This window comes from Nocardioides pini (assembly GCF_026712185.1).
GTDB classification, from domain to species: domain Bacteria; phylum Actinomycetota; class Actinomycetes; order Propionibacteriales; family Nocardioidaceae; genus Nocardioides; species Nocardioides pini.
Genome location: NZ_JAPPUX010000006.1, coordinates 57,141 through 111,946 on the forward strand (window position 1 = coordinate 57,141; position 54,806 = coordinate 111,946).

A 54,806-nucleotide genomic window follows, 5' to 3' on the forward strand; every position below is an offset into this window, starting at 1 on the left:
CGGCTTCGGCATCTACCTCATCGTCAAGGGCTTCAAGACCCCCACCGACACCCCACGCACGACGGATGACGAGGCAGCGGCGGTGGCGCGATGATCACCGTCGACGCCGTCACCAAGACATACGGCACCTTCACCGCCGTCGACGACGTCACCTTCACGGCCCTCCCGGGACGCGTCACCGGCTTCCTCGGCCCGAACGGGGCCGGGAAGTCGACCACCCTGCGGGTCCTGGTCGGACTCACCCCGCCCGACCGAGGCTCCGCACAGGTCCTGGGTCGCCGGTTCAAGGACCTGCCCAACCCGGGCAGGGAGGTCGGCGTCCTCCTCGACGCCTCCGCCCAGCACGCCGGTCGCACCGGTCGTGAGGTCCTCACCATCGCCCAGCGCACCATGGCCCTTCCGAGCGCACGAGTCGACGACGTGATCGATACCGTGGCCCTTACTGAGGACGAGGCCGGACGACGCCTGCGGGACTACTCGCTGGGCATGCGGCAACGTCTCGGCCTCGCCCACGCCCTCCTTGGCGACCCCGAGGTCCTCATCCTCGACGAGCCCGCCAACGGCCTCGACCCCGCCGGCATCAGGTGGATGCGGGACCTGCTCCGCGGGTACGCCGACCGCGGCGCCACCGTGCTTCTGTCCTCGCACCTGCTGCACGAGATCGAGGTCGTCGCCGACGACCTGGTCGTCATCGGCCACGGTCGCGTGGTTGCGGCCGGCACCAAGGCCGACCTCCTCGCCGGAGCCGGCACCCACGCCGCCACCCGAAGTCCCGCAGCTCTCTCGGGCGCCCTCACCGCGTCCGAGGTGACCCACCAGCTCGTCGAGACCGCCGGCACTTCGGGCGTGGACCACCCGGTCGTCCTTCGCGTCGACACCGACCCCGAGACCGTCGGCCAGGTTGCCGCGGCCGCCGGCATCGCCCTCACCGAGCTGCGGTCCGCCGACGGCGCCGGCCTGGAAGAGATGTTCCTAGCCCTGACCGCCGACACCCAGCGCGACCGCCACCCGACCACCGAAGCGGCCGCGGCCGCGGAGACACCCAGCCTGCAAGGAGCAGTCGCATGAGCACCCACACCGCGCCGATGGCCGTGACGTCCCGCTCGGCCCTCCCGTCCCGGACGGCGCTTCTTCCCGTCCCGGTTGTTCGCCTCGTCGGCGTGGAACTGCGCAAGAGCTTCGACACCCGCTCGGGTATGTGGTTGCTCGCCAGCCTAGGCTTGGCCGCGGTACTCACGACCGGCGCAATCATTGCGTGGTCTCCGGCCGAGCAGCTGACGTACAGCCAGTTCACTCTTGCCATCGGCGTGCCCATGACCATCATCTTGCCCATCATCGCGGTGTTGTCGGTGACGTCGGAGTGGAGCCAGCGCTCCGGTCTCGCGACCTTCACCCTCGTCCCGCACCGCGGCAAGGTCCTGACCGCGAAGGCCGTCGCCGCCGTCCTGGTCACCGTGCCGGCCACAGTGGCAGCCTTCAGTGTCGGAGCTCTCGGCACCCTCGCGGGCGCAACCCTGGCCGGTATCGACCCCGTGTGGGACCAAGGATGGGCCGACGTCGGCTACTTCGCGCTCGGGCAGACGCTGCTGCTCCTCACCGGGTTCGCTCTGGGCGCTCTCATCCGCAACAGCTCGGGCGCCATCGTGGCCTACATGTTGTACGGGTTCGTGGCTCCCGGCCTGCTGGCGTTCCTGGCACTCAACCAGGAGTGGTTCGCCGACGCCCGGCCGTGGGTCGACGCGAAGTACAACCAGGACGCGATCCTGCGTGGCGCCCTGACCGGCGACGGATGGTCCCACCTGGCGGTGACCAGTCTGGTGTGGTTGGTCGTCCCGATGGTCGTCGCCGTTGTCAACGTCCTCCGGTCGGAGGTGAAGTGACGTGGAGAGACGCCGCGTCGAGGACGACGCCGTCTCGCGGCCACAGTCGGAGGGACCGGATCGGGCCGGCGGTCGTGTCGTCGTCCAGGCCCGCTCCGGCGGGCCGGAGGTCCTTCGAGACGTCCTGGGGTTCTTCTGCGTCCGGAGCAACCTCGGGCGGTCCGGCTGCGTCATCCCTGTGACCGGCCGATCCGCGGCCTCGACTCGGGAGCCGCACATGCGTCGCACCACCCTGACCACCGCCCTGGCCACTGCCCTCACCACCGTTGCGCTGACCCTGCTGGCGGCGCTCCCGACCGGGGCCTCCACCGCTGCGCCCGCCCCGGGGGCCGCGTCGGTGCGGACGGTCACCTACCCCGGCCTCGGCGCGACCGTGACGCTCGACCACCTCGACCGGATCGCCCGGACCCCCCGGCCGTTCCAGGACTTCGTCGAGCGGCGGCTGACCCGGCTGTGGAAGCAGAACGACCCGCGTCCGAGGTGCCGGCCGGCGGCGACGATGATCGTGAAGACGTGGCGCTCGGACGGCTACGCGCTCATCAGCGACATGGGCAACTTCGCTCCGTGCCCCGCCGGTGGCTGGGTGCAGATCGCCGTCCGGACCGCCGACGGATGGCGCACGCCGGTGCGGCTCGGCGCCCAGGAGCCGTTCCGCTGCCGCGTCCTGGCGTCGTACGACGTCCCGGTGGCCGTGGTCCCGGACGGCAAGTGCTACGCCGGCGGCCAGGTCGTGTCGTACGAGGCGTGGCTCGCGGAGCGCTGACGTCAGCCCTCGAACGCCTCCACGACCGTCTCGTCGATGGTGGTCCTCGGTCCGGTGAACCACCTCTTGGCGGAGACGTTCCACCACACGGCCAGCAGCGCGAGCGAGGCGAGGGTCACGAGGGGTGCGTAGTTGACGAACTTCCACGCGAAGTCGGTCTCGCTGAACGGGTTGCCGGCCGGCACGAACGGCATCGACAGGTAGAGGATGACGATGACGATCTCGGCGACGGCGACGAGGTTCATCCACTTGTACTTGGCGCCGTTGTTCCAGGTGCCGACCTCGAACCGGTCGCCGTGCTTCCAGCGCAGCCAGATGGGGATCGCGAAGGCGAGGTAGAGCCCCATCACCGCGATCGAGGTGACCGCGTAGAAGGCCACCGGGACGATCAGCGGGGCGTCGGGGGTGCCGATGTTGACCTCCACCAGCGCGGGCAGGGTGACGGCGGCCGAGAAGAACGCCACGAACATCACGGCGTTGGAGGGGACCCGCGTCGCGGTCAGCTTCTTGAGGGTGGAGGACCCCGGGATGGCCCCGTCGCGGCTGAAGGCGAACGTCATCCGCGAGGCCGACGTCATGCACGAGGTCGCGCAGAAGAACTGCGCCGAGGCGGAGATGAAGAGCACGAGCCCCGCCCAGTTCGCGCCCATCGACTGCACGAAGATGTACGCCACTCCGCCGGCGCCGACGCCCGCGTTGTCGGGGTTGCCGCTCGCGTCGTCGGGGATGGCGAAGACGACCGTCAGCAGCAGGATGTAGCCGCCGATCACCGAGTAGAGGATCGACTGCCAGATGCCCTTCGCGGCCGCGGTCGAGGCCTCGGCGGTCTCCTCCGAGAGGTGCGCGCAGGCGTCGAACCCGGTGATCGTGTACTGCGTCAGCAGGAAGCCGAAGGGCACGATGGCGAACCAGAACCCGAGCGTGCCGGTCTCCCCGCCGAAGTAGCCCGAGTTGTTGAAGCGCTCGGTGAAGACGTAGCTGAACGACTGGTGCTGCTCGGGGACGAACAGCAGGATCACCACGATGGCCGCCGCGCCGACGACGTGCCACCACACCGAGACGTTGTTCATGACCGCCATCAGGTGGCTGCTGAAGATGTTGAGCACCGACACCAGCACCAGGACGACCAGGAAGATGACGAAGACCCGGGTCAGCGAGTAGCCCTCGGCGAAGCTCTCCGACCACGTGCTGATCGTCAGGTCGATGAAGGTCGCGCAGCCGTAGGAGACACCGGCGGTCACGGCGACGAGGCCGATCAGGTTCAGCCAGCCGGTGAAGAACCCGGCCATCGGGCCACCGAGCTTGGCGGCCCACCAGTAGATGCCTCCGGACGTCGGGTAGGCCGACACCAGCTCCGACATGGTGAAGCCGATGATGAGGATGAAGATGCCGAGGATCGGCCACGACCAGGAGATCGAGATCGGGCCACCGTTGTTGAAGCCGGCGCCGAAGTTGGTGAAGCAGCCGGCGAGGATCGAGATGATCGAGAACGAGATCGCGAAGTTGGAGAAGCCCGACCACGAGCGGTTGAGCTCCTGGCTGTAGCCGAGCTTCGCCAGGTGCTTCTCGTCCTCGCTGAGCTGTGCGACGTGGTGAGCCGGGACCGGCTCGTGTGCTTCGGGCATGGCGGACCCTCCGAACAGACGATCGTGCGAATGTGAACCGGACGCTAGACCCGGCCCGATTCGGGTGTAAATACGTTGGCGGAAAAATGGTATGAACTCAGACCATTGCTTCTCGGCGCCGATTGACGCCGGCCGTCGTCGCCCCGAAGGATGAGGTCGTGACCGCATCGCCCGCACCGCACCTGCCCGGAGCGGTGCTGCGGCCGGTGCGCGGGCACCACGCGTTCGAGGCGTGCGTGGAGCAGCTCGCCACCGCGATCCGCCTGGGGGTCTACCCGCTCGGGTCGACGCTGCCGCCGGAGCGCGAGCTCGCCACCATGCTCCACGTCTCGCGGGCGACGCTCCGCGAGGCGATGGCCGCGCTGCGCGAGGCGGGTCTGGTCCAGACCACGCGCGGCCGCGGCGGCGGCACCGTCGTCACGCTGAAGCCGCGGACGCCGCCCGCCCGGGCCGCCGCCCGGATCTCGGCGGCCCGGCGCGGCGACTGGCTCGACGCGCTGGAGTTCCGCCGCATCGTCGAGCCCGGCGCCGCATACCTCGCGGCGAGCGCGACGCTCGACCAGGAGCACCTCGGCCAGCTCGAGCGCGCGCACGCCGAGGTGGCTGCCGCCACGAAGACGGCGCAGCACCGGCAGGCGGACTCCCGCTTCCACCTGACGATCGCATCGCTGTCCGGCTCGCCGCGGACCGTCGAGGCGGTGACCTCGGTGCAGGCGACCCTGCACGAGATGCTGCTGGCGATCCCGGTGCTCGGCACCAACATCGCCCACTCGGACCGGCAGCACGCCGCGCTCGTGCGGGCCATCGAGTCCGGCAACGCCGAGCGGGCGCGCAAGACCATGGAGCAACACTGCGACGACACGGCGGCGCTGCTGCGCGGCCTCGTGGGATAGGAGACCCGGTGACCCAGCTGCGCAACGACCGCCACCTCACCATGGAGGGACTGCGCCAGCGCATCGACGCCGGCGACGTCGACACGGTGGTCCTCGCCTTCACCGACATGCAGGGCCGGCTGCAGGGCAAGCGCCTGCACGGGCGCTACTTCCTCGACCACGTGGTGGGTCACGGCACCGAGGGCTGCAACTACCTCCTCGCCGTCGACGTCGACATGAACACCGTCGCCGGCTACGCGATGACGTCGTGGGAGCAGGGCTACGGCGACATGGAGTTCGTCATGGACGAGCAGACGATCCGGCTGCTGCCGTGGCTCCCGGCGACCGCGATGGTCCAGTGCGACCTCGAGTGGACCGACCACCGCCCGGTCGTCGCGAGCCCCCGCGCGATCCTCAAGGCCCAGCTCGCGCGGCTCGCCGAGCGCGGACTCGTCGCCATGGCCGGCACGGAGCTCGAGCTCGTCATCTACGACGACAGCTACGAGGACGCGCACCGCATGGGCTACCGCGGCCTCACCCCGGCCAACCAGTACAACGTCGACTACTCGATCCTCGGCACCACGCGCATCGAGCCGCTGCTGCGCGACATCCGCAACCACATGTACGCCGCGGGGCTCGACGTCGAGGGCGCGAAGGGCGAGTGCAACTTCGGCCAGCACGAGGTGGGGTTCCTCTTCAACGACGCCCTGACGACCGCCGACAACCACGCCGTCTACAAGAACGCCGCCAAGGAGATCGCTGCCCAGCACGGCAGGTCCGTGACCTTCATGGCGAAGCCCAACGAGCGCGAGGGCAGCTCGTGCCACATCCACCTGTCGCTGCGCGGCGAGGACGGCTCGCTCGTGTTCTGGGACGACGCGAACCAGGGGCGTACGCCGCTCTACGACAGCTTCATCGCCGGCGTGCTCGCGACGGCCGCGGACTTCACCCTGCTCTTCGCGCCCAACATCAACTCCTACAAGCGGTTCGCCGACGGCTCGTTCGCCCCCACCACGATCGGCTGGGGCCTGGACAACCGCACGTGCGCCGTCCGCCTGGTTGGGTCCGGGGCCGGCGCGAGGATGGAGAACCGCATCCCCGGTGCCGACACCAACCCGTACCTGGCCCTGGCCGCGATGATCGCGGGCGGGCTGCACGGCATCGAGGAGGAGCTGGAGCTCGAGCCGGAGCTGACCGGCAACGCCTACGCCTCGGACAAGCCGCGCGTGCCTCACACGCTGGCCGCCGCGCGGGAGGCGTTCCACTCCTCGTCCGTCGTCCGGGGCGCCCTGGGCGACGAGGTCGTCGACCACTACGCCAACATGGCCGACGTCGAGCTGGCTGCCTACAACGCCGCCGTCACCGACTGGGAGCTCGTCCGCGGCTTCGAGCGGCTGTGACAAGGGCTTGCGAGGAAGGTCTGACATGAGCACTCTCATCAATCCGAGCACCGGCGAGGAGCTGGACGCCTCCCCCGCCTCGGCGTCGCTCGAGGACGCCGACGCCGTCATCGCCCGCGCCCACGAGGCGTTCCCGGCGTGGCGTGACCTCGCGCCCGGCGAGCGGGCGCGGCTGCTCCGCGCGTTCGCCGCGGTGGTCGACGCGCACAACGAGGAGCTCGCCCGGCTCGAGGTCCTCAACGCCGGTCACACCATCGCCAACGCGCGCTGGGAGGCGGGCAACGTCCGCGACTGCCTGAACTACTACTCCGCCACGCCGGAGCGGCTGTTCGGACGGCAGATCCCGGTCGCCGGCGGCACGGACGTGACGTTCCACGAGCCGCTCGGCGTGGTCGGCATCATCGTCCCCTGGAACTTCCCGATGCCGATCGCCGCGTGGGGCTTCGCGCCCGCCCTCGCCGCCGGCAACACGGTGGTCCTCAAGCCGGCGGAGCTCACCCCGCTGACGGCCACCCGGATCGGCGAGCTCGCCCTCGAGGCCGGTCTCCCGGAGGGCGTGCTCAACATCGTCCCCGGCAAGGGCTCGGTCGTGGGTGAGCGCTTCGTCACCCACCCGCTCGTCCGCAAGGTCTGCTTCACCGGCTCGACGACCGTCGGGAAGCAGATCATGGCCGGCTGCGCCGACCAGGTGAAGCGGGTGACGCTCGAGCTCGGCGGCAAGAGCGCCAACATCGTCTTCGCCGACACCGACGTCGCCGCGGCCGCCGCCAGCGCGCCGTACGCCGTCTTCGACAACGCCGGCCAGGACTGCTGCGCGCGGTCGCGGATCCTCGTGCAGCGATCGGCGTACGACGAGTTCGTCGGGCGCCTCGAGACCTCGGTCAAGGCCCTCCGGGTCATCGACCCGGCCGACGAGCAGAGCGAGATGGGCCCGCTCGTGTCGGCGGGCCAGCGCGACTCCGTCAGGGCCTACCTCGACGGCGCGAGCATCGCGTTCACCGGCAGCGCACCCGACGGCCCGGGCTGGTGGCTGCCGCCGACCGTCGTCGAGTCGAGCGACACGAGCGAGGCGATCTGGCGCGAGGAGGTGTTCGGCCCGGTGGTCGCGGTCATGCCGTTCGACGACGAGGACGAGGCCGTCGCGCTCGCCAACGACTCCGACTACGGCCTGTCCGGGTCGATCTTCACCTCCGACGTCGGCCGCGCCCTGCGCGTGTCGAGGCGCGTCGAGGCCGGCAACCTCTCGGTCAACAGCCACTCCTCGGTCCGCTACTGGACGCCGTTCGGCGGCTACAAGCAGTCCGGGCTGGGTCGTGAGCTCGGTCCGGACGCGCCCCACGCGTTCACCGAGGAGAAGAACGTCTTCATCGCCCACTGATCCCCGGATCCAGCTCCGAAAGGCAGGGAACACCCCATGGCAGGACGCATCGAGGGCCGCACCGCCGTCGTGACCGGCGGTTGCAGCGGCATCGGGCTGGCGACCGTGCGCCGCTTCGTGGAGGAGGGCGCCCGCGTCGTCATCGGCGACATCGACGACGCGGCGGGCCAGGCGCTGGCGGCCGAGCTAGGTGGCCCCGACGTGGTGACCTACGTCCACGTCGACGTCACGTCGAAGGAGGAGGTGGACGCGCTCTTCCGGACGGCGAAGGAGACCTACGGCTCGGTCGACGTCGCCTTCAACAACGCCGGCATCAGCCCGCCGGAGGACGACTCGATCCTCGACACCGACCTCGACGCCTGGCGCCGGGTCCAGGAGGTCAACCTCACCAGCGTCTACCTCTGCTGCAAGGCGGCGCTGCCCTACATGCTCGAGCAGAAGCGCGGCTCGATCATCAACACCGCCTCCTTCGTGGCCGTGATGGGCGCGGCCACGTCGCAGATCTCCTACTCCGCGTCGAAGGGCGGGGTGCTCTCGATGTCGCGCGAGCTCGGCGTGCAGTTCGCCCGCGAGGGTGTCCGCGTCAACGCGCTCTGCCCGGGGCCGGTCAACACGCCCCTGCTCCAGGAGCTGTTCGCCAGCGACGCCGAGCGGGCCGCGCGGCGGCTGGTGCACGTGCCGATGGGCCGCTTCGGCGAGCCCGAGGAGATGGCCAACGCGGTGCTGTTCCTCGCCTCCGACGAGTCGAGCTTCATGACGGCCACCACCTTCCTCGTCGACGGCGGCATCTCGGGTGCTTACGTCACCCCGCTCTGAGGCCGCCGTGGACGAGGCACCGGTCGTCGGGCTGACGACGTACCGCGAGGTCGCGGCGTGGGGCGTCTGGAACGCGCGGGCGGACCTGCTGCCCACGGAGTACGCCGCGGCGGTGGAGGCTGCGGGCGGGGTGCCCGTGCTGCTGCCGCCCGTCGCCCTCGCATCGGCGGCGACCCGCGTGGTGGGACGCATCGACGCACTCATGGTGTGCGGCGGTGCCGACATCGACCCGGGCCGCTACGGCGCCGAGCCGCACGCGCGCACGGCCGGGTGGCGTCCCGACCGCGACGCGTGGGAGCTCGCGCTGCTGGACGCCGCGGAGGAAGCCGGCCTCCCGGTGCTGGGGATCTGCCGCGGGATGCAGCTGATGGCCGTGCACGCGGGCGGCTCGCTCGACCAGCACACGCCCGACCTGGTCGGCCAGGACACCCACTCCCCCGGTGGCGACGCCTACGGGGAGGTGGACGTGCGGACCGAGCCCGGGTCACGGCTGGCCGCGCTGATCGGCGAGCGCACGACGGTGAGCTGCCACCACCACCAGTCGGTGGCGACCCACCCCGGGTTCACCCCCGTCGCGCGTGCCGTCGACGGCACGCTCGAGGCGATGGAGGGCACCGGCGACCGTTGGTCCCTCGCCGTCCAGTGGCACCCGGAGACGCGCGTCGAGATCGGGCTCACGGCCGGTCTCGTGGCCGCCGCGCGCGAGCACGCGGCCCGAGGCGGACGCTAGCCGCGCTCCCGCCTCCGGCGCAGCGTCGCGGGCAGCGTCAGGACCATCGCGAGCGCGATGCCGACGAACATGCCGATCGAGTTCGCGGCGACGTCGCGGGGGTCGGACACCCGGCCGGGGATCTCCCGCTGGACGGCCTCGATCATGGAGGTGAGCACGATGCCGGCGGCGAGGGCGACCAGCCACAGGCGCGTCCCGACGAGGAGCAGCAGGAACATCCCGAGCGGGACGAAGAGGCCGATGTTAGCGATGAACTCGATGCGCTCGACGCTGAGTCGGCTCGTCACCGGGTCGAGGTCCGGGTAGCGCTCGAGGCGAGCCAGCACCCGGCCGGCCAGCCCCGAGTAGTCGGGCTGCTCGTTGCCGGGCGTCAGCGTCACGAGGCCGACGAAGCCCAGGTAGAGCAGGGTCAGCAGGCTGAGGACGGGATGGCGATGCAGCACGACGCCATCATCCGGGTCCGACCTGAGCTCACGCCTGCGGGGCGATCTCGTCGGCGCTGAGGTCCCAGTCCGCGGTCGACGTGGAGTCGCCGGCGACCGGCACGACCATCACCGGGCACATCGACGCCCGCAGGACCGTCCGGGCCAGGGAGCCGAGGTGCTCCGGGATCCAGCCGCGGGCGCCCCGCCGCCCGATCACGACGAGGGAGGCGTTGCGCGAGTCGTCGACCAGGACGTCGGCCGGCCACTGGTGCCGCACCTCCACCTCGACAGGGACGGTGGGCCAGGAGTCGCGGTGGTCCGCGATGGCGGCGGAGAGCAGCCGCTTCTGCTTCTCCCGCCACTCGGCGTCCACGCGGCGGGTGATGATGTCGTCGTAGGCAGCGTCGAGACGCCACGCGTGGACGACGCGGAGCGGAGCCCCGGTCCGGTCGGCCCAGGAGAAGGCCGCCTCGAGCACCTGACGCGGCACGCCTGCCTCGTGGACACCGACCACCACCTCCGCCACACCGCCCGGCGGGGGCTCCCACCCGGCCGGCACCGACACGAGCGGGCAGAGGCACCGTGCCGCGGCCCCGTTGGCCGTCGACCCGACGAAGAGGCGCTCGAGCGCGGTCGACGTGCGGTGCTGAACGACGACGAGCCGGGCGTCGCGGCTGAGCTCGACCAGCACCTGCGACGGCACCCCCGTCAGCGCGACGACGTCGTGGGCGACGGGACCTCCGACGATCTCCTCGAGCTCCTCGGCGACCTCACGGACGATCCGCTCGGCCACGTCGATCGCCTCGGTGGGCGTCACCACCAGTCCGGGCACGGTCGGGAGGGACAGCCGTCCGACGTGCACCAGCACCACGCGTGCTCCCTCCCGTCGTGCGTGCTCGGCGGCGAAGCGCAGCGCGGACGTCTCCCGTCCGCGGCCCGTGACCCCGACGACGACGGCTCCTGAGGTCCTGCTGTCCATGGTGTCCCTCCTCGTGACCTGCCCCGCGTCCTTCGTCCGCGACGCGGTCGGGGCAGCTGGTCGCCACACCTACACGGTGCTCCTCGCGGGCCCCGAGGTGCAGGGCCAGAGGTCCCTCCGACGGGGCGCACTCGTCCTCTCGTCAGTCCACGAGCACCCGTTCGCCGTAGCGCGGCACCACGGCCGTCCACCCCAGCTCCTCCCACACCCGCCGGGCGAGCGCCGCCGCGGAGCGCGGCTCGCCGTGCACGACGTAGACGGTGCGCGGCGGGACGGGCGCCCGGCTGAGCCAGTCGAGGGTCTCGTGCGCGTCGGCGTGGACCGAGAAGTCGGTGAGCGCGACGACCTCCGCGCGCACCGGCACGTAGTGCCCGTGGATCTTCACCTGGCGGGCGCCGTCGGCGAGCTGGCGCCCACGCGTGCCCTCGGCCTGGTAGCCGGTGAGGACCACGCAGTTGCGCCGGTCGGGCAGCTGGTGGGCGAGGTGGTGCACCACCCGGCCGCCGGACGCCATCCCCGACGCGGAGATGACGATGCTGGGGCGTCGCGGCTTGTTCAGCCGCATCGACCCCTCGACGTCGTGGACGGCGTGCACGTCCGGGCCGTCGAGGTCGGCGAGGAGCTCGCGTGCCCCGTCCCGGAGCTGCCGACCGTCGCGCGCCGCCGCGTGGCGGTAGCAGTCCAGCGCCGCGAGGGCCATCGGGCTGTCGACGAAGACCGGGACGTCCGGGATGTCCCCCCGTTCCATCAGCCGACGCAGCTCCAGGAGCACGAGCTCGGTGCGGTCGACGGCGAAGGCGGGCACCAGCACGCTCCCGCCGCGAGCCACGGTGCGGGTCACGGCGTCGGCCAGCACCTGCGGGTCGGGGGGCGGGTGCTGCCGGTCGCCGTACGTCGACTCGACCACGACGGTGTCCGCCTCGGGCGGGTCGGCGGGTGGACGCAGGAGCGGGTGGTGCGGACGGCCGAGGTCGCCGCTGAAGACCAGCCGGTGCTCCCCGACGTGCAGCGCGGCGACGGCCGACCCGAGGATGTGTCCCGCCGGCCGCAGCGTGACGGTGACGTCGGGTCCCAGCCGCAGCGGGTGCTCGAGGTCGAGCGGCGCGACGAGCCGGAGCGCCTTCTCCACATCGGAGTCGTCGTAGAGCGGGAGCGCGGGACGGTGGCGCGAGAAGCCGGCAGCGTTGGCGTAGCGCGCGTCCTCCTGCTGCAGGTGGGCGCTGTCCCGCAGGACGATGGCCGCCAGGTCCGCGGTCCCCGACGTGCAGGTCACCCCTCCACCGAAGCCGTCCTTGACCAGTCGCGGCAGGTAGCCGGTGTGGTCGAGGTGGGCGTGGGTGAGCACGACGTGGTCGATGCTCGCCGGGTCGACGGGGAAGGAGTCCCAGTTGCGGCGCCGGTGGACCGCCAGGCCCTGGTAGAGCCCGGCGTCGACGAGCACGCGCGCGTCGGCGGTCTCCACGAGGAACCGGCTGCCCGTCACCGTGTCGACGGCGCCCAGGAAGGTGAGTGCGGCGGTCGAGGTCGGGTCGCTCGTTGTCCTCATGGCACGACGCTAGGAGCGCCCGCGCCGGGCGGGCAGAGCCCGACGGCCCACCCGTCCGGGACCAACGGCACTGCCGTCCCGGACCCCGTGCGCGCACCCTCGTAGCAGGAACACTGCAGAGGAGCCGGCCATGACCACCACCCGCGTCGTCCCCGTCGAGACACTGCACCGGATCGTGGAGATCGCGACGCGCGCGCCCAGCGTGCACAACACCCAGCCGTGGCGGTGGCGGGGCGGTTCCCGCACCCTCGAGCTGTTCGCCGACCCCACCCGTCAGCTGGCCCACACCGACCCCGACGGGCGCAACCTCCTCCTCAGCTGCGGGACGGCCCTGCACCACGCCCAGGTCGCCGCCGGGGTGCTCGGGTGGCAGAGCCGGGTGGCCCGGCACCCCGACCCCGACCGTCCCGACCTGCTGGCCTGCTTGGACCTCTCCCCCGGCCCGCCGCCCGCCACGGCCGACGAGACGCTCGCGGCGCTGGAGCGGCGCTGCACCGACCGGCGCCGCTTCACGGCCTGGCCGGTGCCGGAGGAGCGGCAGGCCCACCTTGCCCGGATCGCCAACCACTGGGGTGCACGGGCGGTCGCCCTGACCGACGAGTCCGAGCGCTACATCGCCGAGCGGCTCGTGAGGCGGGCGCACCGCCTGCAGTGGGCGGACCCCGACGCACGGGCGGAGCAGGCCGAGTGGCGCGACCGGGGCGGGGAGGACGGCATCCCGACCGACGCGCTGCCCCCCGGGCCTGACCTCGTCGGCGGTCACCGGAACCGCTTCCAGAGCGCCTGGGACGACCGCTCGGCCCCCGACCTGGAGGCCTCCGACGGCCTCCTCGTCCTCTTCGACACCGACGACGACCCCGCCGCCTGGCTGCGGGCGGGCGAGGGGCTGGGCGCGATGTGGCTCTCCGCCACGACCGGCGGGCTGGCGCTGGTCCCGCTCAGCCAGGTGATCGAGGTGCCCGAGACCCGGGCCGCCTTCCGGACCGAGGTGCTCGGGAGCCTGGCCCACCCGCTCCTGCTGGTCCGGGTCGGCTGGCGCTCCACCGCCCGGCCCGCGCCGGTCCGCACCCCGCGACGGCCGGTCTCCGAGGTGCTCGAGCTCGGCTGAGCCGGACCCACCCCACCTGCTCGGCGCGGGGCGTCCTGGGCGTCGGTGGTGTCGGGGAGGCTGTCCCCATGACGCGTGTCCGCCTGTCCCGGCTGCCCGGCGAGCGCGTGCGGGTGTCCGAGGAAGGCGCGACCCACGAGGTCGCGGTCGCCGACCTGCCGTCGTACGTCAGCGAGCGCGAGCCCGAGACCCCGCGGTGGGTCTGGGACGACACCGCGCGGTGGTACCCCCCGCTCCTGGCCGCCGGGGTGCGGGTGGCCCGGTGCCACGACCTCCGGCTGTGCCGGCGCCTGCTGGCCCGGGCGCCGGCCGTCGACCCGTCGCTGCTGGCCGGCGACGAGGCCGGGCTGTGGGACCGGCTGCGACCGGCCGCCGCGGCCGTGACGGAGCCCGTCCTGTTCAGCGGGGACGACGCCCTCGACCACCTGCGCGCCGACGTGGAGGACGTACGACAGCTGGCGGCGATCGACGCGTCCCCCGACGCCGCGCGGCTCAGGCTGCTCGTCGCGGCGGAGTCGGCCGGTGCGCTGGCGGCCGCCGAGATGACCCACGCGGGCGTGCCGTGGCGCGTCGACGTCCACGAGGCGCTGCTCACCGAGAAGCTCGGGCCGCGTCCGCCCCGCGGCGCGCGCCCCCGCCTCCTGGCGGAGTGCGCCGACGACGTGCGCCGCGTCCTCGACGCCCCCGGCCTCAACCCGGACTCCCGACCCGACCTGCTGGCGGCGCTGCGGCGAGCCGGCGTGGACGTCTCCGACACCCGCGCGTCGAGCCTGCGCGCCGTCGACCACGCGGTCGTCGAGCCGCTGCTGCGCTACAAGTCCCTCGCCCACCTGTTCTCGACCAACGGCTGGGCGTGGATCGACGAGTGGGTCCGCGACGGCAGGTTCCGCGCGGTCTACCAGCCCGCGGGGTCGGCGACGGGGCGGTGGTCGTCCAACGGTGGCGGCGCCCTGTCGTTCCCGGCACAGGTGCGCTCGGCGGCCGTCGCCGACGAGGGCTGGGTCCTCGTCGTCGCCGACGTCGCGCAGCTCGAGCCGCGCGTGCTGGCCGGGATGAGCGGCGACCGCGCGCTGGCGGGGGCCGCGCGGGGCGCCGACCTCTACCAGGGCATGGTCGACGCCGGCGCCGTCGCCACCCGGCAGGACGCCAAGCTCGGCCTGCTGGGCGCGATGTACGGCGCCACCAGCGGTGAGAGCGGCCGGATGGTGGCCGGCCTGACCAGGCGCTACCCGCAGGCGTTCGGGCTGGTCGAGGAGGCCGCCCGGGCGGGCGAGCGCGGACAGGTGGTCCGCACCCTGCTCGGGCGGGGCAGCCCGACCCTCGGCGGGTCCTGGGACGAGTCGCCCGACGCACCCCCGGCCGACCTCCACGACCTCGACCGGCGGCGTCGCTCCTTCGGCCGGTTCACCCGCAACTTCGTGGTGCAGGGCACCGGCGCCGAGTGGGCGCTGTGCTGGGTCGCCGACCTCCGCAACCGTCTCTGGCGCCTCGGCGCCCGGGGTGCCCTCGACGACCGGCCCCACCTCGTCCTCTTCCTCCACGACGAGGTGGTCGTGCACGCCCCGGCCGGGCTCGCCGACGCCGTGGCCGCCGAGCTGGCCGAGGCGGCGACCACCGCGGGCCGGCTGCTGTTCCGCGAGCTCCCCGTCGACTTCCCGCTCACCGTGTCAGTGGTGCGCTCCTACGCCGAGGCCGGCAAGCCGGGGACCTAGGTCCTCGCCGACGCCGACCTTCGCCCCTGACCCGTCCCCCGCACACCAGTGGATGCTCGAGGTGGAGGACGGGAGGTGCCGTCGTGACCACGACGCTGGAGCCCCGCACGAGCCTCGACGCCGTGCCGCGCCGGCGCACGCGCGCCTCCGTCGTACGCCGCTTCGTCGGCGGGTTCTACCTCGTCATGGGCGGCATCAACGCGGGCATCGTGGCGGCGGACCCCGACACCTACCGGACCTTCGCCGACGGCGCGTTCTGGCCGTTCGTCACCGACACCTGGCACGACGTCGTCATGACCCACCCGGTCCCGTGGATCCTGGCGCTGGCCGCCGGCGAGGTCGTGCTGGGACTGCTGCTCCTGCGCGGCGGTGCGGCGGCCCGGGCCGGCTGGGTCGGCGTGATCGTCTTCCACGTCCTGCTGATGTCGTTCGGCTTCGGGTTCTGGCTGTGGAGCGTCCCGGCGCTCCTGGTGCTCGTGGCGGCCGCGCGCTCCGACTGGCCCGCACTCGGCGAACCCGCGCCGGTCGCGGCCACCGGGCCGGTCGCTGCGCCGCCGCCCCTGCCCCCGGTGGACGGCGTCCCCCGCTCGCGCGCGACGCTCGCGTCGACGTGGGTGCTGGCCACCGCCGTGGTGGCCGCGTCCCTCTACGGGCTCCTCGCCGAGACGCCGTACCGCTCGTTGCCCGAGGCCACCGTGGTGTCCGCGCGGGCGCAGGACGCGTGCAGCATCGTGGTGGCGGTCCTGCTGGTCCTCCTGGTCCGCCGGCCGGTCACGTCCGTCGCGACCCACCTCGCGCGGCTCGGGCTGCTGGCGTACCTGCTCTACAGCTACCTGATCTACGTCATGGGTGTGCCGATGAACCGGGCGTTCCTCGCCTACGTCGTCATCGTCTCCCTGTCGGGGGCCGGACTGCTCGGCGGCCTGCTGGGAATCCACGACCGTCCGCCGGTGTCCGGCGCGTCCCCGCGGTTGACCCGGACGACCGGCTGGGTCCTCGTCGTCACGGCCGTCCTGTTCGCGGGGCTGTGGCTCTCGGTGCTGGTGCCGTACGCCCTCGGGGGAAGCCCGCCGGAGCCGCAGGGCGTGGGCGGCACGCCGTACCCCGTCTTCGTCCTCGACCTCGCCGCCGTGCTGCCCGCCATCGCCGCGGTGGGCGTGCTCCTGCTGCGCGGTCGGGCCGCGGCCGGCGCGCTGGCCACCGTGGCGGTGCTCAAGATCCTGACGCTCTTCACCGCGCTGTGGGCCGGTCCCGTCCTGGCGCTCGCGACGGACGCCGACGTCCACCTCGGCCCGGACGCCGTGCCCAGTCTCCTGCTGCTCGCGGCGACCGCGTGGCTGACGGTGCGGTGGCTGCGCTCCTTCGCCCCGGCCCCGTCCACCGCCTCCACCCCCTTGCACGAGAGGAGCACGCCATGACCGCACTGGTCGTCCACGAGTCCCACTGGGGCAACACCCGAGCCGTCGCGCAGGCGATCGCCGACGGCCTGAACGACAGCGCCGGCGGTCCGGTCGAGGTCGTCGACGTCGGTTCGGCCCCGTCCCCGATCCCCACCGACGTCGACCTGGTCGTCCTCGGCGGCCCGACCCACGCCTTCTCGATGAGCCGGCCCAGCACCCGGCACGACGCCCACGACCGCGGGGCGGAGCCCGGCCACGAGGGCCCGGGGATCCGGGAGTGGCTGGAGACCCTGCCGAGGAACAACGCCTCGACCGCCGTCGCCACCTTCGACACCCGCGCCGAGCAGGTGCGCCGGCTGCCCGGGTCGGCGGCCCGCGCGGCCGCCCGGTTCGTGTCGAGGCACCGGCTCGGGCGGATGGTCGCCAGCGAGTCCTTCTACGTCGAGGACTCCCCCGGACCGCTCCTGGACGGCGAGCTCGAGCGCGCGCGTGCCTGGGGCCGGGCCCTGGCGTCGGGGCACAGCTGAGCGGCACCGGCCCTGTGGGCCTCGTCTCAGTGTGAGCGAGCCCGCATACTCCCGGTTTGCGCACCGGAGCGCTTCTTTGGTCTGGTCGTCGGATGGCCACAGGAATCGAACACCCACGCGACCTGCCCACACCCGACCTCCCCGACGAGCCGCACCCCGCCCTGGACGCGGCGATCGAGCCCACCGAGCCCCGCGAGACGGGCCTCGACAAGGTGGTCTTCGGCGTCACGGCCGTCGTGAGCCTCGCCTTCCTGGTGTGGGGCTTCCTCAGCACCGACAGCCTCGCCGAGGCCTCGGGCAGCGGCCTGGCCTGGACGATGCGGAACACCGGCTGGCTGTTCGTGCTGACCTCGAGCGCCTTCGTCGTCTTCGTCATCTGGCTGGCGCTGGGCAAGTTCGGCAACATCCCGCTCGGTCGTGACGACGAGGAGCCCGAGTTCCGGACCGTCTCGTGGGTGGCCATGATGTTCAGCGCCGGCATGGGCATCGGCCTGATGTTCTACGGCGTCAGCGAGCCCGTCACCCACTTCGTCACCCCGCCGCCGGGCACCGGCGAGGCCGGCAACACCGAGGCTGCCCAGCACGCGATGGCGACCACAATGTTCCACTGGACGCTGCACCCCTGGGCGATCTACGCGGTCGTCGGGCTCGCGGTGGCGTACGGCGTCTACCGCAAGGGCCGCCTCCAGCTGATCAGCTCGGCCTTCGAGCCGCTGCTGGGCCGCCACGCCCACGGCCTGGGCGGCAAGGCGATCGACATGTTCGCGATCTTCGCGACCCTCTTCGGCTCGGCGACCTCGCTCGGCCTCGGCGCCCTGCAGATCGAGTCCGGCCTGCAGATCGTCGCCGGGCTCGGCGACACCGGCAACGGCGTCCTGGTCGGCATCATCGCCGTCCTCACCGCCGCCTTCGTGCTCTCCGCCGTCTCCGGCGTCGCCAAGGGCATCCAGTGGCTGTCCAACATCAACATGGTCCTGGCCGTGGCGCTCGCCCTCTTCGTCTTCGTGGTCGGGCCCACAGTGTTCATCCTCAACCTGGTGCCCACCTCGATCGGCAGCTACGTCGCCGACCTCCCGATGATGGCCGCACGGACCGCCGCCGAGGGTGACGAGGTCAGCTCCTGGCTGTCGACCTGGACCGTCTTCTACTGGGCCTGGTGGCTCTCCTGGACGCCCTTCGTGGGCATGTTCATCGCCCGCATCTCCCGCGGCCGCACCATCCGCCAGTTCGTCACCGGCGTGCTCCTGGTGCCGAGCATGATCAGCGTCGTGTGGTTCTGCATCTTCGGCGGCGCCGCGATGGACCTGCAGCAGGCCGGCACCGACATCGCCGGCGCGGGTGGCCTGGAGAACCAGCTGTTCAGCACCCTCGACGCCTACCCGCTGGCCACCGTGTCCAGCATCGTCGTGATGGTCCTCGTCGGCATCTTCTTCGTCTCCGGCGCCGACGCCGCCTCGATCGTCATGGGCTCGCTCTCCGAGCGCGGCACCATCCACCCGAGCCGGCCGACCGTCATCTTCTGGGGCGTGGCCACCGGTGCCGTCGCCGCGGTGATGCTGCTCGTGGGCGGCGCGGACGCACTCAGCGGGCTGCAGACCATCACGGTGATCGCGGCCCTGCCCTTCGTGCTCATCATGATCGGCCTGGCGGTGGCGCTGGTGAAGGACCTCGCGCAGGACCCGCGCGTGGTGCGGCGCAAGTACGCCATCGAGGCCGTGGAGGCCGCCGTCATCACCGGTGTCACCGAGCACGGCGACGACTTCGTCCTCTCCGTGGAGAAGGGCGAGGTGGACGAGGGCACCGTCGACGAGGACAGGGTCGACGAGGACGACCTCGAGACCGTCCGCCGCTGACCTCCGCGACGCGGGAGCCGCTCTCCACAGGTACGTGCAGCGGCTCCCGCGCCGCGCCGATCGCGGAGCCGGTCCTGACGCCTAGGCTCGGTGCCATGACCGACACTCTGCGGATCGGGTTCGTCACCGGCGCGACCCCCGACAAGTGGGCCCGCCACTGGCGCGACCGCCGCCGCGAGCCCCTCGAGCTCGTGCCGGTGACGGAGTCCGACCAGGTCGTCGGCGTGCGCGACGGCAACCTCGACATGGCGCTCGTACGCCTCCCCGTCGACCGGGACGGGCTGCACTGCGTCCGGCTCTACGACGAGCTGCAGGTGGCGGTGGCCTCGCGCGACCACGTGCTCGCCGCCGCGGACGAGGAGGTCACGACCGCCGACCTCGACGACGAGCAGCTCGTCCGCCCGCACCCGAGCGGCTGGACGCCCTCGGCCGAGCAGCTCGACTGGCCGCCGATGAGCGAGCAGGAGGCGGTGGAGACCGTCGCCGCCGGCACCGGTGTCGTCGTCGTACCGATGTCGGTCGCGCGGCTCCACCAGCGCAAGGACGTCGTGACGCGCGTGGTCTCCGACCTCGAGCCGACGACGATCGCGCTGGTGTGGCTCGTCGAGCGCGACGACGAGGTGACGCAGGCCTTCGTCGGCGTCACCAAGGGGCGGACGGCCAACACCTCGCGCTGAGTCTGCTCAGCCCCTGACCGGGGTACGGGTCGCCATGCGCATCGTCATCACGGGAGCCAGCGGCAACGTCGGCTCGGCCCTTGTCCGGCGACTGGCCCGGGACGGCGGTCACGAGCTGGTCGGGCTCGTCCGGCGCCCACCGCGCAGGGACGTGTCGTTCCCCGCGATGCAGTGGTCGTCCGTCGACCTCACCGACGACACGCACACGGACAGGCTGCACGCCGCCTGCGCGGGTGCCGACGCGGTCGTGCACCTCGCGTGGGGGTTCCAGCCCTCGCACCGGGAGGACCGCCTCCGCGAGCTCGGCGTCGGCGGCACGGGACGGGTCATCGACGCCGTGGTGGCCGCGGGCGTGCCGCACCTTGTGCACATGTCCTCGGTGGGCGCCTACTCACCCAAGGAGGACGACGCGCCGGTGGACGAGTCCTGGCCCACCGGTGGCGTGCCGACGTCGATGTACAGCCGGCACAAGGCTGCGGCGGAGCGGCTGCTCGACGAGCTGGAGGTCGACGCCCCCGACGTCGTCGTCAGCCGCGTGCGTCCCGGCATCGTCGGCCAGCGTGCCGCGGGCAGTGCCCTGCTGCGCTACGGCCTGCCCGCGATCGTCCCCGCCGGCCTGCTGCGGCACGTGCCCGTCGTGCCGATCGACGCGGGGCTCGTCATCCCGATGGTGCACGCCGACGACGTGGCCGACGCGATCGCGCGGATCCTGGAGGCCCGCGCACCGGGCGCGTTCAACCTCGCGGCCGAGCCACCGGTCACCGCCCAGGACGTCGCCGACGCCCTCGGTGCCCGCCTCGTCCACGTCCCGTCCGGCGTCGTGCGCGCGGCCGTGTCGGCCAGCTGGCACGCGCGGGTGCAGCCGCTCGACCCCGGGTGGATCGACCTGGGCTACGCCGTCCCCCTGCTCGACACCGCCCGGGCGCGGACGGAGCTGGGCTGGGCGCCGGTGACCGACGCGGCCACGGTCCTCGCCGAGACGCTCGCCGGGATGCAGGACAGCGCCTGGTCGGGGTCGGCGGTCCTCCGTCCCCGGACCGTCGGGGGCGGTGTGCTGCGGACCCTGCGCCACGGTCCGGTCAGCAGTCGTCGCGCGCCGTGAGCGCCACCCGCGTGGCCGCCGGGACGAAGCCGTGCGCCGCCAGTCGGGCGGCCTCGTCCTCGTCGTCGGCCGCCGCCAGGACGGTCACGTGGCGGGCGTGGCGACGCGCCTCGTCCACCGCCGCGCCGAAGGCGGCCTCGGCGTGCGCGTCCTCGCCGCCCGGCGCGTAGCACGCGCCCATCCGCACCGTGCCCGCGAGCGTGCGGCTGCGGCCGCACATCGCGACCGGATCACCGTCGACCTCCCACAGCACCAGCGCCCCGCTGTCGAGTGGGTCGTCGACGACGTACGCGCGGTCGCTGGGGTCGCCGGGGAGGCCCGCCATCAGCTGGTCGAACCACCCGTGGAGCATCGCCCGGTCGTCCGGTCCGGCGACGCGCGGTCGGCCGTCGCGGACGGGCGCCGCGACCGGCCGGTCCAGCACGTGCACCGTGAAGGCCCGAGCGGGCTCCAGACGCGTGCCAGCCCCCGCCCACGCGTCCACGACCTCCTCCGCGATGGCGCCCGGCACACCCAGACCACCCGGCCGCCCGATGCGGCGCGCCAGCTCGTCCAGCGCGGTGCGGGACATGCGCGTCAGGAGCGGGTTGTGGAGCGGCGCCCGGACGTACGCCCCGCCGACTGCACCGACGTCGTCAGTCCACCAGCCGCACTCGAGCCCCTCGGGCGCGGCGTCCGTGGCGAGGAGGTGGCCGACCTCGGCCAGCAGGGGCGCGTCCTCGACCGGGTGCTCGCCGAGCCACGGCCCTGCGTGACGCCAGAGCTCGGCCGCGTCGGTCGTCTGCGTCCACGCCATGCCCGGTCGTCCCTCAGGAGCCGAAGAGTGACACGAGCACCACGGTGCCGACCATCACCAGCAGCAATGGGAGCAGCACCCAGAAGTTCCGGGTGTCGATCCACGTCTTCTTCGCGTCCGGGTCCCACGGTCCCTGCGGACGGTCGCTGCCGGGATTGATGATCATGGGCACACCCTTGCACGGCGCCTCCGCGCGTGAGTGCCGTCGTGCTCACCGGATCCGGACGTCGGTGACCGGCGTGCCCGGCGGGAGCGACCGGACCTGCTCGTGGACCTGCCCGGCGATGTTGACCGACACCACGAAGTCTGCCGGCTCGATGTTCTCGACCGACAGCTCGCCCCCGAGGACCGGCGGGACCGTGAACGACAGGACCTGGTCGGGTCCCGGGTCCATGCCCGCCTCGGCAGCAGCGTGCACGAGGTGCGACAGGAGGTACTGCTCCTGCGCCTCCCTCGTGTTCACGGCGGCCTGCAGGCTCGCCGCGTCGGGCCACGTCGGGACCAGGCTGCCCTCGACCGTGCCCAGGAACGAGAACGATCCGTCGGGCGCCTGGAGGAACACGTCGCCGAACGCGTTTGCCAGGACCGGCTTCGACCGTTCGAGGCCTTCGAGCCACGTCCACGAGGACAGCGCCTGCACATAGGCCTCGCTGCTGAAGCGCCGCACGAGGTCCATCCGGCCACCCTAGGGCTCCGCACGTCGACGGACGCGCCCGTGGCCCCGCTACGTGGTCCGTGGCGGGGTGTGGGGCGGGGTCATCGTCGGCGAGGTCCGCGAGGTCGGCGCGGGCGTGGGATGCCGGGCGGGTCGGGTGGCTCAGCAGGATCGACCGGGCTGCTGCCGGTCTGGTCGCGTCGGTAGCGATGGCCGTGGGGGCTGGTCCACTCGAACACCCCGGGCTCGGTCATCCGGTAGGTCCAGGCGGTGTGGGTCTTCAACCTGTGGTGGAACCGGCACAGGCAGGCGAGATTCCAGGTGGCGGTGGGTCCGGGTTGGGGACGTCCCTCGGCCGCGGCGTCGTGGTCGTGCTCGATGACGTGGTCGACGTCGCAGCCGCGGGCGGGACGGGTGCACCACGGGAACACGCAGGTGCGGTCCCGGAGAACGACCTGCTCGCGGATCCGGTCGGGGACCTCGTAGGCGTCTGTGTGCAGCTGGGCGTTGAGGTCGATGACCGGCTTGATGGTGACCTTGGTGCGGGAGTCTGCGCACCAGTCCTTCACCTCGTCCAGCAGCACGAGGCGCCGGCGCTCCTCCATCCGCCCCGTCGGACCGAACACGGTCGCCTCGCCGGCGAAGCCGGCGTCGAAGTGGGCGTGGAGGACGACCTCGCGGGCGACGGGAAGCCCGTCAGCGTCACGAGGGCTGCCCTGACCGCTCGCGTGGAGGTCGAGGGCGGTCTGCGTCCTAGCCAGATCACCCAACGCCGCAGAGCGGCGAGCCCCCAACGGCGCATCGGAGCCGAGCGCCTTCAACATGGCAGCGCCGTGGGCGAGTGCCCGGTCGAGGTCGACGGCGTCGGCGATGTCGAGCTCGGCCTCCAGCCGCATCGTCCCGGCGAAGTGCACGTCTTCGTCGTGGATCGTCACGTGCCGCGGGTCGACCGACAGGTAGCCGTCCTCCGGATCCGCGGCCGGATCCGCTTCGGCGAGGTCGAACCGCTTGATCGCCTCGGCCACGAGCCGGTCGAGCTGCGCCGGACCGACCTTCCCGGCCACGGCGGCGACCTGCGCGTCCACGAACCCGGCCGCCTCCGGGGTCAGCGCGGGCGTCGCGTGGATGGTCCTCTCGGCCACCAGGCGGGCCCGCCACGCCGGCACCCGCCCGGCCAGGACCAGCGCCCACAAACGGGGGAGGCGGTGGCGCAGCTCGAGGGCGTGGCCGACGAGCTTCTTCGCCGCAGTGGTCGAGGTCCCGAGGACCCCGCCGAGCTCGGCGAGGCAGAACTCCGCCACCAGCGGCGCACCCTCACCCGCGATGGGCTCCTCGTGCTCGGAACCCGGCACCGTGAACGCCGCGGCCGAGTGGATCGACTCCGGGGGGTGCAGGTCAGCCCACCGAGCGGCGGTCACCAGGAGCTGCGCCGCAGCCATGTCCTCGGCGATCCTCTGGTCCCTGGCGAGCGCGAGCAGGTCGGAGGCGGTGAGGTCCTCGACCCCACCCGCTTCCGGTCCCGCCAGCGCCTCGATCATGTGTTCGATTGTATCCGGAACCACCGACAGTGACGGTGGCCGGCTCGACAACGTCGGGATCGAACGCCCTTCTTGAGGCCTCCTGGGAGTGGCTCAGGCTCCCGCCGTCAACGTGCGGAGCATCTCCTCGCCGTGCACGAAGTAAGCACCGCCGTGGCTGGTGCCCGGCCGGATGGTGAGCTGCGCGTGGGGAACCTGTGACTGCCACCAGCGCGCGTGCTCGATGGGCAGCAGGTCGTCGTCGGCGCCGTACCAGAGGTGCGTCGGCTGACGGATGGCGGTGAGGTCGATGTCCCAGTCCCGACCCACCGCGATGTTGTCGTGCGCGATGCCGTCGTAGGTGGTGAGCGCGTCGCGCACGTCGCGGGCGAACCGGCCGCGCCACATCGGCGGAAACGCCTCGAGGTCGACGGCTGACGTGCCGTCGGGGCCGATCAGGGCATCGAACGCGACCATCAGCTCCTCGTCGGTCTCCTTGCCCAGCAGGTCGTCGAACACACCCGACATGAGGTCGCGGTAGGCGTCGACGGCTTCAGCGGTGCGACCCTGGTCGTCGAGGGCGAGGATGTCGATCTCCGCGGCGAGGTCCGGGTCGTCGGCGTCGAGGACCCGCCAGGGACCGATCCCGACGCAGATGCCGAGCGCCGTGACCCGTTCCGGGTCGCGCGCTGCGGTGGCCGCCGCGAAGGGGGCGCCGAAGGAGATGCCGAGGACGGCGAACGTCTCGGCACCGAGGGCGGACGCCACCTCGAGGGCGTCGCGGCCGCAGGAGGCAAGGCTGGGCTCCGCCCACGAGGAGAGGCCGGAGCCGGGTCGGCTGAGCGCGAGCAGGCGCACCCCCGCGGCACGGGCACCGTCCTCGAGATGGGCGGCCACCAGGCGGCACTGCGGCATCCCGTGCTGGACGAGGACCGTTGCTCCGTCCGGGTCCCCGCCGACGTAGGTGTCGACGCGACGGCCGTCGCCCAAGGTCAGGTGACCCAGCTCCATCCGAGCAACGTAGCCCGCGCGGGGCACCCACGGACGGCGACCCGGCTGTCGACCTCAGACGTGGTCGCGCAACCACTCCCCCAGCGCGAGCGCGGACGCCTCGACCATCGACGGCCAGTCGAGGGCGGACTCGTCGGCGGTGTCGGAGACGTGCTTCACCAGCCGCACCGGCACGCCGGCCTCGCGGGCGGCCCAGGCGACGGCGTACCCCTCCATGTCGACGAGGTGCGCGCGCTCGGCGAGGGCGTCGCGGACGCCGGGATCGCTGACGAAGACGTCGCCCGTGGCGAGGACGAGGTCGGACCCGCCGACCTCGAGGCGTTCCTGCGGGTCGTAGCCCAGCGCCCGGACCAGGTCGGCGCTGATGTCGTGGTTGAGCACCGTGCCGGGCTCGAACAGCCCGCTCAGCCCGGGGCGGAGCGCCCCCGCGGTGCCGATGTTGACGACCGTGAGGCCGGCGAGGTCGTCGTACGACGCCAGCGCGCGGGCGGTCGCGGCGGCGGCCGCGGTCTTGCCGAGCCCGGTGATGACGAGGGGCAGGTCGGCAGGGACGTGGGCGGCCTCGGCGGCGGTCGCGGAGACGACCAGGACGCGGTCAGTCACGGTGCTTGCCCCGGCGCGAGTGCGGGGTGGCGAGCACGGCTTCGACCCGGTTCTGGTCGTAGACCTCGCCCAGCCAGTCGAACAGCCCGCGCAGCACCTCGGGATCGGCGACGTAGTCGTCGTAGTGGACGCGGTACGCCGCGTCACCGAGGCCCTCGACCGTGCCGAGGATCTTGTCCTCGATCGCCTTCACCTGCGCCAGCGGGTCGTCCTTGTGGGTCCAGTAGTTGCTGGCCGCCACGTCCTCGAGGTTGCGCGTGTTGACCACGAAGCGGGCGCCGGGGAAGACCTGGCGCAGGAAGTCGACGTAGTCGGGCAGGTCCTCGTCGTACCACCGGATCTCCTTGTAGCCGGTCACGCGCGTGTCGTGCTCGGGGCGCAGCAGCGTCGCGTCCGCGAGCGAGCGGATGTGCTGCAGCGAGGCCGCCTCGGGGAACGCCTCGATGCCGAACCACGGGTGCGTCGGCTGGCTCGCGCGGGCGGGGTCGACACGCGCACGCTCGGCGAGGCCGCTGCGGTGGAAGTCGTAGAGGTGCCGCATGGCGTGGCGGTTCTCGCCGCGCAGCAGCCAGCCGGGGATCGAGTTCAGGATGCCCATCAGCAGCGTCGACCCGGACCTGCCGTAGGTCATCACGAAGACGTAGTCGAGCTGGTGCACGTCACCACGACTTCTCGAGCGGGCGGCCCTCGTGGAAGCCGGCGGCCGACTGGACGCCCACGAGCGCGCGCTCGTGGAGCTGGGCGAGGTCGCTGGCGCCGGCGTAGGTGCAGGCCGACCGCACGCCGGAGCAGATCTGGTCGATGAGGTCCTCGACGCCGGGACGGTCGGGGTCGAGGTACATCCGCGAGGACGAGATGCCCTCCTCGTAGAGACCCTTGCGCGCGCGGTCGTACGACGACTCGCCGGACGTGCGGTTGGCCACCGCGCGGGCCGAGGCCATGCCGAAGGACACCTTGAACGGGCGACCGTCGGCGTCGAGCATGAGGTCGCCGGGCGACTCGTGGGTGCCGGCGAACCAGGACCCGATCATCACCGAGGACGCACCCGCGGCCAGCGCGAGTGCGACGTCGCGCGGGTGGCGGACGCCTCCGTCGGCCCACACGTGCTTGCCGAGCTCGCGGGCGGCTGCGGCGCACTCCAGCACCGCGGAGAACTGCGGCCGGCCGACACCGGTCATCATCCGCGTGGTGCACATGGCGCCCGGCCCGACGCCGACCTTGACGATGTCGGCACCGGCCTCGATCAGCGTGCGGGTGCCCTCGGCGGAGACGACGTTGCCGGCGACGACCGGGACGTCGGGCGACAGGGCGCGCACCGCCTGCAGGGCCTGGACCATCCGGTCCTGGTGCCCGTGGGCGGTGTCCACGACGAGGCAGTCGACGCCGGCCTCGAGCAGGTCCGCGGCCCGCTCCTTGACCTCGCCGTTGACCCCGACCGCGGCCGCGATCCGCAGCCCGCCGGAGGCGTCGACGGCCGGGGTGTAGAGGGTCGCGCGCAGGGCGCCGAGCCGGGTCAGCACGCCCACGAGCTCGCCGGACCCGGACACGGCGACCGCGAGGGGTGCCTTCGCCCGCTCGATCGCGTCGTACACCTCGCGAGGGTCGGTGCCCGCCGACACGGTGACGACGTGCTGGTTCATCACCGTCGAGACCTGGGCGAAGCGGTCGACCTCGGCGCAGTCGGCCTCGGAGACGACGCCCACGGGACGGCCGTCCCGCACCACCACGGCCGCCTTGTGGGCGCGCTTCGGGATGAGGGAGAGCGCCTCCGCGACCGTCTGGTCGGGCCGGAGCTCGATCGGCGTGTCGAAGACGCGGTGCCGCTGCTTGACCCACCGGACGACGTCGGTGACCACCGGGATCGGGATGTCCTGCGGGATGACGGTGATGCCGCCGCGGCGGGCGACGGTCTCGGCCATCCGCCGGCCGGCGATCGCGGTCATGTTCGCGACGACCAGCGGCAGCGTCGTGCCGGTGCCGTCGTCGGTGGCGAGGTCGACGTCGTACCGGCTCGCGACCGAGGAGGCGCGAGGGACCATGAAGACGTCGTCGTAGGTCAGGTCGTGGGCGGGCGCTGCGCCGTCGATGAACTGCACGTGTCTGGACTCTACGCGGCCGGCAGGTTCTTCGGACGCAGCCCGACGTCTGCGAGCTCGAGCGCAGCGAGGCGTCGTACGACGTCCGAGTCGCGACGACGCCAGGCACCGGCCGGGTCGTCGCTCACCCTCCCCAGCACGTGCATCGGCTGGTTGGCCAGCGCGCGCAGCGCGAAGAGGTCGAGGTCCTCGGACGCGTCGATGAACTTCGCCCCGGCCGTCGCCTCACGGATGAAGCGCCACCTGAGGGGCAGGTGGATCGCCGACACGATGAGGATCGGGATCAGCGCGACCGACAGGCCGAGCAGCAGCGCCAGGCGCTCGACGGCCTCGACCGTGTCGCGCCCCGCCGCGGCGAGCCCGTCGGAGGCGTCCGCGGCGCGGTCGAAGGGGACCGCGAGCTCGTCACCGACCAGCGGCGCCTCGCCGAGCCGCCCGCCTGCGTCGCGCAGCTGCTCGGCCATCGACGTCGCCGCCGAGTCGGTCTGCCGGGCAGGCGCGGCCAGCTGCTCGGTGCCGTCGTGGACGGCCATGCCGATCCAGACCCAGAGCACGAGCCACACGACGAACAGGACGTCGGCGACCACCTGCAGCGTGCGGCGGAGGGGCGTGTCGGCGAAGAGCTTCATGACGACACCCTGCCAGCCGCCTGCTGCAGGGCGCGCCACGTGCGGTCGACGTCGGCCTCCGTCGTCCGCCAGCTGCCGACGGCCAGCCGGATCGCCGCCCGACCCTCGACCGTCGTGTGCGAGAGGTACGCCTCGCCCGAGGCGTTGACGTCCTCCATCGCCGCCATCGTCTGCTCGTCGCCGGCGGTGAGCCGGAAGACCACCAGGGACAGCGACGGCTCGGTCACCATCTCGAAGCGGTCGTCGGCGGCGACCAGGTCGGCCACGTGCTCCGCGAGGGCGACACCGCTGCGGACGTGCGCGCGCAACCCCTCCACCCCGTAGGTGCGCAGCACCGCCCACAGCTTGATTGCGCGGAACCGTCGCCCCAGCTGCGGGTGCCAGTCGCGGTAGTCGACGACCTCGCCCGACTCGGTGGCCGCGTTGCGGAGGTACTCCGGGAGGATCGACAGCGCCCCGGTCAGGGCCGCGCGGTCGCGCACCCAGAAGGTGCTGCAGTCGAAGGTCGTCAGCAGCCACTTGTGGGGGTTGGTGACGAACGAGTCCGCGTCCTCGACGCCGGCGAGGTGGCTGCGGTGCTCGGGACAGACCGCGGCGACGCCGGCCCAGGCCGCGTCGACGTGCAGCCACACGCCCCGGTCCCGCACGACGTCGGCGACGGCCGCGATGTCGTCCATCGCGCCGGTCGACGTAGTGCCGGCCGCCACGTGCACCATCACCGGCCGCAGCCCGGCGGCGGTGTCCTCCGTCATCGCGGCGCGCAGCGCGTCGACGTCCATCGCCTGCGTCGCCGGGTCGACCGCGACGGTGCGGACGGCGTCCTCGCCGAGGCCGGCCATCATCGCGGCCTTCACCAGCGACGAGTGGGCCTGCGTCGACCCGTAGACCCGCCACCCGGCGCCACCGACGCCGTGACGTCGTACGTCTCCCCCGCTGGCGCGGTGCAGCGCGGCGAGCAGTGCGGTGAACGTCGCCGTGGACGCGGTGTCCTGGATGACACCGCCACCGGCACCGTCGCTGCGGAACGCGTCCGGGAGCCCGAGCGCCTCGGCGAACCAGTCCAGCACGACCTGCTCGACCTCGGTCACCGCCGGGCTCGTCGCCCAGATCATCCCCTGCGCGCCGATGCCGCTGGAGAGGAGGTCGCCGAGGATCGCGGCCGGCGAGGAGTTGGCCGGGAAGTAGGCGAAGAAGCGCGGGTGCTGCCAGTGGGTGAGCCCGGGGACGACGACCCGGTCCAGGTCGTCGAGCAGCGCGTCGAACGGCTCGCCGACGTCCGGGGCCGACGCCGGCAGGAGGCGTCGTACGTCGCCGGGGTCGACCTGCGCGCGGACGGGCAGGTCGTCGAGCGAGGCCCAGTAGTCGGCGATCCAGTCGATGGCGGCGTGCCCGTGGCGGCGGAACTCCTCGGGCGTCATGTGGGATGGCTGGTCCGGCATGCGCCGAACGTACTCGGAGCGGTTGAGCGCAGGTACTCAGCCGGGATCGGGTAGGCCTGCGGCTCCCGTGAGGCGGCCGGCGCACGACGGTTGACCCATGGCCTCCTCGACTCCCACCAAGAACACCAACGCCTTCTTCCTGCAGGCCGGCGTCTCCTTCGCCGTCGCGCTGCTGACCATGATCTTCGCGATTTTCTACCTCCCGGTCGACCCGTGGATCCGCGCCTTCCTCGGCCTCGGGACCATGTTCCTCACGACGTCGAGCTTCACCCTCGCCAAGTGCGTCCGCGACGCCCAGGAGGACAGCTACGTGGTCTCCCGCATCGACCAGGCCCGCGTCGACCGGATCCTGTCCGAGCACGACCCCTTCAAGTCCGTCTCCTGACCCTCACGACACCAAGCCCCTCCCGCAGCACCGCGGGAGGGGCTTCGTCGTGCGCGGGGCGCTACTTGAGCTCGGCGCTCGTGAGCCCCAGCACGCGGCGGGCCACGATCAGCTGCTGGATCTGCTGGGTGCCCTCGAAGATGTCGAGGATCTTGGAGTCGCGGGCCCACTTCTCCAGCAGCTCGGACTCGCTGTAGCCGAGGGTGCCGCACAGCTGCACGCACGACAGCGTCACGTCGGACCCGACCCGTCCGGCCTTCGCCTTCGCCATCGAGGCCTCGAGCGAGTTGGGCTTGCGGTTGTCGGCCATCCACGCCGCCTGCATCATCAGCAGCTTGGCGCCCTCCCAGTCGGCCTCGAGCCGCAGGAACGTCGCCGCGGCGGCGGACTGCGACTGCGCCGGGCGGTCGTAGTCGATCACCACGCCCGCCTGCTCGAGCAGGTCGCGGGTCAGGTCGAGCGCCGCGCGGGCGCACCCCACGGCCATCGCGGCGACCAGCGGGCGGGTGTTGTCGAAGGTCGCCATCGCGCCGCCGAAGCCGGACTTCGTGTCGATCTCGGGCGAGCCGAGAAGGTCCTCCGCGGGCACGCGGCAGTCGGTGAAGGTGATGACCGCGGTGTCGGAGGCGCGGATGCCGAGCTTGTGCTCGAGCCGCTCGACCTTCAGGCCGGGGTTGTCCTTGCGCACCAGGAAGGACTTGATCGCTGCCCGGCCGAGGTCCTTGTCGAGCGTCGCCCAGACCACCACCGAGTCGGCGCGCTCGCCGGAGGTGACGTAGATCTTCTCGCCGTTGATGACGTAGTGGTCGCCGTCCTGCACCGCCGTGGTGGTGATGTTGGCGGAGTCGGACCCGGTGCCGGGCTCGGTGATCGCCATGGCCGCCCAGGTGCCCCGGTAGCGCTCGAGCTGCTCCTCGTTGGCGACCGACGCGATCGCGGAGTTGCCCAGGCCCTGGCGGGGCATCGAGAGCAGCAGCGCGGTGTCGCCCCAGCACATCTCGGCGACGGAGAGGACGGAGGCGAGGTTGGTCCCGTTGCGGACCTTGCCGCCGCCGCCGTCAGCGCCGTCGTCGGCGGCGGTGTCACGTCGTACGCCGCCCGCGCCGGCGCCGCTCGTGGCCCCGGTCTCGGACACGCCGTCGATCAGCGCGGCGAGCATGTCGAGCTCCTTGGGGTAGGTGTGCTCGGCGCGGTCGTACTTCCGCGAGATCGGCCGGAGCATGTTCATCGCCAGCTGGTGGGCCTGGTCGATGAGCGTCGCGTGCTTCTTGGGGGTCTCCAGGTTGATCATCAGACGAGCACCGCACCTTCCATCACGCCGACGGCCCGCAGGTCGCGGTACCACCGTTCGACCGGGTGCTCCTTGACGAAGCCGTGCCCGCCGAGGAGCTGGACGCCGTCGAGGCCGATCCGCATCCCCTTCTCGGCGCAGAGCTGCCGGGCCAGTCCGACCTCGCGTGCGTGGTCCTGGCCGCGGGTGGCACGCGAGGCGGCCTTCCACGTGAGCAGGCGCATCGCCTGCACCTCGATGGCCATGTCGGCGACCATGAACGCCACCGACTGGCGGTGGCTGATCGGCTCGCCGAACGCCTCGCGCTCGTTGACGTAGGGCTTCACGTAGTCGAGCACCGCCTGCCCGGTGCCGACCGCCAGGGCACACCACGCGAGGCGCGAGAGGCGTACGCACTCGGTGTAGGCGGTGCCGTCGGTGTCGCCGAGCAGTGCGTCGGCACCGATCCGCACGCCCGTGAGGTGCAGGCGCGACATCCCGGCGGCGCGCACGCCCATCGACGGGTCGGCCTCCACCTCGAGCCCGTCGGCGCCGGACTCCACGAGGAACAGCGCCGGAGTGCCCTCGAGCATCGCCGCCACCACGAACAGCTCGGCGTCGGCTCCGCGCACGACGGCCGACTTCAGCCCGTCGAGGACGAAGCCGTCGCCGTCGCGGACCGCGGTGGTCGCGAGGTCGAAGGGGTCGAAGAGCACCGTCGGCTCGGCGATCGTCAGCGCGGCGACGGGGACGGCCCCGCTGCCGCCGGTGAACGCGGGCAGGTAGGTCTGCTGCTGGGCGTCGGTGCCCCAGAGCCCGATGGCGGTGGCGACGGCCCCGGGGGCGAGGGTGGCGACGGCGAGGCCCATGTCGCCGTGCGCGAGCGCCTCGGCCACGAGGGCCCCGGCGGTGGCCGAGCGCTCGTCCATGATCCCGCCGAGCTCCTCGGGCACGCCGAGGGTGGCGAGCCCGAGGTCCTGCGCGGCCGTGAGGACACCGGCCGGGGGCGAGCAGGCCTCGTCGGCCGCGGCGGCGGCCGGCCGCACGACCTCGGCCGCCAGGTCGCGGACCACCTCGAGGAGCATCGCCTCGTCGTCGGTGGGCGCGAGGTCGAAGACGCCACGCGACGCGGCACTCGCGGGACGGGCGCCGGGGGTGTTGCGACCGGCGCGGGCGAACGTCCGCCCGGCGGCGGTCGCCACCCGGAAGCCGTTTCGGGTGGTCGAGTAGACCGCCTGCTCGGCCCGCTTGCGCAGGCCCACCCGGTCGATGAGGTCGCTCTGCGCCAGCCGCCCGACAGCGGCGACCGCCAGGCCGATCGCGTCGCGGCTCTCCCGGGACGACAACCCGTGGCGGCCACCCGGCCGGAGGCTGCTGATGAAGGACATGGCCCCAAGGTAACTCCGAGTTACACATACCGCCAGCACCCCGACGCGCTGCGGGTGGCGCCCACACGGCTGGCTAGGATCCCCGCATGCCCGACGAGCAGCCGATCGACGCCCGCGCCGGCACCGGACCCGCTCCGCGGGCACCCCACGGCCCCCTGCCCGAGGGCGGGAGCATCCGCCCGATCACCCGCTGGGGCACGCCGGTGATGCACCGCCCCCAGGCCCCCGTGACGACGTACGACGACGCGCTCCGCGCGCTGGCCGCCGACATGGTGGCGACGATGTACGCCGCCGAGGGCGTCGGGCTGGCGGCGTGCCAGATCGGCGAGGACGTGGCGATGTTCGTCTTCGACTGCCCCGACGACGAGGGCGTGCGCACCGTCGGCGTGGTCTGCAACCCCGTGCTCACGCTCCCCGAGGGCAAGGACCGCCGCCTCGAGGACGACGACGAGGGCTGCCTGTCCTTCCCCGGCTCCTTCGAGCCGTGCCCCCGCCCCGACTGGGCGCGCGTCGACGGCCAGGGCCTCGACGGCGAGCCGGTCTCCTTCGAGGGCGACGGCCTGCTGGCCCGGTGCCTGCAGCACGAGACCGACCACACCCTGGGCACCGTCTTCGGCGACCGGCTCTCGGCGAAGTCCCGCAAGCGGCTGACGAAGAAGCACGACGCCGCCGCCGAGGACTACCCGCTGTCCTGGCCCGCCCACGCCACCGGCTGAGCGCGATGGCCGAGCTGCGCATCACCCGGGAGAACGCGCGCTTCCAGCAGTGGGAGGCGCTCCTGACCAACCGCTCCAAGCGCCACCGCAACCGCGAGTTCCTGGTGCAGGGCGTCCGCCCGATCACCCGGGCCGTGGAGGAGGGCTGGACGGTGCGCGCCCTGCTGCGCGCCGACGGCGCCGCCTCCGCGTGGTCCGACGACCTCTGGTCGACCACCGACGCCGAGCGGGTCCTGCTCTCCCCCGAGCTGCACGCGCGGCTCAGCGGTCGCGAGGAGGGTGCCGAGCTGGTCGCGGTCGTCGAGATGCCCGACGACGGCGTCGCGCGACTCGAGGAGTCGCGGCGCCCGCACGGTCCCGTCGTCGTCTTCGACCGCCCCACGAGCCCCGGCAACATCGGCACGCTCGCCCGCTCGGCCGACGCGTTCGGGGCCTCCGCGCTCGTGGTCACCGGCCACGCCGCCGATCCCTACGACCCGCAGGCCGTGCGCGCCAGCACCGGGTCGCTCTTTGCCCTGACGGTGCTGCGCGTGCCCGGTCCGGGCCCGGTCGTCGAGCACGCCCACGCGCACGGCTACCGCATCGTCGGCGCGGACGAGGACGGCACCGTCCTCGCCGACGCGGACCTCCGGGGGCGGTTGGTGGTCGTCGTCGGCAACGAGACCCACGGCCTGTCCGCCGGGTGGCGCGCGGCGTGCGACGAGGTCGTCGCGATCCCGATGGTGGGGACGGCCTCGTCCCTCAACGCGGCCGTCGCGGGCTCGATCGTGCTCCACGAGTCGCTGCGGCAGCGCGGCTGAGGGCGGCGTAGGACATGGAGGCAGTGCTCGACTGGGTCGTGCTCGTCATGCGCACGGTCGGCGCCCCCGGGGTCGGCCTCGCCACCGCCCTCGAGACGGTGTTCCCGCCGGTCCCGAGCGAGCTGGTGCTGCCGCTCGCCGGCTACACCGCCAGCCAGGGCTACTACAGCGTCCTCGCCGCCGTCGCCTGGGCGACGGCCGGTTCGCTGGTGGGGGCGCTCGTCCTCTACTGGCTCGGGGCGGCCTGGGGGCTGGAGCGCATCTGCGCGCTGGCCGACCGGATCCCGCTGATGCACGCCCACGACGTCCGTCGGGCCGTCGCCTGGTTCAGCAGGCACGGACGGACGGCGGTCTTCGTCGGCCGGCTGGTGCCGGGCGTCCGCAGCCTGATCTCCATCCCCGCCGGCATCGACCGGATGCCGCTCCTGCGGTTCTGCGTCTTCACGACCGCGGGCAGCCTGGTCTGGAACGCCGCGCTGATCCTCGCCGGCTACGAGCTCGGCGAGCAGTGGCACGTCGTGGAGGGGTACGTCGGTCCCGCCAGCAACGTCGTCTACGGGCTGATCGGCGTCGCGGTGGTCGTCGTGGCCGCTCGCCGGCTGCGGCACCGGCTGTCCTGACTCCTCAGCGGCGGGCGGCGGCGTAGCAGGCCACGGCGCTGGCCGCCGCGACGTTGAGGGAGTCGATGCCGGCCGCCATCGGGATCACCGCGCGGCGGTCGGCCGACGACTCCCAGCGCGACGACAGGCCGTGGCCCTCCGAGCCCAGCACGAGCGCGAGGCGGTCGACGCCGGCGACGGCCTCCTCGATCGGGATCGAGTCGGGACCGAGCGTCAGGGCCACCGTCGTGAAGCCGCGGCGGGAGAGGTCCGGCAGCGCGTCGTACCAGTCGGGCAGGCGGGTCCACGGCGTGGAGAACACCGCACCCATGCCGACCTTGATCGAGCGGCGGTAGAGCGGGTCCGCGCACCGCGGCGCCAGCAGCACCGCGTCGAAGCCGAGGGCGGCGCCGGAGCGGAAGACCGCGCCGACGTTGGTGTGGTCGACCAGGTCCTCCAGCACCAGCACGGAGCGTGCGCCGGCGAGCACCTCGTCCACGGGTGGCAGCGGCCGGCGGCGCAGCGACGCCAGCGCGCCGCGGTGGACGTGGAAGCCGGTGACCTGCTCGATGAGCGCCTCGGACAGGACGTAGCAGGGCGCGGGGCTGCGCTCGAGCACGTCGGCGAGGCCGTCGAGCCACCGCGGCGCCATCAGGAACGACCGGGCGTCGTGACCGGCCTCGACCGCACGGCGTACGACCTTCTCCCCCTCGGCGAGGAACAGGCCGTGCTCGGCCTCGAGGCTCTTGCGGAGCTCGACGTCGCGCAGGTCGCGGTAGTCGGCCAGGCGCGGGTCGCCGGGGTCGTCCAGCTCGACGGGGTCAGTCACGCCCGTAGTGTGCCGGACGCGCCACGGCCACGACCTCGCCCACCACGATGATCGCCGGCGGCACGACGCGGTGGGCGGCCAGGTCCTCGGCCAGCCGGCCGAGCGTGCTGAGGACCGTGCGCTCGGTCGGCATGGTGCCGTCGACGATGACGGCGACGGGCGTGGCGCGATCGCGACCGCCGGCGAGCAGGACCTCCGCGATCGCGGGCGCGTTGTCGACCGCCATCAGCAGGACGAGCGTGCCCCGGAGCCCGGCGACCGCGTCCCACGCCACCAGGGACTCGGGGTGGCCGGGCGGGAGGTGGCCGGAGATGACGGTGAACTCGTGGGCGATCCCCCGGTGCGTCACCGGGATGCCGACGCGGGCCGGGACGGCGATCGCGGAGCTCAGCCCGGGGACGACGGTGACGGGCACGTCGGCGGCCGCGCACGCCAGCAGCTCCTCGTAGCCGCGACCGAAGACGAAGTTGTCGCCTCCCTTGAAGCGCACCACCCGCTTGCCCGCCCGGGCACGGTCGACGATCACCTCGTTGATGGTCTGCTGGGAGGCCGAGCGCCCGCGCGGGAGCTTGGCCACGTCGATCAGCTCGACGTGGGGGCCGAGCTCGTCGAGCAGCTCGCGCGGCGCCAGCCGGTCCGCGACGACCACGTCGGCCGTCGCGAGGGCGTGACGAGCCGCCACGGTGACGAGCTCCGGCTCGCCCGGTCCCCCGCCCACCAGGACGACGCCCGGGCTGCGGTCGAGCGCCCCCGACGCCGTCAGGTGGCCGTCGCGCAGGGCGCTGACGATGTCGTCGCGGAGCGAGGCCGACTTCCGCGGCTCCCGGTTGCCGAGCACCCCCACCGTGACGGTGCCGTGGTGGCCCACGGCCGGGGTCCAGGCGGTGCCGCCCAGGGCGTCGTCGGCGCGGACGCAGAACGTGTGGCGGGCGTCGGCGGCGGCGACGACGCGGACGTTGACCTCGGGGTCGTCGGTCGCGGCGACGACGTACCAGGCGCCGTCGAGGTCGGTCTCGGTGAACTCGCGCAGCACGAGCGTGAGCTCGCCCTTCAGCCCCTCGAGCGCCGGCGTCACGTCGAGGCTGACCACCGTCACGTCGGCACCGGCGCCGAGCAGGCCGGAGACGCGTCGCTGCGCGACGTGCCCGCCGCCCACGACCACGACCTTGCGACCGGTGAGCACGAGCCCCGCCAGGTAGGGATGGGGGTCGGCACCGCGCTGGGTCATGCCCCGATTGTCCCTTTCGGGGCCGCGGGCCGGTCGCTACGTTCGAGGGATGAGCATCGAGCGACCCGTGGCCCCCAATCCCTACGACTACCTGCCCGCGACCGAGTCCTTCACCGTCACGAGCACCGACGTCACCGACGGCGCGCCCCTCAAGGACGACCAGGTGGCCGACGGCGGCAACACCTCGCCGCAGCTGAGCTGGTCGGGCGCTCCGGAGGGCACCCAGTCCTACGTGGTGACCTGCTTCGACCCGGACGCTCCCACGCCCAGCGGGTTCTGGCACTGGTGCCTGGTCGACATCCCGGCGGACGTCACCTCCCTCGACACCGGCGCCGCGTCGGGCGACCTGCCGGGCAAGGCCTTCCACGTGCGGAACGACGGCGGCGAAGCCGGCTTCATGGGGGCGGCACCGCCGCAGGGCGACCACCCGCACCGCTACTTCTTCGTCGTGCACGCGGTGAAGGACGCCTCGCTCGGCGTCGACGCGGACGCGTCCAACGCGGTGGTCTCCTTCAACCTCGCCTTCAAGACGCTCGGCCGCGCCATCCTGCACGGCACCTACCAGCACTGACCGACCACGCGGCCAGACCGGTGGCCTGACGCCCCACTGGTCACATCCGCCCCATCCGTCCCGCGAGACCCGTGGCTGGACCCCAGAGGTCCAGACCACGGGTCTCTTTTTTCGCGTTTCCGCCATGCAGAAACCGTCAAGCCGTTTTCATCTGTACCGACGACGGACTTGCCAAAATTTGATGAAACCTTCCGCATGAGGCGGGTATTGCCGCCGTCGGCTCGACATGAGACACATGCCCTACCTAGGGTCAACACCTGATTCCACGAGATTCCATCAAGATTCACCCGACTTCCTGATCGTGGATCTTCCCGAAGGACACCCCCGTGCCGCACTCCCGCCTCCTCTCCCGCCTGGCCGGCCTGGGCCTCGCCGCCGCTCTCACGGCCGGCGCCGGAGCCGCTCTTGCCGTGCCGGCCGAGGCGGTCACGTGGTCCGCGCCCCGCACCGCCTCCGTCGTCGCGGTCGATGCGGGCAGCGACCGGCTCGAGGACGCCCTCATGGTCCGGATCAACGAGGCCCGCGCCGAGCACGGCCTGCGCAAGATCTGGAACTTCGACGTGTGCACCGACCAGCTCGCCGAGCAGTGGGGCGCCCGCATCGCCCGGACCGGGGTGCTGGAGCACCGCGACCAGCGCGAGGTGATCCGCAAGTGCGACAACTCGTGGGCCGGGGAGACGCTCGTGCGCGGCACTGACCTGAGCCCGGACACGATGGTGTCGCTGTGGCTCGACTCCCCCAGCCACCGGGAGATCCTGCTCAGCCCGCGGGCCAGGCGGGCCGGCGTCGCCATCACGCGCGACGCCCAGGGGCGCACGATCGGCGTGGTCAACCTCGTTCGCCACGGCTGAGGTGCACCGCACCGCTCCGATGTGAGACGATCCCCGGCCCCCTCGTGGGTGGGCCGGGGATCGATCGCGTGAGGGGGGAAGCTGATGCTGCACGTCGCCGTCGCGACCCGCGCGTTCCGCCGCTACTCGACCTACCGGGCTGCCACCCTCGCGGGGATCTTCACCAACTCGGTGTTCGGGATCATCTACTCCTACGCCTACCTCGCGCTCTGGAAGGCCAACCCCACCGCCGGCGGGTACGACGCCCAGGACGCGGTGACGTACGTGTGGCTGGGCCAGGCGCTGCTCATGACGATCGCGCTCTGGGGCGGCGGCACCACCGACGACCTCGCCGAGCGCGTCCGGACCGGTGACGTGGCGATCGACCTCTACCGGCCCGTGGGGCTGGTCGGGTGGTACCTCGCGAGCGACCTCGGCCGCGCGGCGTACCACCTGCTCACCCGGGGAGTCGGTCCCACGGTCATCGGCTTCGTCGTGTTCGACATCTCCCTGCCCTCCTCCCCGCTGACGGCCCTCGCGTTCGCGATCTCGCTGGTGCTCGCGGTGGTGGTGAGCTTCGCGATCCGGTTCCTCGTCGCCTGCACCTCCTTCTGGCTGCTCGACCAGTCGGGCGTGAAGGTGATGAGCGGGGCCTTCGCGATCTTCTTCAGCGGGATGATGCTCCCCCTCGTGCTGTTCCCCGGGTGGCTGGGCACGCTCGCGCAGGCGCTGCCGTGGGCGTCGTACGTGCAGGTCCCCGCCGACGTGTGGCTCGGCAAGCACACCGGCTCCGACCTCGTGGCCGCGCTCGGCTTCCAGGTGGTCTGGGCCGTCGTGCTGCTGGCCGCCTGCCAGGGCGTGCTGCGCCTGGCGACGCGCAAGGTGGTGGTCCAGGGTGGCTGAGTCCGGACCCGCGCTCCACCTGCGCTCCTACCTCCAGATCGCGTGGCTGTGGATCCGCGCGGCGTGGCAGTACCCGACGTCGTTCGTGCTGCTGGCCGTGGGCAACGGGCTGATCACCGCCCTCGACTTCGTCGGCCTCTGGATCATGTTCGCCCACCTCGACGACCTCGCGGGCTTCACGCTCCCCGAGGTGGCGCTGCTCTACGGCAGCGCCTCGCTCGCGCTGGCCGTCGCCGACACGGCCATCGGCAGCGTCGAGCGGATCGGCGCCTACATCCGGACCGGCCGCCTCGACCAGATGATGACCAAGCCGGTGCCGCTGCTCGTGCAGGTGTGCGCCGACCAGTTCACCCTGCGCCGGCTCGGACGGCTCACGCAGGCCGCCATCGTCTTCGGGTGGGCGTGCACCTACGTCGACTGGACCCCGTCGCGCGTCGTGGTGGCCCTGTGGATGCTCGTCAGCGGCGGCCTGGTGTTCTTCGGGCTCTTCGTGGGCTTCTCGTGCGTCCAGTTCTGGACCACCGACGCCACCGAGTTCGCGAACGCCTTCACCTACGGCGGCGCCACGGTCACGCAGTACCCGCTCACCATCTTCCCGCGCGAGGTGCTCGTCGGGCTGACGTTCGTGATCCCCGTCGCCTTCGTCAACTGGTACCCCTGCCTCTACCTCCTCGGCCGCTCGGACCCGACGGGCATGCCCGAGGCGTTTCAGTTCGCCTCGCCCGTCGCGGGCGTGCTGACGATGGCCGCCGCCCTGCTCGTGTGGCGCTCCGGCGTCCGCCACTACACCTCCACCGGGAGCTGACCCATGTCCCTCACCAGGTCCCAGCACGAGCCGCTGATCGACGTGCGCGCCCTCGAGCGCACCTTCGACGTACGCCGCCGGGTCGAGGGACGGCGCCGCCGGGTGCGCGACTCCGTGCTCGCCGTGCACGACCTGACGTTCACCGTCGCGGCCGGCGAGATGGTCGGCTACATCGGCCCGAACGGCGCGGGGAAGTCCACGACGATCAAGATGCTCACCGGGATCCTCGTGCCGACCGGCGGGCAGGTCCGGGTCGCCGGCCTCGACCCGAGCCGCGACCGGGTCGAGCTCGCCCGCCGCATCGGGGTGGTCTTCGGCCAGCGCTCGACGCTGTGGTGGGACCTGCCGCTGCGCGACTCCTTCGACCTGCTGCAGAAGATGTACCGGATCCCTCCCGCGCGCTACCGCGACAACCTCGACCGGTTCGTCGACCTGCTCGACCTGGGCGGCCAGCTCGACACCCCCGTGCGGCAGCTCAGCCTCGGCCAGCGGATGCGCGGCGACATCACGGCTGCGCTGCTCCACGACCCCGAGGTGCTCTACCTGGACGAGCCGACGATCGGCCTCGACGTGGTGAGCAAGGGGCGGCTGCGCGAGTTCCTCCGGGCACTCAACGACGAGCGAGGCACCACCCTCCTCCTCACCACCCACGACCTGCAGGACATCGAGGCGCTGTGCGACCGGGTGATCGTGATCGACCACGGCACCTCCGTCTACGACGGCCCGCTCGCCGGGCTGCACGCCCAGGGCGGGTCGTCGCGCATGCTCGTCGTCGACCTCGTCGACGAGGCACCGCCCATCGAGGTCCCCGGCGCCACGGTGCGCCGGGTCGAGGGGCCGCGCCAGTGGCTGTCGTTCCCGGCCGACGCGAGCGCCGCGCCGGTCGTGGCGGCCGTCGCAGCGTCGTACGACGTCGCGGACCTCTCGATCCAGGAGCCTGCCATCGAGGACGTCATCCGCGAGCTCTACTCGCGCGACGCCTGACTCAGGCGCCGAGGCTGCGGGCGCGCTCCGAGTCCAGCTCGGGCGACGTGAGCGGCTGCCGCTCGAGCACCAACATGGCGCGGTCGTCGTCGCCGCGCGGCACCTTCTTGAGCACGCGCTTCGGCATGCCGGTGAAGCCGCGGGCGTCGACGGCCTGCAGTGCGGCATGGCGCAGCCAGTCGATGCCCTCGTCGAGGTCGCGGTCGGCGGTCTCGATGACGCCGTCGGTGTAGAACATGAGCGCCTCGCCGGGTCGGAGCCGGCCGCGGCTCGGGGTGAACTCGGCGTCGTCGATCACGCCGAGCGCCATGCCGCGCGCGTTGTCGACGGCCCAGCCCCGCTGGCCGAGGTGCCAGTGGAGCGCCGGCGGGTGGCCGGCGCTGGTGATCGTGTAGTCGCCGGTGACGAGGTCGACCTTGACGTGCACGGCCGTGGCCAGTGACTCGTCGGACTCCTGGCGCAGCAGGAAGTGGTTGGCCGCCGCCATCAGCTCGGCCGGCGGCAGGGCGCCGATCAGGCCGCCGAGCGCCCCGGCGAACTGCAGCGCCTGGGGGCCGACGGACGTGCCCTTGCCACACACGTCGACGAGCGCCATCTCCAGCCACCGCCCCTCGCGCAGGTCGGCGACGAGGAAGTCGCCGGCGTAGCTGGGGCCGTTGGCGGTGATCGTCGCCGACTCCGAGCGCCAGCCGCTGGGCAGCGGCGGGACCACGCCCTGGCGCTGCAGGCGGTCGCGCAGCTGGGTCAGCACCGCCTCGCTCAGCGCCATCGGCAGGCCCGAGCGCTGGCGGCTCGACTGGTAGATCGCCAGGAGCACGCCCACGGCGAGGATCACCAGCGCGGACCCGCGGCTCGGCGTCGCGAAGCCCGTCTCCACCGACGTCCAGTAGGCGGCGGCGACCAGCACCACGACGAGCAGCAGCAGCGGGACGAAGCGCAGCAGCATCAGCCCGAGCATCAGGACCAGGAACCACAGCGACACCGGGACGACGACCCGGGCCACCTCCCCGACGCCGACGGCGGCGCCGACGAGGGCGACGAAGACCAGCAGGAGGAACACCTGGCTGCCACGCGAGCCGGTGCGCCAGCCCTCCACGCGCTGCTGGACGTACGACGTGATGCCGCGCGCCACGGACCCCAAGGCACTCGACACGACCGAAGGTTAGGGCTCGACAGAGGTTCCCCGAGGTGGAACCGGGAAAGTGAGCGCCGATCGATAGTCTCCTCCCATGCCTCTGGTCCCGCCGCAGGCCGACATCCTCGGACCTGACTTCCGGGTGGAGACGATCTCCCTCCCGCCCGACCCCGAGGGCCCTGTCGTCGCGACGCTCGTGACGCTGGCGCCCGAGCGCCCCAACGGCCGTGCGGTGCTGCACGTCCACGGGTTCGCCGACTACTTCTTCCACACCGAGTACGCCCGCTGGTGGGCCGACCGGGGCTATGCCTTCTACGCGCTCGACCTCCGGAAGTACGGCCGGTCGCTGCGCGAGCACCAGACCCCGCACTACGTCGCCGACCTCGGTGAGTACTTCGCGGAGATCGACCTGGCGTGGTGGCGCATCACCCAGCGCGACGGGCACCGCGAGGTGATCGCCTCCGGGCACTCGACCGGCGGCCTGACGGTCCCGCTCTGGGTGACCGAGCGGCGGCCTTCCGACCTGGCGGCGATGGTGCTCAACTCGCCGTGGTTCGACATGCAGGGGGCCGCCTGGCTCCGCAGCCCGGCCGCGCGCCTGGCGATCGAGCGGCTCGGCACGAGCCGGCCGATGCAGGAGATCCCGCGCCGGGTCAGCACCGTCTACGGCCGCTCGCTGCACCGCGAGCACGCAGGAGAGTGGGACTACGACCTCACCTGGAAGCCGCTGGACTCGCGCCCGGTCTACGTCGGGTGGCTGCGCGCCGTACGACGCGGCCACGCGCTGCTGCACGCCGGTCTCGGCATCGACGCCCCGACGCTCGTGCTGTCGTCGGCCCGGTCGCACTTCGGCGAGCAGACCGAGGAGACCGCCGCCACCCACGACATCGTGCTCGACGTCGAGCAGATCCGTCGCTGGGCGTCGTCGGTCGGCACGCACGTCACCTCCGTGGCCATCGATGGCGCGATCCACGACGTCGTGCTGTCGCGTCCCGCCGTGCGCGCCCAGGCGTACGACGTGCTGGGCACGTGGCTCGAGGCGTGGGTGGAGACGGACTGACCCCCGCCGAGGACGGGCTGGCGAGCAGGGTCAGGAACCGTCCCCGCGCATCGGTCCACCCAGATCGGTGTCCGTCGGCGTGTCCCGCCACGCCGGCGTCTGGCTCCGCCTGTGCAGCACCCAGGACGACCAGGCGAAGAACAGGGCGAGCAGCGCCAGGATCAGCCAGAACACCATGCGAACCACCTCCCCTCGAGGGTAGGCCTCCCCGCGAGGTGCCGGCACCCGGTCCAGACAGGCGCTGCCGCGGGGCGAGGCCGCTCAGGTGAGCAGCGCGACGAGCGCGACGACGCCGACCGCGGCGATGACGGCGCGGAGCAGGGTGGGCGGCAGGCGCCGCCCGACGGTCGCGCCGATCTGGCCACCGACGACGGAGCCGAGGGCGATCAGGCCGGCGACGGTCCAGTCGATGTCGGCGACGGCGATGAAGACCAGCGCGGCGACGGCGTTGACGACGAGGGCGAGGACGTTCTTGGTGGCGGTGTGCCGCTGCATCGAGTCGGCGACGCCGATGCCGAGGATCGCCATCAGCAGTACGCCCTGGGCCGCCCCGAAGTAGCCGCCGTAGATCCCTGCGGCGGCGACCGCCGGCCAGACCCACCAGACCCCGTGGTCGGGGATGCCGCCGCGCGACTCGGCGCGGGCGGCGACGGAGCGCTGGATGCGCGGACCGAGGACGACGAGCACGACCCCGAGCGCGATGAGCACGGGCACGATCGCGTCGAAGGCGGACGACGGCAGCCAGAGCAGCAGCAGCGCTCCGGCGATCCCGCCGAGCAGCGACGCCGTCCCCAGCCGGAGCACCCGCGCCCCCTGTCCGGCGAGCTCGCGGCGGTAGCCGAAGACCCCGGACATGCTCCCCGGGACGAGCCCGACGGTGTTGCTGACGTTGGCGGTCACCGGGGGGACGCCGAACGCGAGGAGGGTCGGGAACGTGATCAACGTCCCCGACCCCACGACGGTGTTGATGGTGCCGGCCGCCACTCCTGCGAGGGCGACCAGCACCGCTTCGGTCGGACTCACTGGCCGGCAGGTGCTCCCGGCTCATCGGTGTCGGCCGGCGCGGACAGCGGGTCCGTGGCCGTCGCGGCCGGGTCGATCGACTTCGCGGTGCGGCCCGGGTTGGCGGCGCTCTCGGCCGCGGCGATCGCCTGCTGCACGGCCTCGTTGGTCGCCCGGGTCTCCGGGTCGTCCGACGAGCGCGGCAGCTGAGGCTCCGACGAGCCCATGTCGACGCGCGTGCGCGGCGTGGCGTCCTTGGGGATGCCGGCGATCTCGTGGATCGACGAGCCGAGGCCCTCCATCGCCTTGGTGATCTCCGAGGGGATGACCCAGACCTTGTTGGCGCTGCCCTCGGCGATCTTCGGCATCATCTGGAGGTACTGGTAGGCCAGCAGCGACTGGTCGGGCTGGCCGTCGTGGATGGCCTGGAAGACCGTCTGGATGGCCTGTCCCTCACCCTGGGCACGCAGGATCTGCGCCTCCCGGTCGGCCTGGGCCCGCAGGATCTGCGACTCCCGGTCACCCTCGGCGTTGAGGATCTGCGACTGCTTGGAGCCCTCGGCGGTGAGGATCGCGGCCTGGCGCTGGCCCTCGGCGGTGAGGATCACGGCACGCTTCTCGCGGTCGGCGCGCATCTGCTTCTCCATCGAGTCCTTGATCGACGGCGGCGGGTCGATGCCCTTGAGCTCGACACGGTTGACGCGGATGCCCCACTTGCCGGTGGCCTCGTCGAGGACGCCACGCAGGCCGGAGTTGATCGAGTCACGGCTGGTGAGCGTCTCCTCGAGGTCCATCCCACCGACGATGTTGCGCAGCGTGGTCATGGTGAGCTGCTCGATCGCCTGGATGTAGTTGGCGATCTCGTAGGTCGCGGCGACCGGGTCGGTGACCTGGAAGTAGATGACCGTGTCGATGGAGACGACGAGGTTGTCCTCGGTGATCACGGGCTGCGGCGGGAACGACACGACCTGTTCGCGCAGGTCGATGAGGTAGCGGAGCCGGTCGATGAACGGGATGACGATGTTGAGCCCCGCGGGCAGCGTCCCCTTGTACTTGCCGAAGCGCTCGACGATGCCCGCGCGTGCCTGGGGCACGATGCGGACCGTCTTCGCGAGCATGACGACGACGAACAGGACGACGAGCAGGAGCAGGACCAGTAGTGCAGTCCCCATGGGTTCCCCCCGATCTTGTGAGTTGCTGTGGCTGGCGGTGGAGCGGTCGTGGGCGGCGTACGAGGCCGGGTCAGGGCTCGAGCGTGCCCACCGGGTGGACGTAGGCGGTCGCGCCCTTGATCTGGAAGATCTCGACGGTCTCACCCGGTGCGATGGTGAGGTGCTCGTCGTAGGGCAGGGCCGACCACACCTCGCCCGCCACCTTGATGCGACCCGCGGCCAGGGCGGTGATCTCCTGCGTGACGAGCGCGCGGGTGCCGACCAGCTTGCCGTGGCCGAGCGCGAGCTCGGGACCGCTGTGGAGCCGCTTGACGAAGGCCGGCCGGACGAAGGCCAGCATGGCGATGGACGCGGCCAGCGCCGCGAGGATCTGGACGAAGACCGGCAGACCGATGATGGCGGCGATCATCCCGATCACGGCTCCTGCGGCGAGCATCGCGAGGATCAGGTCGAGGCTGAACATCTCCGCCACACCGAGCACGATCGAGAGACCGAGCCAGGTCTCCCAGAGGTGGTCGCGGATCCAGTCCATGGTCCGACCCTATCCAGTGGGGCGTGACGTCAGGCGGGAACGACGCGCTCCGCGGGGCGCCGGCGAGCCGCGAAACGGTCGTCCGAGCGGCTCAGCACCAGCGGCATCGCGAAGGTCTCCGACAGCGACTCGGCGGTGACGACGTCCTCGACCGGCCCGGAGTCGACGACCCGCCCCTCGCGCAGCAGCAGGGCGTGGGTGAAGCCGGGCGGGATCTCTTCGACGTGGTGGGAGACCAGCACGGTCGCCGGGGAGTCGGGGTCGAGGGCCAGCCGGGACAGCGTCGCCACCAGGTCCTCACGACCGCCGAGGTCCAGGCCCGCGGCCGGCTCGTCGAGCAGCAGCAGCTCGGGGTCGGTCATCAGCGCCCGGGCGACCTGGACGCGCTTGCGCTCGCCCTCGCTCAGGGTGCCGAACGTGCGCTCGGCCAGGTGGGCGGCGCCCACCTCCGCCAGCAGCTCCGCGGCGCGGTCGTGGTCGAGGTCGGCGTACTCCTCGCGCCACCGCCCCAGCACGCCGTAGGAGGCGGAGACGACGACGTCCTTGACCAGCTCGGACCGCGGGATCCGGTCGGCGAGCGCCGCGCTGGTCAGGCCGATGCGCGGGCGCAGCTCGAAGACGTCCGTCGTGCCGAGCACCTCGTCGAGGATGCCGGCGACACCCGAGGTCGGGTGCAGCTGCGCGGCCGCGACCTGGAGGAGGGTCGTCTTGCCGGCGCCGTTGGGCCCGAGGACCACCCAGCGCTCGTCCTCCTCGACGAGCCAGCTCACGTCGTCGAGCAGCAGCGTCCGGCCCCGGCGCACCGTGACCCCTGCGAACTCGATGACGGCGACCATGCGCGTCACCCTATCCAGCACCGGTCACGCCGACGCCGCGGACACGGCGGCGCGGGACGGCGAGTAGCCTCGCCCGCGATGTCGCGCTCCGCCCTCGCCCTCCCCCACTCGGCGACCCTCGCCTGGTGGCTGACCGCATGGCTGCGCGGGCACGAGCAGACCGACCACGTGCTCGACGTGCTCGCCGTCGACACCCACCTGCTGATGGGCGGGTCGGCGCTCGACCTGCTGGTGCGCGCGCGGGGCACCGGGGCGTCGTACGCCGGCCTGGCGCTGCCGGTCGACGGCGACCCGCTGGGCCTGGGCGGCCCGCGCGACTTCAACAGCACGGCGCTCGAGGCGGGGCAGGCCGTCGTGGTGGGCGACCTGGGGCTGGTGCCCGAGGAGCAGGGCGAGACGGTGCAGTGGCGTCCCCTGGAGGCCTCGCGCCGCCAGCTGCCCGACGTCGGCGAGGCCGATCGCACCCTGCGCGCCGCCCTCGTCGGCGCGGCGGGCGACCTGGCCGACCTCGACGTGGCGCGCTGGCGCCCGGAGGCCGCCGACGCGCTGATGAACCTCCACCACCGCCCGGCCGTGGACGCCCCGCTCGGCACTCCCCCGCGGTGCGTCGAGCTCGCAGCCCGCGGCCTGCAGGCGTGGGCCATCGTCGACCTGGCGCTGGTCGACGACGGTGGTGCCCTGTCGTCGTACGAGGTGGAGCGGCGCCGCGACCTCCTGCAGCCGCTGGGCCGTGCCGCCCGGCGCGCGATCGTGGCGGCGTGCTCGCCCGAGGTGTGGCCCGACCGCTAGGAGGTCGCCGACGCCGGGCGCCGGGCGGTGCGGGCCGTCAGCCGCCGTACTGGCCGCTGCCGTAGGCCGGCGGGGGCGGGTAGTCGCCCGCGGCACCGGAGGTCTGGCCCTTCGGGTTGGGGCCGTACTGGTTGTCGGGCTTGGAGTCGGTGCAGAACCACACGATGAGCAGGATCCAGCCGATGATCGGGATGATGCCGATGAGGATCCACCAGCCGCTGCGGTCGGTGTCGTGGAGCCGGCGCACGCCCACGGCGAGGGACGGCAGGAACAGCGCGAGGCTCACGAGGGTGTTGATCAGGCCACCGCTGGCAGCGCTCTCGTAGTCCGTGCCGAGCACGACGTCGAGGATGCTGGTGACGATGCCGACCAGGAACGTGAACAGCGCGAAGTACCAGTACTCGGAGCGCCGTGCGCGGCCCGAGAAGCCGACGTACTTGGACAGGCACGTGCGCACCGCCGTCATGAAGTCCATCGAAAACCCCCGGTTGTCTGGGCGGCGCCGACGCCCGGAACCGCCTAGCAGCACAAGGTAGGGGACGGGGGCGCCGCCCGCCAGCACCCCGTCGAGGCACCGCCCGAGGTGCGGACCCGGCGGCGCCCGCCCGGTCACCGGGTCTAGCCTTCCTCACACCATGGAAGACGAGCCGAAGACTCTCCTGGTCACCCTCACGGGCAAGGACCGGCCTGGCGTCACCTCAGCGATCTTCGCCGCGCTCGCGGGCGCCGGCGTCGAGGTCGTCGACATCGAGCAGATCGTGCTGCGACGACGGCTGGTGCTCGGCATCCTGGTCACCGCTCCCCGGGACTGGAAGAAGCTGCGCGACGTCATCGAGCGCACCGCTGCCGACCTCGACATGGCCGTCGAGGTGGAGCGCGGCGCGGGCGACAACCGCAGCCGCCGCGGCGAGCGCTCGCACATCACCATCATCGGCAACCCGCTGAAGGCGTCGGCGATGGCCGCGATCGCGGGCCGCATCGCCGACTCGGGCGCCAACATCGACAAGATCGAGCGGATGGCGCGCTACCCCGTCACCGCCATCGAGCTGCACGTCTCCGGCGCGCCGGCCGACACCCTCCGTCCGCTCCTCTCGGTGGAGGCGGTCCGGCAGGGCATCGACCTCGCCGTCCAGCGCGACTCCCTGCACCGCCGCGGCATCCGGCTCATCGTCATGGACGTCGACTCGACCCTGGTCCAGGGCGAGGTCATCGAGATGCTCGCCGCCCACGCCGGCCAGGAGGGCGAGGTCGCCCGGGTCACCGAGGCGGCGATGCGCGGAGAGCTCGACTTCGAGGCGTCCCTGCGCGAGAGGGTCGCCCTGCTCGAGGGGGTCCCGGAGTCCGCGCTCGACGAGGTCTACGACTCGATCGTCCTCGCGCCCGGCGCCCGCACGATGGTGCGCACGCTGCGCCGCCTCGGCTACCGCTTCGCGATCGTGTCGGGCGGCTTCACGCAGATCACCGACCGGCTCGCGGCGGACCTCGGCATCCACTTCGCGCGCGCCAACGAGCTCGAGGTCGTCGACGGCCGCCTCACCGGGCGCATCGTCGGCGACGTCGTCGACCGGGCGGGCAAGGCGGCCGCGCTGCGCGAGTTCGCCGGCGAGGTCGGCGTACCCCTCGACGCCGTGATCGCCATCGGCGACGGTGCCAACGACCTCGACATGCTCAACGCCGCCGGGCTCGGCATCGCCTACAACGCCAAGCCAATGGTGCGCGACGCCGCCGACACGGCCGTCAACGTGCCCTACCTCGACGCGATCCTCTACCTGCTCGGCATCTCGCGCGAGCAGATCGAGGAGGCCGACGCGGCCGTGGGCATCACGACGCCCGCGCCCCCGCTCATCGGCTGACACCGCCGGGGCGTACGCCGATGGCGACGCACCCGCCGACCTCGTCGTCGGTCTCGACGCCGGTCACCAGCCCGGCCGCCGCCATCGCGCCGGTCGTGAGTGCCGCCTGCGCGGGGCTGGTCTCGACGAGCAGCACTCCCCCGGGGGCCAGCCACCGGGGGGCGTCGGCGGCGATCCGGCGGTGCAGGTCGACCCCGTCCACGCCGCCGTCGAGCGCGACCAGCGGCTCGTGGTCGCGGGCCTCCGGCGGCATCGCGGCCACCCGGTCGGTGGGGACGTAGGGCGCGTTGGCGGCGAGCACGTCGACGCGGCCGAGGAGGTCGGCCGGCAGGGCGTCGTACAGGTCCCCGAGGTGGAGCGCCGCGGACGGGGCGTTGGACCGGGCGCACCCGAGCGCCGTGTCGCTGACGTCGCAGCCGTGCACCTCGGCGCCGGCGCCCTCCAGGCTCGCGGCGACCGGGGCGACGCCGCAGCACAGCTCCACCACGACGGGCCGTCGAGGCCCCGCCGGCACGGCACGGGCGCGCTCGGCGGTGGTCCTCGCCAGCAGCTCGGTACGACGCCGGGGCACGAACACCCCGGGGACGACGGCCAGCCGCCGGCCGAGGAACTCCGCCCAGCCGAGCACCGTCTCCAGCGGCTCACCGGCGACGCGGCGCGCGACCAGCCGCGCGAGCTCGTCGGTCGACGTCGCGGCCCCCTCGAGCAGCACCGCCTCGTCCTCGGCCCACACGCAGCCGGCGGCGCGCAGCCGCGCCACGACGTGCGGATCGCTCACGCAGACCCGACGTGGAAGGCGTCGAGGCGGGCGGTGCCCGGACCGAGGTCGGCCCAGTCGCCCTCGACGGTGAAGACCGCGACGGCCGAGGTCGGGAACCCCCGCGTCAGCATCGCGGTCGTGGCCTCGGTCTCGCCCTCGCCGTCGTCGACGAGCTCGGCCAGCGACCCCATCGTGGGGTTGTGGCCGATGACGACCAGGGTCCGCACGTCGTCGGCGACCTCGCGAAGCAGGTCGAAGGCGGAGTCGGTTCCGGCGGCGTAGAGGGCCTCGGAGAGGAGGACGATGCCCTCGTCCCACCCGGCCCCGGCGGCCACCTGCTGCCACGTCTGCCGGGTGCGGAGCGCGTCGGAGACCAGGGCGGCGTCGGGCTCGACGCCGTGGTCGCGCATCCACCGTCCGGCCGCCTCCGCGTCGCCCAGTCCGCGCTCGGCCAGAGCCCGGACGTGGTCGGTGCTGGCGCTGTGCTCCGCCTTGGCGTGGCGCATGACCACCAGTCGGCGCGTGACCGCGCTCGACGTCTCCCACACTGACTCCTGCATTCCCTCACCCTTCCAGCCGCTAGCCTGCCTGTCATGCCCAGGGGACCACTCATGATCATCGGGGGCGCCGAGGACAAGGTGCGCAAGCCCACCATCCTCAAGCACTTCGTCGCCCTGAGCGGCGGACGGGAGGCCCGCATCGCCGTGATCCCGACGGCCTCCTCGCTCGGACGCGAGGTGGTGGACGTCTACGACGCGCTCTTCACGAAGTTCGGCGCGGCCGGCGTGGACGCCGTACGTCCGGAGTCGCGCGACCAGGCCCACGACCCGGGACTCGTGAAGACGCTCGACGAGGCCACCGGGATCTTCATGACCGGCGGCAACCAGCTCAAGCTGTCGTCCATCGTCTGCGGCACACCCGTCGGCGACGCGATCGTCCGCGCCCACGAGCGCGGCGCGGTGGTCGCCGGCACCTCGGCGGGGGCCAGCATCCAGTCCTCCCACATGGTCGCCTTCGGGGTCGGCGGGGCGACCCCCAAGCAGCGGATGACGCAGGTGGCGGGCGGGCTCGGCCTGGTCGACACGGCCGTGATCGACCAGCACTTCGACCAGCGCAACCGCTACGGCCGGCTGCTGATGATCGTGGCGCAGAGTCCCCAGCTGCTCGGCATCGGCGTCGACGAGGACACCTGCGGCCTCGTCGAGGACGTGGACGGCGAGCTCGTCATGCGCGTGCTCGGCAAGGGCGCGGTGACGATCTTCGACGGGTCGCGCATGGTGTCCAACGCCTACGAGGCGACCCGGTCGTCGCCGCTGCTGGCGAGCGGCGTCGTCTTCCACACGCTCCCCGCGGGCACCGTCTTCAACCTCACCACGCGCGGGCTGGTGCCGCAGGAGCCGTCCATCCAGCCCGAGGACGCCGACGAGCTCGCCGAGGCCAGCCGCGACCTGCGCCAGCTCGCCCGCGACATCGCTGCCGCGGACGCGACCCCCGCAGCGATCCGCCGGCGCCTCAAGCTGCGCCGCACCCCGCAGACCCCCGCCCCCGACCAGGGAGAAGATGCATGAGCGAGCGACCCACGCCGGACCTGGAGATCGTCGAGACCCGCGTCTACCGAGGGCCCAACGTCTGGTCCTACGACAAGTCGATCCACCTCGTGGTCGACCTGGGCTCGCTCGAGCAGTTCCCCACCAACACGATCCCCGGGTTCACCGACGACCTGGTCGCGATGCTCCCCGGCCTGCGGGAGCACTCCTGCTCGCGCGGGCGCCGCGGCGGCTTCCTCGAGCGGCTCAACGAGGGCACCTGGCTGGGCCACGTCGCCGAGCACGTCGCCCTCGCGCTGCAGCAGCTCGTCGGCCACGACATCCGGCGCGGCAAGACCCGGCAGGTCAAGGGCCAGCCCGGGCGCTACAACATCATCTACGGCTACATCGAGGAGAACGTCGGCCTCACCGCCGGCCGCCTCGCGGTCCGCCTGGTCAACCACCTCGTCGAGGGCGACCCCGACTTCGACTGGGAGACCGAGCGCGACGACTTCATCCGCCGCGCCGAGCGCACGGCGTTCGGCCCGTCCACCCAGGCCATCGTCGACGAGGCCGTCTCGCGGGACATCCCGTGGATCCGGCTCAACCAGTACTCCCTCGTCCAGCTCGGCCAGGGCGTCCACGCCAAGCGGATCCGGGCCACGATGACGTCGGAGACCTCGTCGATCGCCGTCGACATCGCCTCCGACAAGGACCTCACCACCAAGCTCCTCGGCGCGGCCGGCCTGCCCGTGCCCAAGCAGGAGTCGGTCCGCAGCGAGGACGCCGCGGTCGCCGCCGCCCGGCGCATCGGCTACCCCGTCGTGCTCAAGCCGCTCGACGGCAACCACGGGCGCGGGGTGTGCCTCGACCTGCAGGACGAGGCCGACGTACGTGCTGCCTTCCCGATCGCGCACGACCAGTCACGCCGCGGCAACGTCATCGTCGAGTCGTTCATCACCGGCAAGGACTACCGCTGCCTGATCATCGACGGCCGGATGGTCGCGATCGCCGAGCGCGTGCCGGCGTCGGTCACCGGTGACGGCACGTCGACGGTGCAGGAGCTCGTCGACCTGACCAACGCCGACCCGCGGCGCGGCGTCGGGCACGAGAAGGTGCTCACCCGCATCAAGGTCGACGAGGCGGCCGTCGAGGTGCTCGCCGACCAGGGGCACACGCTCGACTCCGTGCCGGCCGAGGGCGAGATGGTCAAGCTCGCCCTCACCGGCAACATGTCCACCGGCGGCATCTCCATCGACCGCACCTTCGAGGCGCACCCCGAGAACGTCGAGATCGCCGAGGAGGCCGCGCGCATGGTCGGCCTCGACATCGCCGGCATCGACTTCATCTGCCCCGACATCACCGAGCCCGTCCGAGAGGCGGGCGGTGCCATCTGCGAGGTCAACGCCGCGCCCGGCTTCCGGATGCACACGCACCCGACGATCGGCGAGCCGCAGTTCATCGCCAAGCCGGTGGTGGACATGCTGTTCCCGCCCGGGGCGACGTCGCGGATCCCGATCGTCGCGGTGACGGGCACCAACGGCAAGACGACCACGAGCCGGATGATCAGCCACATCTTCAAGGGGATGGGGCGCAAGGTCGGCATGACGTCGACCGACGGCGTCGTCATCGACGAGCGGCTGCTCATCCGCGCAGACGCGTCCGGCCCCCGGTCGGCGCGGATGGTGCTGCAGAACCCGCGCGTGGACTTCGCGGTCTTCGAGGTCGCCCGCGGCGGCATCCTGCGCGAGGGCCTCGGCTACGAGCGCAACGACGTCGCCGTCGTGCTCAACGTGCAGCCCGACCACCTCGGCCTGCGCGGCATCGACACCGTCGAGCAGCTCGCCGACGTCAAGGCGGTGATCGTCGAGGCGGTGCCGCGTGACGGCCACGCCGTGCTGAACGCCGACGACCCGCTGGTGCGCGAGATGCGCCGCAAGTGCTCGGGCCAGGTCGTGTGGTTCTCGATGGACGAGCCCGGCAGCGAGGTGCGCGACATGATCGACGCGCACTGCCGCCGGGGCGGCAAGGCGATCGTCCTCAACCCCAGCGACCGCGGCGAGATGATGGTCGTCCTCCACGGCCGTCGCGAGATGCAGCTGGCGTGGACCCACCTGCTGCCGTCGACCTTCAGCGGCCGGGCACGGATGAACGTGCAGAACGCCCTGGCCGCCGCGGCCGCCGCCTTCGCCGCCGGAGCCCCGCTGCACGACATCCGACAGGGCCTGCGCACGTTCTCGACCAACTACTACCTCTCCCCCGGCCGGCTCAACGAGGTCGAGGTCAACGGCGTCAACGTGATCGTCGACTACTGCCACAACGCGCCCGGCATGAAGATGCTCGGCGACTTCGTGGACCGGGTCGGCGAGTCGCTCGAGTCGTCCCACGACCTGGCCCGGCCCTCGCGGATCGGCATCATCGCCACGGCCGGCGACCGGCGCGACCAGGACATGCGCGAGCTCGGGCAGATCGCGGCGCAGCACTTCGACGTCTGCATCGTGCGCGAGGACGTGGCGCTGCGCGGTCGCGAGCGCGGGGCGACCGCCCAGCTCGTCCTCGACGGCGTACGAGCCGCGATGGACGAGGGCGCCCGCTGCAAGCAGGCCGAGCTCGTGCTCGAGGAGATCGAGGCCGTGCGCCACGCGATGAGCCGCGCCAACCGCGGCGACCTCGTGGTGGTGTGCGTCGACAAGCACGCCGAGGTGATGGCGGAGCTGGAGAACTGGTCCGACGTCGCCCAGGCAGGCTCGACCACGAACCCCGACGCGCCCTCCGCCGACCCGGACTACACGCCCCCGGCCGACCAGGCGGCGGGCGGCGCGTGAGGATCCTCGACCTGACGGGCCTCCCCCACCGACCCATCGAGGCGCACGGGAGCCGCGGCTTCTCCGTCGGGGCCTTCGGCCTGGGCGCCGACACCCACCTCGTGTCGGTCGCGCTCGCACCCGGCGGCGTCATCGGACGGCACCCGGCCGTCGGCCGCCAGCTCCTGGTGGTGCTCGCGGGTGAGGCCGAGGTGGCGGGCGCGGAGGGCGTCGTGCATCGGCTCGGCGCCGGCCAGGCCGCTGTCTGGGAGCCCGGCGAGACGCACGAGACGCGGTCGCCGACCGGGCTCTCGGCGCTGATCGTCGAGGGCGACCTCGACATCGGTGCGCCCGGCGAGCAGGTGGACCCGGGCGACACCTGAGCTCACGTGTCGTCCGCGCGCCAGACGACGAGCTCGTAGACCGCCGGGCCGTCGTCGCTGCGCTCGAACGCGAACCCCTCGTGCGACGCGATGCGCCGGAGGCCGTA

Annotated in this window: 59 protein-coding genes (2 of these 59 cut by a window edge); 31 read left to right on the forward strand and 28 right to left on the reverse strand. The window is 72.7% G+C overall.

The window, feature by feature from the left end:
* The 4 genes from NYO98_RS20015 to NYO98_RS20030 form a co-directional block, all read left to right on the forward strand.
* Positions 1-94, forward strand: partial view of a DUF4386 domain-containing protein gene (locus NYO98_RS20015; protein WP_268113616.1) — the 3' portion only. It extends 680 nt beyond the left edge of the window; only the last 94 of its 774 coding nucleotides appear in the window; the start codon falls outside the window, past its left edge; its stop codon occupies positions 92-94.
* Positions 91-1,068, forward strand: coding sequence for an ABC transporter ATP-binding protein (locus NYO98_RS20020; protein WP_268113617.1), 978 nt, complete (start codon positions 91-93; stop codon positions 1,066-1,068). Before NYO98_RS20015 ends, NYO98_RS20020 begins: the two co-directional genes overlap by 4 nt.
* Entirely contained in the window at positions 1,065-1,880 is an 816-nt protein-coding gene (locus tag NYO98_RS20025; RefSeq protein WP_268113618.1) for an ABC transporter permease, read from the forward strand. Before NYO98_RS20020 ends, NYO98_RS20025 begins: the two co-directional genes overlap by 4 nt.
* A 217-nt stretch (positions 1,881-2,097) precedes the next feature.
* On the forward strand, positions 2,098-2,643 hold the full coding sequence (locus NYO98_RS20030; protein WP_268113619.1) for a hypothetical protein: 546 nt from the start codon (positions 2,098-2,100) through the stop codon (positions 2,641-2,643).
* A 2-nt stretch (positions 2,644-2,645) separates the two neighbouring features.
* On the opposite strand, the gene NYO98_RS20035 is transcribed toward NYO98_RS20030, so the two are convergent.
* Positions 2,646-4,268: an amino acid permease gene (locus NYO98_RS20035; protein WP_268113620.1), complete on the reverse strand. Its 1,623-nt coding sequence runs from the start codon at positions 4,266-4,268 to the stop codon at positions 2,646-2,648.
* A gap of 158 nt (positions 4,269-4,426) precedes the next feature.
* On the opposite strand from NYO98_RS20035, the gene NYO98_RS20040 reads away from it, so the two are divergent.
* Genes NYO98_RS20040 through NYO98_RS20060 form a run of 5 tightly spaced genes read left to right on the forward strand, consistent with a single transcriptional unit; the run spans position 4,427 to position 9,464 of the window.
* On the forward strand, positions 4,427-5,161 hold the full coding sequence (locus tag NYO98_RS20040; RefSeq protein ID WP_268113621.1) for a FadR/GntR family transcriptional regulator: 735 nt from the start codon (positions 4,427-4,429) through the stop codon (positions 5,159-5,161).
* 8 nt (positions 5,162-5,169) lie between these two features.
* Positions 5,170-6,540 (forward strand): glutamine synthetase family protein, encoded by a 1,371-nt coding sequence (locus tag NYO98_RS20045; RefSeq protein WP_326494467.1) that lies wholly within the window; start codon positions 5,170-5,172, stop codon positions 6,538-6,540.
* Between the two features lie 25 nt (positions 6,541-6,565).
* Complete coding sequence (locus tag NYO98_RS20050; RefSeq protein WP_268113622.1) at positions 6,566-7,918, forward strand: aldehyde dehydrogenase family protein; 1,353 nt, start codon at positions 6,566-6,568, stop codon at positions 7,916-7,918.
* A 36-nt stretch (positions 7,919-7,954) separates the two neighbouring features.
* Complete coding sequence (locus NYO98_RS20055) at positions 7,955-8,734, forward strand: 3-oxoacyl-ACP reductase (RefSeq protein ID WP_268113624.1); 780 nt, start codon at positions 7,955-7,957, stop codon at positions 8,732-8,734.
* 7 nt (positions 8,735-8,741) lie between these two features.
* Positions 8,742-9,464 (forward strand): gamma-glutamyl-gamma-aminobutyrate hydrolase family protein, encoded by a 723-nt coding sequence (locus NYO98_RS20060; RefSeq protein ID WP_268113625.1) that lies wholly within the window; start codon positions 8,742-8,744, stop codon positions 9,462-9,464.
* Here NYO98_RS20060 and NYO98_RS20065 read toward each other — a convergent pair.
* The 3 genes from NYO98_RS20065 to NYO98_RS20075 all read right to left on the reverse strand — a co-directional run bounded on the left by NYO98_RS20065 (position 9,461) and on the right by NYO98_RS20075 (position 12,414).
* Complete coding sequence (locus NYO98_RS20065) at positions 9,461-9,907, reverse strand: VanZ family protein (RefSeq protein WP_268113626.1); 447 nt, start codon at positions 9,905-9,907, stop codon at positions 9,461-9,463. The two genes, NYO98_RS20060 and NYO98_RS20065, sit on opposite strands and share 4 nt — an antisense overlap.
* A 28-nt stretch (positions 9,908-9,935) precedes the next feature.
* The gene (locus NYO98_RS20070) at positions 9,936-10,868 is read right to left on the reverse strand and encodes a universal stress protein (protein ID WP_268113627.1); all 933 of its coding nucleotides are present in this window, start codon (positions 10,866-10,868) and stop codon (positions 9,936-9,938) included.
* 142 nt (positions 10,869-11,010) lie between these two features.
* On the reverse strand, positions 11,011-12,414 hold the full coding sequence (locus tag NYO98_RS20075) for an MBL fold metallo-hydrolase RNA specificity domain-containing protein (RefSeq protein ID WP_268113628.1): 1,404 nt from the start codon (positions 12,412-12,414) through the stop codon (positions 11,011-11,013).
* Positions 12,415-12,544: 130 nt separating this feature from the next.
* On the opposite strand from NYO98_RS20075, the gene NYO98_RS20080 reads away from it, so the two are divergent.
* From NYO98_RS20080 to NYO98_RS20110, 7 genes are all read left to right on the forward strand, one after another.
* On the forward strand, positions 12,545-13,522 hold the full coding sequence (locus tag NYO98_RS20080; RefSeq protein ID WP_268113629.1) for an Acg family FMN-binding oxidoreductase: 978 nt from the start codon (positions 12,545-12,547) through the stop codon (positions 13,520-13,522).
* Between the two features lie 68 nt (positions 13,523-13,590).
* Positions 13,591-15,234, forward strand: a complete 1,644-nt coding sequence (locus tag NYO98_RS20085) for a bifunctional 3'-5' exonuclease/DNA polymerase (protein ID WP_268113630.1) — start codon at positions 13,591-13,593, stop codon at positions 15,232-15,234.
* Positions 15,235-15,317: 83 nt separating this feature from the next.
* A complete protein-coding gene (locus NYO98_RS20090; RefSeq protein WP_268113631.1) occupies positions 15,318-16,652 on the forward strand; it encodes a hypothetical protein in 1,335 nt (444 codons plus the stop codon).
* Positions 16,649-17,161, forward strand: coding sequence for a flavodoxin family protein (locus NYO98_RS20095; protein WP_268113632.1), 513 nt, complete (start codon positions 16,649-16,651; stop codon positions 17,159-17,161). The genes NYO98_RS20090 and NYO98_RS20095 overlap by 4 nt, the downstream gene beginning before the upstream one ends.
* 92 nt (positions 17,162-17,253) lie before the next feature.
* On the forward strand, positions 17,254-19,014 hold the full coding sequence (locus NYO98_RS20100; RefSeq protein ID WP_268113633.1) for a BCCT family transporter: 1,761 nt from the start codon (positions 17,254-17,256) through the stop codon (positions 19,012-19,014).
* Positions 19,015-19,109: 95 nt separating this feature from the next.
* Entirely contained in the window at positions 19,110-19,691 is a 582-nt protein-coding gene (locus NYO98_RS20105) for a LysR substrate-binding domain-containing protein (RefSeq protein WP_268113634.1), read from the forward strand.
* Between the two features lie 34 nt (positions 19,692-19,725).
* The gene (locus tag NYO98_RS20110) at positions 19,726-20,793 is read left to right on the forward strand and encodes an NAD-dependent epimerase/dehydratase family protein (RefSeq protein ID WP_268113635.1); all 1,068 of its coding nucleotides are present in this window, start codon (positions 19,726-19,728) and stop codon (positions 20,791-20,793) included.
* On the opposite strand, the gene NYO98_RS20115 is transcribed toward NYO98_RS20110, so the two are convergent.
* The 10 genes from NYO98_RS20115 to NYO98_RS20160 all read right to left on the reverse strand — a co-directional run bounded on the left by NYO98_RS20115 (position 20,771) and on the right by NYO98_RS20160 (position 29,539).
* Entirely contained in the window at positions 20,771-21,589 is an 819-nt protein-coding gene (locus tag NYO98_RS20115; protein ID WP_268113636.1) for a hypothetical protein, read from the reverse strand. The two genes, NYO98_RS20110 and NYO98_RS20115, sit on opposite strands and share 23 nt — an antisense overlap.
* A gap of 13 nt (positions 21,590-21,602) precedes the next feature.
* Complete coding sequence (locus NYO98_RS20120; protein ID WP_268113638.1) at positions 21,603-21,755, reverse strand: hypothetical protein; 153 nt, start codon at positions 21,753-21,755, stop codon at positions 21,603-21,605.
* Positions 21,756-21,800: 45 nt separating this feature from the next.
* Positions 21,801-22,265 (reverse strand): T6SS immunity protein Tdi1 domain-containing protein, encoded by a 465-nt coding sequence (locus tag NYO98_RS20125; RefSeq protein WP_268113639.1) that lies wholly within the window; start codon positions 22,263-22,265, stop codon positions 21,801-21,803.
* A gap of 80 nt (positions 22,266-22,345) precedes the next feature.
* Complete coding sequence (locus NYO98_RS20130; protein WP_268113640.1) at positions 22,346-23,782, reverse strand: HNH endonuclease signature motif containing protein; 1,437 nt, start codon at positions 23,780-23,782, stop codon at positions 22,346-22,348.
* Positions 23,783-23,875: 93 nt separating this feature from the next.
* A complete protein-coding gene (locus tag NYO98_RS20135) occupies positions 23,876-24,772 on the reverse strand; it encodes an alpha/beta fold hydrolase (RefSeq protein ID WP_268113641.1) in 897 nt (298 codons plus the stop codon).
* A 54-nt stretch (positions 24,773-24,826) separates the two neighbouring features.
* Positions 24,827-25,375: a nucleosidase gene (locus NYO98_RS20140; RefSeq protein ID WP_268113642.1), complete on the reverse strand. Its 549-nt coding sequence runs from the start codon at positions 25,373-25,375 to the stop codon at positions 24,827-24,829.
* Positions 25,368-26,033 carry a sulfotransferase gene (locus NYO98_RS20145; RefSeq protein WP_268113643.1) on the reverse strand — a complete coding sequence of 222 codons (666 nt, stop codon included), beginning with the start codon at positions 26,031-26,033 and terminating at the stop codon, positions 25,368-25,370. Before NYO98_RS20145 ends, NYO98_RS20140 begins: the two co-directional genes overlap by 8 nt.
* Position 26,034: 1 nt before the next feature.
* Positions 26,035-27,471 (reverse strand): GuaB1 family IMP dehydrogenase-related protein, encoded by a 1,437-nt coding sequence (locus NYO98_RS20150; protein WP_268113644.1) that lies wholly within the window; start codon positions 27,469-27,471, stop codon positions 26,035-26,037.
* An 11-nt stretch (positions 27,472-27,482) separates the two neighbouring features.
* Entirely contained in the window at positions 27,483-28,100 is a 618-nt protein-coding gene (locus NYO98_RS20155) for a hypothetical protein (protein WP_268113645.1), read from the reverse strand.
* Complete coding sequence (locus NYO98_RS20160; protein WP_268113646.1) at positions 28,097-29,539, reverse strand: pyridoxal phosphate-dependent decarboxylase family protein; 1,443 nt, start codon at positions 29,537-29,539, stop codon at positions 28,097-28,099. The genes NYO98_RS20155 and NYO98_RS20160 overlap by 4 nt, the downstream gene beginning before the upstream one ends.
* Before the next feature lie 97 nt (positions 29,540-29,636).
* On the opposite strand from NYO98_RS20160, the gene NYO98_RS20165 reads away from it, so the two are divergent.
* Positions 29,637-29,924: a YiaA/YiaB family inner membrane protein gene (locus tag NYO98_RS20165; RefSeq protein ID WP_268113647.1), complete on the forward strand. Its 288-nt coding sequence runs from the start codon at positions 29,637-29,639 to the stop codon at positions 29,922-29,924.
* A 61-nt stretch (positions 29,925-29,985) separates the two neighbouring features.
* Here the strand turns inward: NYO98_RS20165 and NYO98_RS20170 are convergent, their stop codons facing one another.
* Positions 29,986-31,215, reverse strand: a complete 1,230-nt coding sequence (locus NYO98_RS20170) for an acyl-CoA dehydrogenase family protein (protein WP_268113649.1) — start codon at positions 31,213-31,215, stop codon at positions 29,986-29,988.
* On the reverse strand, positions 31,215-32,582 hold the full coding sequence (locus NYO98_RS20175; RefSeq protein ID WP_268113650.1) for an acyl-CoA dehydrogenase family protein: 1,368 nt from the start codon (positions 32,580-32,582) through the stop codon (positions 31,215-31,217). Before NYO98_RS20175 ends, NYO98_RS20170 begins: the two co-directional genes overlap by 1 nt.
* Positions 32,583-32,668: 86 nt before the next feature.
* On the opposite strand from NYO98_RS20175, the gene def reads away from it, so the two are divergent.
* From def to NYO98_RS20190, 3 genes are read left to right on the forward strand one after another with little or no spacing between them, the layout of a single operon-like run.
* On the forward strand, positions 32,669-33,298 hold the full coding sequence (gene def / locus NYO98_RS20180) for a peptide deformylase (RefSeq protein WP_268113651.1): 630 nt from the start codon (positions 32,669-32,671) through the stop codon (positions 33,296-33,298).
* A gap of 5 nt (positions 33,299-33,303) precedes the next feature.
* Positions 33,304-34,098, forward strand: a complete 795-nt coding sequence (locus NYO98_RS20185; protein ID WP_268113652.1) for a TrmH family RNA methyltransferase — start codon at positions 33,304-33,306, stop codon at positions 34,096-34,098.
* A 14-nt stretch (positions 34,099-34,112) separates the two neighbouring features.
* Complete coding sequence (locus NYO98_RS20190) at positions 34,113-34,718, forward strand: DedA family protein (RefSeq protein WP_268113653.1); 606 nt, start codon at positions 34,113-34,115, stop codon at positions 34,716-34,718.
* A 4-nt stretch (positions 34,719-34,722) separates the two neighbouring features.
* Here NYO98_RS20190 and NYO98_RS20195 read toward each other — a convergent pair whose 3' ends face one another.
* Together NYO98_RS20195 and cobA are read right to left on the reverse strand one after the other, a co-directional pair.
* Positions 34,723-35,526 carry a TrmH family RNA methyltransferase gene (locus tag NYO98_RS20195; protein WP_268113654.1) on the reverse strand — a complete coding sequence of 268 codons (804 nt, stop codon included), beginning with the start codon at positions 35,524-35,526 and terminating at the stop codon, positions 34,723-34,725.
* Complete coding sequence (cobA, locus tag NYO98_RS20200; protein WP_268113655.1) at positions 35,519-36,754, reverse strand: uroporphyrinogen-III C-methyltransferase; 1,236 nt, start codon at positions 36,752-36,754, stop codon at positions 35,519-35,521. Before cobA ends, NYO98_RS20195 begins: the two co-directional genes overlap by 8 nt.
* A 49-nt stretch (positions 36,755-36,803) precedes the next feature.
* On the opposite strand from cobA, the gene NYO98_RS20205 reads away from it, so the two are divergent.
* The 5 genes from NYO98_RS20205 (at position 36,804) to NYO98_RS20225 (ending at position 40,847) form a co-directional block, all read left to right on the forward strand.
* The gene (locus NYO98_RS20205) at positions 36,804-37,325 is read left to right on the forward strand and encodes a YbhB/YbcL family Raf kinase inhibitor-like protein (RefSeq protein WP_268113656.1); all 522 of its coding nucleotides are present in this window, start codon (positions 36,804-36,806) and stop codon (positions 37,323-37,325) included.
* A 326-nt stretch (positions 37,326-37,651) separates the two neighbouring features.
* Entirely contained in the window at positions 37,652-38,176 is a 525-nt protein-coding gene (locus tag NYO98_RS20210; RefSeq protein ID WP_268113657.1) for a CAP domain-containing protein, read from the forward strand.
* An 84-nt stretch (positions 38,177-38,260) separates the two neighbouring features.
* Positions 38,261-39,058 (forward strand): ABC transporter permease, encoded by a 798-nt coding sequence (locus tag NYO98_RS20215; RefSeq protein ID WP_268113658.1) that lies wholly within the window; start codon positions 38,261-38,263, stop codon positions 39,056-39,058.
* The gene (locus tag NYO98_RS20220) at positions 39,051-39,863 is read left to right on the forward strand and encodes an ABC transporter permease (protein WP_268113660.1); all 813 of its coding nucleotides are present in this window, start codon (positions 39,051-39,053) and stop codon (positions 39,861-39,863) included. Before NYO98_RS20215 ends, NYO98_RS20220 begins: the two co-directional genes overlap by 8 nt.
* 3 nt (positions 39,864-39,866) lie before the next feature.
* Positions 39,867-40,847 carry an ABC transporter ATP-binding protein gene (locus tag NYO98_RS20225; RefSeq protein ID WP_268113662.1) on the forward strand — a complete coding sequence of 327 codons (981 nt, stop codon included), beginning with the start codon at positions 39,867-39,869 and terminating at the stop codon, positions 40,845-40,847.
* Between the two features lies 1 nt (position 40,848).
* Here NYO98_RS20225 and NYO98_RS20230 read toward each other — a convergent pair whose 3' ends face one another.
* Entirely contained in the window at positions 40,849-42,000 is a 1,152-nt protein-coding gene (locus tag NYO98_RS20230; protein ID WP_268113663.1) for a PP2C family protein-serine/threonine phosphatase, read from the reverse strand.
* Between the two features lie 76 nt (positions 42,001-42,076).
* Here NYO98_RS20230 and NYO98_RS20235 point away from each other — a divergent pair, with 76 nt between their 5' ends.
* Positions 42,077-43,042, forward strand: a complete 966-nt coding sequence (locus tag NYO98_RS20235) for an alpha/beta hydrolase (RefSeq protein ID WP_268113664.1) — start codon at positions 42,077-42,079, stop codon at positions 43,040-43,042.
* Positions 43,043-43,072: 30 nt separating this feature from the next.
* Here NYO98_RS20235 and NYO98_RS20240 read toward each other — a convergent pair whose 3' ends face one another.
* The 5 genes from NYO98_RS20240 to NYO98_RS20260 form a co-directional block, all read right to left on the reverse strand.
* Positions 43,073-43,219, reverse strand: coding sequence for a hypothetical protein (locus NYO98_RS20240; protein ID WP_268113665.1), 147 nt, complete (start codon positions 43,217-43,219; stop codon positions 43,073-43,075).
* A gap of 84 nt (positions 43,220-43,303) precedes the next feature.
* Complete coding sequence (locus NYO98_RS20245; protein ID WP_268113666.1) at positions 43,304-44,065, reverse strand: sulfite exporter TauE/SafE family protein; 762 nt, start codon at positions 44,063-44,065, stop codon at positions 43,304-43,306.
* Positions 44,062-45,216, reverse strand: a complete 1,155-nt coding sequence (locus NYO98_RS20250; protein WP_268113667.1) for an SPFH domain-containing protein — start codon at positions 45,214-45,216, stop codon at positions 44,062-44,064. The genes NYO98_RS20245 and NYO98_RS20250 overlap by 4 nt, the downstream gene beginning before the upstream one ends.
* Positions 45,217-45,286: 70 nt before the next feature.
* Positions 45,287-45,748 (reverse strand): NfeD family protein, encoded by a 462-nt coding sequence (locus NYO98_RS20255; protein WP_268113668.1) that lies wholly within the window; start codon positions 45,746-45,748, stop codon positions 45,287-45,289.
* Positions 45,749-45,777: 29 nt separating this feature from the next.
* A complete protein-coding gene (locus NYO98_RS20260) occupies positions 45,778-46,584 on the reverse strand; it encodes an ABC transporter ATP-binding protein (RefSeq protein ID WP_268113670.1) in 807 nt (268 codons plus the stop codon).
* Positions 46,585-46,662: 78 nt separating this feature from the next.
* Here NYO98_RS20260 and NYO98_RS20265 point away from each other — a divergent pair, with 78 nt between their 5' ends.
* A complete protein-coding gene (locus tag NYO98_RS20265; RefSeq protein WP_268113671.1) occupies positions 46,663-47,373 on the forward strand; it encodes a hypothetical protein in 711 nt (236 codons plus the stop codon).
* A 37-nt stretch (positions 47,374-47,410) separates the two neighbouring features.
* Here NYO98_RS20265 and NYO98_RS20270 read toward each other — a convergent pair whose 3' ends face one another.
* Positions 47,411-47,848, reverse strand: a complete 438-nt coding sequence (locus tag NYO98_RS20270) for a DUF805 domain-containing protein (RefSeq protein WP_268113672.1) — start codon at positions 47,846-47,848, stop codon at positions 47,411-47,413.
* A 160-nt stretch (positions 47,849-48,008) separates the two neighbouring features.
* Here NYO98_RS20270 and serB point away from each other — a divergent pair, with 160 nt between their 5' ends.
* Positions 48,009-49,226 carry a phosphoserine phosphatase SerB gene (serB, locus tag NYO98_RS20275; protein WP_268113673.1) on the forward strand — a complete coding sequence of 406 codons (1,218 nt, stop codon included), beginning with the start codon at positions 48,009-48,011 and terminating at the stop codon, positions 49,224-49,226.
* On the opposite strand, the gene NYO98_RS20280 is transcribed toward serB, so the two are convergent.
* Together NYO98_RS20280 and NYO98_RS20285 are read right to left on the reverse strand one after the other, a co-directional pair.
* Entirely contained in the window at positions 49,216-50,004 is a 789-nt protein-coding gene (locus NYO98_RS20280) for a putative protein N(5)-glutamine methyltransferase (RefSeq protein ID WP_268113674.1), read from the reverse strand. The two genes, serB and NYO98_RS20280, sit on opposite strands and share 11 nt — an antisense overlap.
* The gene (locus tag NYO98_RS20285; RefSeq protein ID WP_268113676.1) at positions 50,001-50,546 is read right to left on the reverse strand and encodes a SixA phosphatase family protein; all 546 of its coding nucleotides are present in this window, start codon (positions 50,544-50,546) and stop codon (positions 50,001-50,003) included. The genes NYO98_RS20280 and NYO98_RS20285 overlap by 4 nt, the downstream gene beginning before the upstream one ends.
* A gap of 33 nt (positions 50,547-50,579) precedes the next feature.
* On the opposite strand from NYO98_RS20285, the gene NYO98_RS20290 reads away from it, so the two are divergent.
* The 3 genes from NYO98_RS20290 to NYO98_RS20300 are packed head-to-tail and all read left to right on the forward strand — an operon-like array spanning position 50,580 to position 54,699.
* On the forward strand, positions 50,580-51,554 hold the full coding sequence (locus tag NYO98_RS20290) for a cyanophycinase (protein WP_268113677.1): 975 nt from the start codon (positions 50,580-50,582) through the stop codon (positions 51,552-51,554).
* On the forward strand, positions 51,551-54,337 hold the full coding sequence (cphA, locus tag NYO98_RS20295; RefSeq protein WP_268113678.1) for a cyanophycin synthetase: 2,787 nt from the start codon (positions 51,551-51,553) through the stop codon (positions 54,335-54,337). The genes NYO98_RS20290 and cphA overlap by 4 nt, the downstream gene beginning before the upstream one ends.
* Positions 54,334-54,699 (forward strand): cupin domain-containing protein, encoded by a 366-nt coding sequence (locus NYO98_RS20300; RefSeq protein WP_268113679.1) that lies wholly within the window; start codon positions 54,334-54,336, stop codon positions 54,697-54,699. Before cphA ends, NYO98_RS20300 begins: the two co-directional genes overlap by 4 nt.
* 2 nt (positions 54,700-54,701) lie before the next feature.
* Here the strand turns inward: NYO98_RS20300 and NYO98_RS20305 are convergent, their stop codons facing one another.
* On the reverse strand, positions 54,702-54,806 hold the 3' portion of the coding sequence (locus tag NYO98_RS20305; RefSeq protein WP_268113680.1) for a class I SAM-dependent methyltransferase. 537 nt of this gene lie beyond the right edge of the window; 105 of the gene's 642 nt are visible here — the last part of the coding sequence; its start codon lies beyond the right edge, outside the window; the stop codon is at positions 54,702-54,704.

Bases quoted from the DNA above. Each gene is read 5' to 3' on its own strand.
- NYO98_RS20020 (WP_268113617.1), top strand. From the start codon at position 91: ATGATCACCGTCGACGCCGTCACCAAGACATACGGCACCTTCACCGCC.
- NYO98_RS20025 (WP_268113618.1), top strand. From the start codon at position 1,065: ATGAGCACCCACACCGCGCCGATGGCCGTGACGTCCCGCTCGGCCCTC.
- NYO98_RS20030 (WP_268113619.1), top strand. From the start codon at position 2,098: ATGCGTCGCACCACCCTGACCACCGCCCTGGCCACTGCCCTCACCACC.
- NYO98_RS20035 (WP_268113620.1), bottom strand. From the start codon at position 4,268: ATGCCCGAAGCACACGAGCCGGTCCCGGCTCACCACGTCGCACAGCTC.
- NYO98_RS20050 (WP_268113622.1), top strand. From the start codon at position 6,566: ATGAGCACTCTCATCAATCCGAGCACCGGCGAGGAGCTGGACGCCTCC.
- NYO98_RS20055 (WP_268113624.1), top strand. From the start codon at position 7,955: ATGGCAGGACGCATCGAGGGCCGCACCGCCGTCGTGACCGGCGGTTGC.
- NYO98_RS20070 (WP_268113627.1), bottom strand. From the start codon at position 10,868: ATGGACAGCAGGACCTCAGGAGCCGTCGTCGTCGGGGTCACGGGCCGC.
- NYO98_RS20075 (WP_268113628.1), bottom strand. From the start codon at position 12,414: ATGAGGACAACGAGCGACCCGACCTCGACCGCCGCACTCACCTTCCTG.
- NYO98_RS20080 (WP_268113629.1), top strand. From the start codon at position 12,545: ATGACCACCACCCGCGTCGTCCCCGTCGAGACACTGCACCGGATCGTG.
- NYO98_RS20085 (WP_268113630.1), top strand. From the start codon at position 13,591: ATGACGCGTGTCCGCCTGTCCCGGCTGCCCGGCGAGCGCGTGCGGGTG.
- NYO98_RS20095 (WP_268113632.1), top strand. From the start codon at position 16,649: ATGACCGCACTGGTCGTCCACGAGTCCCACTGGGGCAACACCCGAGCC.
- NYO98_RS20100 (WP_268113633.1), top strand. From the start codon at position 17,254: ATGGCCACAGGAATCGAACACCCACGCGACCTGCCCACACCCGACCTC.
- NYO98_RS20105 (WP_268113634.1), top strand. From the start codon at position 19,110: ATGACCGACACTCTGCGGATCGGGTTCGTCACCGGCGCGACCCCCGAC.
- NYO98_RS20110 (WP_268113635.1), top strand. From the start codon at position 19,726: ATGCGCATCGTCATCACGGGAGCCAGCGGCAACGTCGGCTCGGCCCTT.
- NYO98_RS20115 (WP_268113636.1), bottom strand. From the start codon at position 21,589: ATGGCGTGGACGCAGACGACCGACGCGGCCGAGCTCTGGCGTCACGCA.
- NYO98_RS20120 (WP_268113638.1), bottom strand. From the start codon at position 21,755: ATGATCATCAATCCCGGCAGCGACCGTCCGCAGGGACCGTGGGACCCG.
- NYO98_RS20125 (WP_268113639.1), bottom strand. From the start codon at position 22,265: ATGGACCTCGTGCGGCGCTTCAGCAGCGAGGCCTATGTGCAGGCGCTG.
- NYO98_RS20130 (WP_268113640.1), bottom strand. From the start codon at position 23,782: ATGATCGAGGCGCTGGCGGGACCGGAAGCGGGTGGGGTCGAGGACCTC.
- NYO98_RS20135 (WP_268113641.1), bottom strand. From the start codon at position 24,772: ATGGAGCTGGGTCACCTGACCTTGGGCGACGGCCGTCGCGTCGACACC.
- NYO98_RS20155 (WP_268113645.1), bottom strand. From the start codon at position 28,100: ATGAAGCTCTTCGCCGACACGCCCCTCCGCCGCACGCTGCAGGTGGTC.
- NYO98_RS20160 (WP_268113646.1), bottom strand. From the start codon at position 29,539: ATGCCGGACCAGCCATCCCACATGACGCCCGAGGAGTTCCGCCGCCAC.
- NYO98_RS20165 (WP_268113647.1), top strand. From the start codon at position 29,637: ATGGCCTCCTCGACTCCCACCAAGAACACCAACGCCTTCTTCCTGCAG.
- NYO98_RS20170 (WP_268113649.1), bottom strand. From the start codon at position 31,215: ATGATCAACCTGGAGACCCCCAAGAAGCACGCGACGCTCATCGACCAG.
- NYO98_RS20175 (WP_268113650.1), bottom strand. From the start codon at position 32,582: ATGTCCTTCATCAGCAGCCTCCGGCCGGGTGGCCGCCACGGGTTGTCG.
- def (WP_268113651.1), top strand. From the start codon at position 32,669: ATGCCCGACGAGCAGCCGATCGACGCCCGCGCCGGCACCGGACCCGCT.
- NYO98_RS20185 (WP_268113652.1), top strand. From the start codon at position 33,304: ATGGCCGAGCTGCGCATCACCCGGGAGAACGCGCGCTTCCAGCAGTGG.
- NYO98_RS20190 (WP_268113653.1), top strand. From the start codon at position 34,113: ATGGAGGCAGTGCTCGACTGGGTCGTGCTCGTCATGCGCACGGTCGGC.
- cobA (WP_268113655.1), bottom strand. From the start codon at position 36,754: ATGACCCAGCGCGGTGCCGACCCCCATCCCTACCTGGCGGGGCTCGTG.
- NYO98_RS20205 (WP_268113656.1), top strand. From the start codon at position 36,804: ATGAGCATCGAGCGACCCGTGGCCCCCAATCCCTACGACTACCTGCCC.
- NYO98_RS20215 (WP_268113658.1), top strand. From the start codon at position 38,261: ATGCTGCACGTCGCCGTCGCGACCCGCGCGTTCCGCCGCTACTCGACC.
- NYO98_RS20225 (WP_268113662.1), top strand. From the start codon at position 39,867: ATGTCCCTCACCAGGTCCCAGCACGAGCCGCTGATCGACGTGCGCGCC.
- NYO98_RS20235 (WP_268113664.1), top strand. From the start codon at position 42,077: ATGCCTCTGGTCCCGCCGCAGGCCGACATCCTCGGACCTGACTTCCGG.
- NYO98_RS20240 (WP_268113665.1), bottom strand. From the start codon at position 43,219: ATGGTGTTCTGGCTGATCCTGGCGCTGCTCGCCCTGTTCTTCGCCTGG.
- NYO98_RS20250 (WP_268113667.1), bottom strand. From the start codon at position 45,216: ATGGGGACTGCACTACTGGTCCTGCTCCTGCTCGTCGTCCTGTTCGTC.
- NYO98_RS20255 (WP_268113668.1), bottom strand. From the start codon at position 45,748: ATGGACTGGATCCGCGACCACCTCTGGGAGACCTGGCTCGGTCTCTCG.
- NYO98_RS20260 (WP_268113670.1), bottom strand. From the start codon at position 46,584: ATGGTCGCCGTCATCGAGTTCGCAGGGGTCACGGTGCGCCGGGGCCGG.
- NYO98_RS20265 (WP_268113671.1), top strand. From the start codon at position 46,663: ATGTCGCGCTCCGCCCTCGCCCTCCCCCACTCGGCGACCCTCGCCTGG.
- NYO98_RS20270 (WP_268113672.1), bottom strand. From the start codon at position 47,848: ATGGACTTCATGACGGCGGTGCGCACGTGCCTGTCCAAGTACGTCGGC.
- serB (WP_268113673.1), top strand. From the start codon at position 48,009: ATGGAAGACGAGCCGAAGACTCTCCTGGTCACCCTCACGGGCAAGGAC.
- NYO98_RS20285 (WP_268113676.1), bottom strand. From the start codon at position 50,546: ATGCAGGAGTCAGTGTGGGAGACGTCGAGCGCGGTCACGCGCCGACTG.
- NYO98_RS20290 (WP_268113677.1), top strand. From the start codon at position 50,580: ATGCCCAGGGGACCACTCATGATCATCGGGGGCGCCGAGGACAAGGTG.
- cphA (WP_268113678.1), top strand. From the start codon at position 51,551: ATGAGCGAGCGACCCACGCCGGACCTGGAGATCGTCGAGACCCGCGTC.